This is a genomic window from Mesobacillus maritimus (genome assembly GCF_019749255.1).
Classification (GTDB): domain Bacteria; phylum Bacillota; class Bacilli; order Bacillales; family Cytobacillaceae; genus Mesobacillus_B; species Mesobacillus_B maritimus_A.
Genome location: NZ_JACWFH010000008.1, coordinates 287,608 through 345,278, shown reverse-complemented (window position 1 = coordinate 345,278; position 57,671 = coordinate 287,608). Strand labels below are relative to the sequence as shown.

Below are 57,671 nucleotides of genomic sequence, written 5' to 3'. Positions count from 1 at the left end.
AGATTTCTGCAATTGAGACATGCTCGTGACCACCATACATCAGTTTTTCATATATTTCATCTGATACAATAAGTACTCCATATTCTAAGCAAACCTCTCCAAGAGCCTTTAATTCTTCTTTTGTATAAACCATACCAGTTGGATTACTTGGGGAGTTAATAATAACTGCCTTTGTTTTTTCAGAAATCGCTGCTTTGAGTTGGTCCACTGTAATTTTAAATTCATTTGCTTCTATGCCCTCAATGAAAACTGGGGTTCCTCCAGCTAATTTCACCTGCTCAGGGTAACTCACCCAATAAGGAATTGGGATAATTACCTCGTCTCCTTCATCAAGAAGAACTTGAAACAAGGTATAAAGTGCATGTTTAGCCCCACTGGTAACAATGATTTCATTGGCTGCATATTCTAATCCCTGGTCCCTCTTTAGCTTTGCAGCTACTTCTTTTTTCAATGCAGGAAGACCGCCTGCAGGCGTGTATTTTGTAAGACCAGCTTCCATGGATTGGATCGCTGCATCAATAATATGCTTAGGCGTGTTAAAGTCAGGTTCCCCTGCCCCTAAACCAATCACGTCATAACCCTCAGCTTTCATTTCTTTTGCTTTTGCGGTAATCGCCAATGTCGTAGATGGTGTTAATGTTCCTACCCTTTGTGCAAGTTTGATGTTCATTCTAGTACCTCCCGTAGGTGTTTTCTATATCTAAAAATTATCAATTGCTCGCAGTTTTTCACCTGTTTCAAAATCTACATAAAAATAATTTAGATGGTCATTATCGGTACGATAATAAATCTCCCATGCAGGACGTGTTGTTTTTTGGATTTTTGTCATACCCAAACGGACAGAAATAATTTCCTTTGGATCTTTGTTTGCGTAAACAGTCTGGATGGCTTCTTCTTCACTCACACCACTATTTACCTTCTTTATAACCGTCTTTCTGTCATCTTCTGAGATCCATACATAAACTTCTTCCTCGTTCGTGTCTTTTGCCTGTAAGACATAATATGTACTTTCACCATTAGACAACTGAAAATTATGGAAATCCGTCAAATCGGTATCTTTTTGAGCGATTTCAATTGCTTTCTTTTCAGCAGTTCTAAGTGGTTTTGTCGCATTCAGGTATACTGAAATTAACCCAATACTACCTGCTAGTAAGATGACAATGCTAATAATTATCCATTTTTTCACAGCGCTCACTCTTTATGTTCAATATATAGTAAAGATTACCTTTTCCTGATCTTCACGATCAAGGGCTAATCCAAACATCAAATCTTTATGTTTTATTCTACCATTTAGGCATCAACAATTTTAAATAAGATGGAGCATTATTGAATGGGAACTGTAAAGAGAACTTCAACCTTACCTTCCACTAAGTATTCCTCCAATAACACGACAAAATTTGTTACTAATAGCAAACAGCATTACAGTGAACAATAGGAATACAATTTTCTTATCTTTCATTACACCTATTATATCAGGTGTTTCCAATTGTAGATATGACAGTTTGCAGTAAAATCAACCAAATTTCCTTCTGGTTCACACACATCTTTTAACTGCGCAATTTCTTGCGCAGTCTTTTTTTGACCGGTATCGCCATACAGTTAGAGCCATTTATTGATAAAGTTGATCATCTCATCTATAGTGGCTCTTTGAATAGGAACCGTAGGAATTGACTGCAAAAATGCCTTCCCATATGAAGTCGTAATAATACGCCTATCAAAAACAAAGATGATGCCCCGATCAGTTGAAGAACGAACCAACCGCCCAAATCCTTGTTTAAATCTCAGGACTGCCTCGGGTAGTGACAACTCATTAAAAGGATTCCCTCCCTGCTGAAGAATCAAGTCCCGCTTAGCTACTGCAAGAGGTTCATCTGGTGGTGAAAACGGTAATCGAACAATCACAATGCATGATAAATCCTCACCAGGTATATCAATTCCTTCCCAAAAGCTACTTGTACCAAATAGAATCGCTTTTTCAAAACGTTGAAAGTTCCTTGTCAATCTACTTCGACTACCAGCTGTAATCCCTTGCGCAATTAACGCAAAATCGTCAAGTAGGCCGCTCTCCTTTATTAGTTCATATGTTTTTTTCAACATTTCATGAGAGGTAAATAAAGTAAGCATCCTTCCACCTGTTGCTTCGGCGATAGAAATGATATGTTCAGTAATCGCAGCGATATATTCTGTTTCAGGTACAGTTTTGATATCTGGTAAATCCTCTGGAATAATGAGTTGAACTTGTTCTTTATAGTGAAAAGGTGACTGGATTTGACTTTCAATAATCGAAAACTCACTAATTCCTAACTCGTTTTTTATGTATTGAAAGGATCCATTGACAGTCAGTGTGGCCGAAGTAAGGATGATACTTTTCTTTTTTGCAAAAAAATCATTCCTCAGATGATTTGCAACATGGACTGGCCGTCCATAAACAGTGGTCATATTCTGAACAGACCGTAGATCCGTTTCAATCCAACGAATTTCCTGACCACTAGGAAATAAAAACACCTCACGAGTTTTATTTCTAACTTTGTTCATCTCTTTTAACAAGAGACTAATTTCCTCGAGAAAACTCTTTTCTACTTCCGTCAATCTATGCTTTTGATTTTCAATAAACATTAACCGATCTTCAATTGCATTAATGACATCCTTGAGCAAGAAAGAAAAGCGTTCTGCGACTGCAAATAGCGCCTTCCATTCTGTACTGTTATCTGTTTGTGTGAGCATGGTTTGAAGTTTATTGTTGTTGGAACTTTGTCGTTTCTTTCTTTTTGCAAATATCGTAACAGTTTTAAAAAGTTCATCCGTTTCATACTGCAAGTTAATCATTGCTTCATTCAATTTTTTTGTTGGGACTTTTATGTTGGCACGACCATCAAGTTTTTCAATTAATTTTTCTAGTCTATGGAAGAACTGCCCATGATCAAATTGACCAAATTGATTAAGCATCAGTCTAATCGATAGATAATCTAGTGCCCTGCCATAATATTTACCGGCAACCTTTTCAAATTGATGTGCTTCATCCAGGATCGCAAACTCATAAGATGGAATGGACGTCTCTTCCGAAACCAAGTCCATCAACAACATTGAGTGGTTGGTTATGATAAGGTCCGCTTCCTCAGCTTCTTTTTGGGCTCTCAAGTAATAGTCTCTAGAGTCCCATTGTTTAGTCTGTAAGAAGGTAACTGGTACATTTTTAATTTTATTCCAATAGAGCATGCCACCACTAGATAAATTAAGCTCATCAAAATCTCCAGTATTGGTTTCTAATAGCCAGACAAGTATTTGCATCTTAGTCAAGGTCGTATCATAGTTATCATCTTCTTCTCGAAGTGTATGTTCAAACCTTGCTAAATTAATATAGTGACTGCGCCCTTTTAGTAAAATTGCTTTGATGGGGAACCCACAAACATCTCTTAATATAGGGAAGTCTTTAATTAATAACTGCTGCTGAAGTTGGGTTGTATATGTTGAAACAACAACCCTTTTTTGCGTTTCCTTTGCGTAAAAAACTGCAGGAACTAAATAAGCCAATGTTTTACCGATACCTGTTCCAGCTTCTATTAATGCATGCCTTTGATCTGAAAAGGCATGATAAATGCTATTCATCATTTCCAATTGTCCATCTCTTACCTCAAAGGAAGGGATGGCTTTTTTAAGTAACTTTTGCTGTTCTTCTTTCTCTTCAGGAAAGAGGAAAACTTGCTGCTTTTCCGGTGTTTCGGAGACCTCTTTTTTCCTTAAGGCAATCCCCCGGTATACTTCAATTGAACGGAAATATTCTTCTACAACTTGCTCCTTCTGCTGCAATATCTCTTCAAGTAGAAGGTAAATATCACTTTTCAATCCGGCAGATAGCTTGGTAAGACTCTTAATGGTTACAGTAGGAAACGACTCAAGTTTATCAAGAAATAGTAACAATAGCTCTCCAGTTACATAGGCATCGCTGTCCGCCTGATGTGGTCGGTCATGAGAAAGACCTTCTCTGGCCGCTAAGTCTGAAAGTTTATAGCTGTCAGCTGTAGGAAATAAAATTCTAGCAAGTTCAACGGTATCTAGGACAGACCCATAGAACCCTTCATAACCGGCCATTTGCAATTCATCCTGAAGGAATCCAAGATCAAACAGTACATTGTGAGCTACAAAAAAGGCCTCATCAAGTAATTCCATAATCTCTCCAGCAATTTCAGAAAAAGCGGGGGCACTCGACACCATTTCATCATTTATCCCAGTCAATTCCTCAATAAAAGCGGGAATCGGTTTTCCAGGATTCACTAGTGATGAATATTTTCCAATTATCTTTCCATCTTCAATGATAACCGCTCCAATTTGAATAATGCGGTCCCCTTTTCTAGGGGAGTTTCCTGTAGTTTCTAAATCAACGACAACAAATTTATTGCCCATTATGTAACACCTCAATATCCAGTCTTATAACGGTATCATAAAAATTGAAAATAAAAAAGATAAAACTTATCTATAAGAAAAGCTTCCGCTTAAGCGGAAGCTTATAGTACCGTGCTTTCTGGCTCTGCGTGTAGCATTTCAACAATCCGATTATTTTCATCCATGATTGCTACTTTTGGTTGATGATACGGGACTTTATCTTCCGCAACGAGCGCATAAGAGATAATAATTACAACATCCCCTTCTTGCACCAATCGAGCTGCTGCACCATTCAAGCAGACGACTCCACTACCTCGTTGACCAGGGATTATATACGTTTCAAAGCGAGCACCATTATTATTATTAACAATTTGTACTTTTTCATTTGCAACTAACCCAACAGCATCAAGAATATTTGAATCAATCGTGATGCTACCAACATAATTAAGATTGGCTTCCGTCACACGAGCTCGGTGGATTTTTGCATTCATCATTGTTCGAAACATTAGCTCTTTCCTCCTATTATACGATTTCAAGGATTATATTATCAATTAGACGTGCTTTCGAAAATTTCACCGCTACTGCTAGAATCACTTTTCCAACGATGGTTTCAATCGGTCGTAATTGAGGGTATGAACGGAGCTCAACATAATCTATAGTAGCCTTACAAGTCTTGTTTATATGCCCTTTTACCAATTGCACAATCTCCTCAGGGTTCCTTTCCCCCTGTTCAATCACTGTTTTGGCAAGCTGTAAGCCCTGGTACAATTCCTTCGCCTGATCTCTTTCCAATGGAGAGAGATAGACATTTCTCGAACTTTTAGCTAGTCCATCCTTTTCTCTTACCGTTGGCACAGGAATAAGTTCGATTGGGAAATTAAAATCTTGAATTAAGCCATCAACTACAGCCACTTGCTGTGCATCTTTTAAACCAAAATAAACTCGATCCGGCAAAACGATATGAAATAATTTTGTAAGTACCGTGGCAACACCATCAAAGTGTCCCGGTCGAGACTTCCCACATAATACATCGGTTCGGTCCTGAACCATCACTTTAACAGTGGAAGAATTCGGGTACATCTCTTTGACAGTAGGATTAAACAGGATGTCAACGCCTTCTTGTTCAGCGATTACCCGATCTCTTTCAAAATCACGTGGATAACCATCCAGATCCTCTCCCACTCCAAACTGAAGAGGATTAACAAAAATACTTACTACAAGAACATCGTTTTCCTTTCTTGCTTGCTTCATGAGGGTCTGATGACCCTCATGAAGATATCCCATTGTCGGAACAAAACCAATTTTTTTTCCGGAAGTTTTTAAGCTTGTGATGATCTGCTGCATCTCCCTAATAGTTTGAATGGCTTTCATACTTTCCCTCCGTAGAGAACTTGGAGTTCTTCTTCCTTCATTGTAAAACTGTGCTTGTCTTCTGGAAACTCTCCATTCCTTACTTCATACACATAGGTATCCAATGCCCTAGCCATCTGATCGTTAACGTCTGTATATTGTTTTACGAATTTTGGTACACGATCTACACCATAGGTAAGGATGTCGTGGTAAACCAGAACCTGTCCATCTGTGCCCACTCCAGCTCCAATCCCAATCGTCGGAATACTTAACAGATTGGAAATTTCATAGGCCAATTGCTTTGGAACACATTCTAGCACAAGAGCAAAGGCACCTGCTTCCTGGCACTTTTTCGCGTCCTGTATTAATTTTTTTGCGGAGTCTGCATTTTTCCCTTGGACTTTATATCCCCCTAATACGGCTACAGACTGAGGGGTTAAGCCTAAGTGTCCAACAACAGGTATTCCTGCTTTCACTAGTGCTCTTATATGATCAATAACCTCGTCTCCACCTTCAACCTTAACAGCGTGAGCACCTGTTTCCTGAATAATTTTAGCAGCATTGATTAACGTATCTCTAACGGAAAGGTGGTAACTCATAAACGGCATATCAACAACAATAAATGTATTAACCGCCCCTCTTTTGACCGCTTTTGCATGATGAATCATGTCTCCCATTGTAACAGGGACCGTTGAATCATAGCCAAGTACCACCATGCCAAGTGAATCCCCAACCAGGATCATGTCCACACCGGCTTGCTCGGCTTGCTTAGCAGCTGGATAGTCGTAGGCTGTCACCATGACAATTTTACTCTTGTTCTCCTTCATTTTCAGAAAATCAGTTGTCTGTTTCATTCTTTCTCCTCCTTGTTTACAGGAGAGGCGATAAAACAACTAGGTTCATGGTGTACACAAAAAGGATCCTTCTAATATGCAGAAGGATCCCGTTACGTCCAAAACTTGTTTCATCCCTCTGTCCCGGTCCGTTTTCGGATCTAGGCAGAACCTTTTATATTTTCCGCAATTTCCAAAGGTGCGGTTCTTACGATACCGCCCAAAAAAATTATAACAAAATTCTCACATTAATGCTACTAAGCATTTTATCTATTCATTTATAAATATATCGGCAGAATAAACCTGAACGATTTCCCCATTGGCCTGTTGGATATTCAAAACACCATCTTCTGTGATTCCAAGAGCCTTGCCGTATATATCACCCGTTACAGTCCTAGCAATAATTTCTTTTCCTATGCTCAGAGCATAGCTTTCCCATAATAATTTGATAGGAAAAAAGCCCTCTTTTAAATAGGTTTGATAGAGTCTTTCTAAACGTGCAAAGACAGCTTGCATTAGTCTCGCTCTTGACATATTTTGACCAGATTCTGCAGCTAATGAAGTTGCAATCTGTTGAATTTCTTCTGGGAAATCGTCTTGTTTTTGATTCACATTAATCCCAATGCCAACGATAATCGCGTTGATCCGATCTGCATCCGCCTGCATCTCAGTTAAAATACCTGTCACTTTTTTTCCACTAATTAATATATCATTTGGCCACTTTATTTGCGGAAGAAGACCGGTGACTTCCTCAATTGCCTGTACAACTGCCACTGCAGTCACCAACGTTAACTGAGGTGCCTTTTGCATTGGAAGATTTGGCCTTAGGATAATACTCATCCATATTCCTGAGTACTTCGGGGAATGCCATTTCCGATCCAATCTCCCTCTACCTGACAACTGCTCTTCAGCCACGATGACGGTTCCCTCAACTGCTCCTTCTGTGGCAAGACGATGAGCAATTTTTTGGGTAGAATCGACTTCTTCTTCATAATGAATCGCACGGCCAATAAAATCCGTTTTTAATCCAAAACTTATTTCATCAGCCGTAACATTTTCAGGAGCTTGTATAATTTTATATCCCTTTTTTTTAACAGCTTCAAAGACAAAACCTTCTTTTCGGAGCTCCTCAATATGCTTCCAAATGGCCGTCCTTGAGCATCCGGCTATTTCTGCAAGAAATTGTCCTGAAAGATACTCATCACCAGCATTCGTAAACGCCTCTATTAGTCTTTTTCTAATTTCAGATTGCAATTATCTAGCCACTCCCTTATGTCCGCCTTTACATTCGCGACCTCACCGGTAAGAACCTTTTCTTCGACCAATCGAAGATAGTGATTAACCCACGGGCCAGGCTTTTCTTTAAACCAGGATAACAGGTCGGCACCGGTTAGAGTTAATTCTGACCGACTCTTAATTGGCAATTGATCAAACACCTTAAATAGTTCTGCTTCTGAAGATGTTTTTAGTTTGGTAAGTCTTTGAAGCAATCTTTCTGCAGAAACCATAAATTCTTTTCCAGCATCATATGCAGATATTCTTGTCCACTCGTTATTTAAGCGATAACGTAACCAATATAATGTTTTAAGAATCTGCTTAATCTGTTTCAAGGGGAGCTTCCATTCTCTAAGAAATCCATTCGCTTCACGGTCATTTAACCCGATTTGATGAATTAACAAAGCCCACAACTCCGCCTTCGCAAGGCCCACTAAGTTACACCTTGCCATTCTACTAACACAATCACCATTTCCCGATAAACCCGGCAAATAATTGAAAAGCCCTGTTTGAACTAAAATTGAAATAGCCTCGTTGTTAGAAGGACCTACTAATAGTTTTTCAAATTCCGTAAGCTTTCGTTCAACAGCAATGTTCTCAAGTAAATGAGGCATATGCGAAAGTGCCGCTAGCGTTCTTTCTTCTATTGTGAAACTTAATTGACTTACAAAACGTACAGCTCTCATCATTCTTAGGGCATCTTCTCCAAATCGTTCGTCGGGATCCCCTACCGTTATAATTTGTTTCATAGTGATTGCTTGTTTACCATTAAACGGATCAATTAATTCCCCCGTTTTATCCATGGCAATTGCATTCATCGTAAAATCTCGCCGCTGTAAATCCTCTTTTAAAGACCGGATAAACCTTACTTCGTCTGGCCTTCTGTAATCACTATACCCTGATTCTGTTCTAAATGTGGTAATTTCATATGGCTCTCCGTTATAAATCACTAATATCGTTCCGTGTTGAATCCCAATATCAGCCGTATGTGGGAAAATTGCCTTTAGTTCCTCAGGCAATGCAGAGGTTGCGATATCCACATCCGATATCTCTCTTGCTAACAATGAATCTCTTACAGAACCTCCAACAAAATAGGCTTCAAAACCTGCAGCTTCTATTATATCAAGCAAAGGAGTTGCCTGTTTAAATGGAGCTAACATCACTGATTCCCCTGACTAAGTACTTGATTGTAAACCGCTTCATATTCACTTACTATCTTTTCTGCGCTGAATTTCTCTTTTGCTGTTCTTACGGCATTGCTGACGAAGTTTTGATAGAGGGAAGAATTACTAAGGAGTTGTATTGCTTTGTTCGCAATTTCCTCGATATCCCCCAACTTACAAATATATCCATTCTCACCATCCGTAATGACTTCAGGGATCCCTCCCGTATTTGTCCCAATACAAGGGACACCACATGCCATCGCTTCCAGCGCAACTAATCCAAAACTCTCTTTTTCTGATAAAAGTAACATTACATCACTAATAGCATAAAGTTCCTCTAAATTTTCCTGTTTCCCTAAAAATAATACTTTCTCACGAATTTCAAGCTCATTGACTAGGTCAGAGACTACTTTCATTTCTGGACCATCCCCAACCAATAGAAGCTTTGCTGGAATTTCTGCAGAAACCTTTGCAAACGCTCGAACTACATCAGGGACCCGCTTAACCGTTCGAAAGTTGGAAACATGGATAAGGACTTTTTCATGTGATTCAATATGATAACCTTTTCGTAAGTTACTGGACCCGTATTGATAAACACGATCATCCACAAAGTTATAGATACATCGAATGGCTTTGTCAGGCTTAATTAAATCATATGTTTGAGCAACCAATGAATTAGAAACAGCTGTTACAGCATCGGATTTTTCAATCCCAAACCGAATCGCATCACTTAAAGATGAGTCATACCCTAAAACAGTGATATCTGTTCCATGCAAGGTTGTGACTATTTTCAAGTCTCGCCCGCTCATTTCTCTTGCTAAAATTGCACAAACAGCATGTGGAATCGCATAATGAACATGTAGCACATCTAAATTTTCTCTGACAGCTACTTCGGCAATCTTACTTGCAAGCGCGATATCATATGGAGCATATTGAAAAACAGAATATTGATTCACCTCGACCTGATGATAATAAATATTATGGTACATCTTATTTAACCGAAATGGCAGGCTTGAGGTAATAAAATGGATTTCATGTCCCTTTTCCGCTAAAAGCTTTCCTAATTCTGTAGCAACGATACCTGAACCTCCGACAGTAGGATAACAGGTAATACCGATTTTTAATTTTTTCATCATCTTTCTCCTAACAAATCACCAACAACCAGTGGAGTTTTTGCCATGAAGCCTTCTGCGTAGGCTACACCCGCATCCTTACCAAACAATCTTTCCCGCGCTTCCACGTACTCGATATATCCATTTACAAGCGGAGTATCATAACTAGAATCACTCTTTATAAACTGACTTTTGTATGCTTGTAGAGACATTTTCTTCGTTTCCATATGGTTACTAATATCAATTAAAAAATCAGGCTTATGGAAACCGTTAATCAGATAATAATACGTACTTTCAACCCGATGCGGCAAAAGTCCATCCTCAGTATCAAATTTCCTAATTCCTGCAGAAAAAACCGCCTCTTCGACCAGTCGAGCACAATTGCCATGGTCCGGATGACGGTCTTTAAAGTAAGGAACAAACAGCAATTTTGGACGATACTTTCGAATCACACTGGCCACTCTTTTTATGTATTCTTCTTTTATGTATAAGCCTCGATCAGGCAAATCCAAGGATTCTCTTACAGAAACCCCAAGAATCTCAGCAGCCCTTGCTGCTTCCTGCAACCGAAGTTCAATTGTTCCGTTTGAGGATAGCTCCGCTTTCGTTAAATCACAAATCCCGATAACTTTCCCCGCCGATGTATATTTTGCAATGGTTCCTCCCATGCCAATCTCAACATCATCGGCATGGGCTCCTATTGCTAGAATATCTAATTTCGTTTTACTCATCCTTTTGGTCACGATCCTCTTTCACGATATTTCTCCAATCTAAATCTCCTCGCTCTAGCCCTCTTACTAAAATTTCAGCTGTGCCCATATTGGTAGCAAGCGGGACTGCATATACATCGCACAGTCTCACAAGTGCTGTAACGTCAGGTTCATGTGGTTGGGCAGTTAGAGGATCGCGAAAAAAGAAAATGGCATCCATTGAATTCTTGGCTATCATCGCGCCGATTTCTTGGTCTCCCCCTAGAGGACCTGATTGGAAACGATGGACTGGAAGCTCAGTCGCTTCCATAATTCGTAATCCCGTTGTCCCTGTGGCATAAAGTGTATGTTTTTCAAAGATTGGCTTATATGCGACCGCAAAGCGAACCAAATCATCTTTTTTTCTATCGTGGGCTATTAATGCAATGTTCATTTTAACGCTCCTATTCAATTATATTTTCTAGTCCATAGACAAAGCTGTTATTCTTCATTACTGTATCAACCGCCAATCTTACTCCAGACATAAATGACGCACGATTATATGAATCATGGCGAATCGAAAGAGTTTGACCATCTGAGCCAAACATGACCTGTTGATGGGCAATTAATCCAGGTAAGCGGACTGAATGGATATGCATTCCATCATAGTTTGCTCCTCTGGCTCCGACTATCGTTTCTTTCTCATCTTTATGTCCTTGTTGTTTTGCTTCGCGCACTGATGAAATCATTTCTGCCGTCTTTACTGCTGTACCGGATGGTGCATCCAACTTTTGGTCATGGTGTAGCTCAAGAATTTCAACATCACTAAAATATTTTGCAGCCATCTGGGAGAATTTCATCATCAGAACTGCTCCGATAGCGAAATTCGGAGCAATAATACAACCTAGTCCAGTTTGCTTACTCAAATTTTCAAGTTTATTCAAGTCTCCAGATGAGAAACCAGTCGTCCCAACAACAGGGCGTACCCCATACTCTAAAGCTGTAACTGTGTGCTCCATCCCAACTTCAGGAGTAGTCAAGTCAACCAAAACATCAGGTTTTTGTTCCGTAAAACATTTATGTATATCTGTATAAACTATAGCGTTCTCATTTGTAAAGCCCTCGACATCAGAAAGACTTTTTCCTTCATTCTTGCGATCAAGGACGCCGACTAGTTCATAGTTTTCATTTTCCATGACGAGTTTAACCGCTTCTTTCCCCATCCGCCCCCGGGGACCAGCTACTACAATCTTTATTTTTGCCATTGGTGTTACTCCTTTACTTTTCTTCAATTTTTGTCCATCTGTCTTTATCCCGTGTATTGAATTTATGCATAACAAGGTCATGCGCTTCCTGTAAATCAATATTTAAGGAATTTGCAAAGCAAATCATGACGAACAACATATCCCCTAGTTCTTCTTCAATTGTTTTTTCTTTTTCACTACTCTTTTTTGGCTTTTCACCATAATAATGATTTACTTCTCTAGCCAATTCACCTAGTTCTTCAGTCATTCTGGCCGTTAAGGCAAGAGGGCTGAAATATCCTTCTTTAAATTGACCTATATATGTATCGACTTCCGTCTGTATATCCCTTAAAGTCTTTTGTTGACCCATTTACTGGTCCTCCCTTCTTCTTATTTATAATGTTGAATTACCTCTTCTTGATGTTAGCTTACAGAAGGAAATTTGACAAATATTTTTGTTAGGGGCAATACCTATTGTTTTCCTTTTTTCCGTTAACAGGTAGGAGCGATAAATTGTGAATAATAGGTGATACTGTTAAAGATTGCCCTTACCCAGGTTATTTTATATAATTAATATCGTTTCACGCAATTATCCAATTACAGCTGGGAGGTAACAGATTGTTTTTAGGACTAAAACTAAAGAATATCTTTTTCATTTTAATTGGGTCAGCGATATTCTCTTTCGGTATTGTTCATTTTAACATGCAAAATAATCTAGCAGAAGGTGGCTTTACCGGAATTACTTTGCTTCTTTACTTTGTATTTAGTTGGGATCCAGCAGTTACAAATTTAATTTTGAATATTCCACTCTTCTTTATTGGCTGGAAGTTATTAGGTAGAAGCGTATTTCTCTATACGATTATTGGCACATTGGGTGTTTCCTTATTTTTAGCCATTTTTCAAAAGTATCAGATTGAGATGCCACTTTACGAAGACCTTTTTCTTGCTGCGTTATTCGCCGGGGTTTTCATCGGGATAGGTTTAGGAATTATCTTTCGTTTTGGCGGAACAACTGGTGGTGTCGATATTATTGCTAGATTGGCACAGAAATATGCTGGTTGGACAATGGGGCGAACCATGTTCATGTTCGATTTTTGCGTCATTGCAATTTCTCTTATTACATACTTAAATTATCGCGAGGCCATGTACACTCTCGTCGTGGTATTTATTGGTGCAAGGGTCATTGACTTCATGCAGGAAGGGGCATATTCAGCACGAGGGGCTATGATTATTTCTGAAAAAAATGAAGAAATCGCCGGTAAAATTCTAAGTGAAATGGATAGAGGCGCGACAATGCTAAAAGCTACAGGTTCATTTACAAAGAAAGAACGAGATGTTCTTTATTGTGTTGTTGGAAAGAACGAAATTGTTCGGCTAAAGAGTGTGATTAACTCCGTCGATCCCCATGCTTTTGTTTCTGTTACAGTTGTTCATGATGTTTTAGGTGAAGGGTTTACTTTAGATGAGAATAAAGTTCCGATTGAAAGGTAAGGAATAGCATTAGAGATTGAGTTAGTGGTGTACGGCTAGAAGCTGAACAATTCTTAAAAGAAAAAAGAGCTGCAGACAATGCAGCTCTTTTTTCTATAATTTTAGTCTTCACTCGTCATCCCAGTGTAAATCAATACAAGACGTAATAGTTCCATTACCGCAACAGCTGCTGCAGCTACATAAGTTAAAGCAGCAGCATTCAGAACCTTCTTAGTTTCGCGCTCTTCATCATTTCTGATGATTCCAGCACTCACAACCTGCTCCATCGCTCGATTAGAAGCATTAAATTCAACTGGTAAGGTAATTAATTGGAACACAACTCCCGCTGCCATAAAGATAATCCCTAGTAAGACCATGTTGCTCATTTGAGCAAAGATCCCGATTAATATAAAAATCCAGGAAAAATTAGATCCAAGGTTCGCGACAGGAACTAAAGCATGACGGAACCGCAAAAAGGAATAATCTTCTTGGTCTTGGATGGCATGCCCCACTTCATGTGCTGCAATTGCCGCAGCTGCAACAGAATGCCCGTGGTAGTTTCCAGATGATAGACGAACAGTTTTTGACCTTGGGTCATAATGGTCACTTAGTACGCCTCTAGTTTCTTCTACACCGACATGGTAAAGTCCATTTTCATCAAGAATCTTTCTAGCAACCTCAGCGCCACGCATATGGGAAGATGAAGCAACTTGAGAGTACTTTTTATAAGCACTTTTCACCCGCATCTGTGCCCATATTGGGACAATAATAAGAATTGCAAAGTAAATCAGTATACTCAACCGCAAAGCCCTCCTAAAGATAAACTACCTGATAATACTATTTTATTCATGAATTGAAAGAGTGTCAATTTTTACGCTCTTTCATACGGTTTCTTCGCCTTTCCATTTCTGCTTGGTACTTTTTCCACCCGACAAATGACAAAGTCATTATGATGATACTTCCTGTTGAAATAATTACCCACCAAAGTGATGGGTCAGCTTCATCTTCAGTCATATCATCAAAGATATTCATCAAGTCAGCCTCTAAGGCATCCAATTGAGCTTGACTCGTCGGTTGGTTTAGAATATCAGGGCGATATTGATCAATATACGTTACACGAGCGTTAAGCTGCTGGATTCTATCTGCTGTAACATCTACCCTTAAACTTGGATAGATTACTTCATACAAGGATAAGAACGAATCAAGATTGCTATAAAAATCCTCATTATCGCCATTGTAAGCTGCAGACTTCATTCCATTAAACACGGTCATAATCGGCTCTTCCATTTCCGTCCAAAGAGGTTGGTGCATCGATTGAAGTGCATCCATGACTAGGCGGAATCTGGTCACTTTATGAATCCGCTCCTCATGATCCATTGTTGTGCTCTCAGCTGCTGTAGCCTTTAACGCAGCTTCATGGGCTGTTGTAACAATCCTTAGCTCGTCCATTGAGAATAAATGCCCTCTCCTAGTTGTCTTAATAAATTCCCCTTCAAAATGCTTGAGTAATTTTTGGGCATCTTCGTATCGATAAATCTTGACCATCTGCAAGGCCTCATCTGAAATGTCGTCAAGCTTTTTTATTGAAGGGTCTATTTCAGCGTTTGCAACTACAGGTGTGAATAGCAGCAGCAACGATAAGAGTAAAACAATTCCTTTCCCTGGCTTCATTCTTGTCCCCCCTTAAATACTAAAATGTATGAAAGAGTGGACAAGGTTAGACCAATTTTATCCTACCCAACCTTTTATCGAATGGACGAAAACAAATGAGAAACTTAATTAATTGACTTCGAGGTTATCTTAGGAGTTTCAACTCAAAAGTTAAACGGTTTTTTCGCAACCCAAGGAAATAAGCAATTCCAATGGATAAGATACTTAGCCAAAATGTGAAATATCCAATCTCATTTCGGAAAAAGTCCAGTTGCTGATAATTCGGCATCATCATAAATACATAATCGATGATTTCATTATGTAAGGCAATGATAGCTGCGACGGCTAAATGCCATAACTTAAAACGATAATAAGGAGCATACAACATCCCTTCTAACGCCATCGCAAAATGGGAAGCCATTAACATATATCCCGTCCAGTGTAAGTTTCCGGTAACATTTAAGACGAGGAGGTTCATAATAACAGCCCAGATTCCATATTTAAAAAGTGTGACGATAGCTAGGGCTTCCATAAGTGGCCAATTCTTCTTGAGCAAAAAAGCAATCAATACAAATACAAAGAACAAGCTTGCAGTTGGACTGTCTGGCACGAAAGGTAGGAAGATGGCTGGGGTATCGACTAACTGCGGGACATACCAATAATATCCATAGACTGTTCCAAAAACATTAATCACTAACAGCATCCATAAAAACTGTTTGTTTCCTAATATTGCATATAGTTTCGAAATCAAATGGAACTGCTCCTCTCCTTATGTATGAACAAATGTGCTCTTTCTAAAAAAAAGCTGACGGGTTTCAATCCCCGCCAGCTTGATTGCACTATTCTAAGTTAGCAATAAATTCAGCCATCTTTTGTAGTTCTTCATCTGTACCTTTAAATACGTCAGCTGGCATAGCACCTTGACCATTAACAGCAATTTTAGCAATTTCTTCAGCTGTTAACCCCGTACCGACTAAGCTTGGTCCACTTGCGCCCCCAAGCTCACCACCATGACAACTTAAACATGTATTTGCTTCGGCAATTTGATACCCTTCAGAAGCTTTATCAATTTCAACCTCTGAAATTGCACCAGCTTTATTAAATGCTTCCCAGTCAGTTTGGTGCGCGGACTCCCATGTTAAATAGAAAATCCCAGCAATAGCAAGGAGCATAAATCCAGTTGCCATTGGTCGTTTTGCTGGTCGGCGTTCTGGCCCACGATCGATAAATGGAGCTAAAAGCAATGCGCCAAAAGCAAGTCCTGGAATAACTAAAGCACCAATAACTGTATATGGTCCAGCTGCATATTGATATTTCAGTAATTGGTATAAAAACAAGAAATACCAGTCAGGCAGCGGAATAAACGATGTATCAGTTGGATCCGCAACACGCATAAGCGGTGACGGATGTGCAGCAGTTAACACTAAGAACCCTACGAGGAAAACGGCACCCACTAACCATTCTTTCAAAAGAAAGTTTGGCCAAAATGCTTCAGTTTTTCCCGGGTATTCTGAATAATCTTTAGGAATAAAAGGCTTTCTTTCGGCAGATATCCGTGAGTCGCCAACAAATTTCATCCCTTTACCACGATGCATCGAGCAATCCCCTCCTTTTTCGTGAAGTTGAACAGACTTTATTATCCGTACAACATTTTCTTTTCTGGAAGATATATCTTTTTACAACGGACCTGAGATACCTTGCTTACGAATCATAATAAAATGTGCTGCCAACAATCCAAATAGAACAGCTGGTAGGAAGAATACATGAATCGCAAAGAATCGAGTTAGCGTTTGGGCACCGACAATATCGGCACTACCTGCCATCAAGATTTTTAAGTATGGCCCTAATAATGGTACAGCCTCAACTATCTGCAATGTAACCTTTGTTGCAAATAGTGCTTTCATATCCCATGGTAAGAGATATCCTGTTAGACCTAGACCAAGCATAACGAAGAAAATTAAAACCCCTACAACCCAGTTTAATTCACGAGGTTTTTTATAAGCTCCCTGGAAGAAAACACGCAATGTATGTAAGAACATCATGACAATTACTAAGCTTGCTCCCCAGTGATGCATTCCGCGGACAATTTGTCCAAATGCCACTTCATTTTGCAAATAATAAACAGATTCCCATGCATTTTTAATATCTGGAACGTAATACATCGTTAAGAACATCCCTGATAGAATCTGAATGACAGTAATAAAGAACGTTAAACCGCCAAAACAGTAGACAAATGCGGAAAAGTGATGTGCCGGATTCACGTGCTCCGGAACTTCATGGTCAGCAATATCACGCCACAGCGGCGTAATATCTAAACGTTCATCTACCCAATCGTAAATTTTGTTTAACAATTATTACGCCCCCTCTCGTGGTTGTGCTTTACCTAAATAAAGGATTCCGTCTTTTTCTTGATAAGGATAGACATCTAGTGGCGCCAATGGCGGAGTGCCTGGAACGTTAGTACCATCCTTCTCATAAAGACCGTAGTGACATGGACAGAAGAACATATTTTGATTCTTTTCATCTGCATTCCAGTCAACAGTACAGCCTAGGTGCTTACACACCGGTGATAGAGCTACGATTTCTCCGTTTTCATTTTTGTACACCCAAGCCGTTCCAGTTTCCTCAGATTCATACCAGGCATCAACCTGATCAAATTTGAAGTCAACTCGTTGCGGTTCTTCCGTAATATCAGCAACCTTTACTTTAGTTGCAACGAAGTCACCACTCGCATTGGCTTTTAGGACAGGATCAATCGCAAAACGGGCCATTGGCATTACCATTCCAGCTGCCATGAAACCGCCTACACCCAACAGTGTATAGTTTAAGAATTGTCGTCTTGAAACGCGATCTTTACTCACGCTTTTCCCCCCTCTGTTCCCCAATTTTACGTACATCGGACATAATTTGTACACACAATTAAGACTAGGACATAATCATGATATATCAATCTCTTTATAAAATCAATATAATACTATGGTAAAAACATTTTTATCAGTGATAAATATTACTCTGCTTCTGCATCCCGCCATTTCTGAATAAACAAGTTCATCAGTTGTCGAATTTGATCCTCCATAACCGATTGTTTTGCTTTTTCATCCATATGTTGAAGCGGGAGCGATGGAATCCATAACAGCGTTCCTTGTAACATGGCTTCATGTTGTTTCCAATCAGAATCAGATGTTACATAGAATACATGGTTAAACTGCTTGTCCAGCATGTCTGTCTCCCAATCCTTTAGCTGTTCTACTACGGGAAACCTCGAGCTTTTTAAATATGAAAAGCCAGGGGTAAGAAGGATTCTACCTTGTAGCTGCCTCTCAAGCTGACTGGTAAGCAAACTGGTGAATTCAGTCATTGCCGCCGTTTCCTTCATTCCGTTCGCAAAGGAGACTGGGAATAAAGGAACAACAGCTGTATCCACGTATTCCGGTGACTTTTCAAATTTTTCAATATCAGCTGGTGTCCATTTCATCTGTTTTCAACTCCGTGTAATCATATTCCTTTCCATCTTACCATTATAAACAATAAAATGCCCAGAAAAAACCAAACAAAAAAGCTTGCTTTTAGTAAGCAAGCTTTCAACGGATCGGTTCAAGCTTCTTTAATTTTTCTGTCAGCTCCACAAATGCTTCCTTGTCTTGTCTGTCTAAGGCTTCATCAATTAAATTCGTTAATTTTTCTTTTTGGAACTGATAAAGACTGTCGACCAAGAATTTTTCAGCAATTAGCCGATCCTTCTCATCGATATGCAGCTTTTTAGGCATAAAGGGATTTTCCTCAAGAACTGCCGCAAACTGGGGCGCCTTATTCGAGGCATGGAAGTTTAGTTGAATATAAATCTCCTCTTCACGGTTTAAGCGGATATCATGAAAGGACTTTTCGGCATCCGTTGTCATGATGTTCTCCTTATAAAAACGGAACGGAACTTCATCAATACAATGTGTTGACATTACCAGACCTCGAGGACAAAATTGCGCGTTTTCAACAAAATGCACTTTCTCCATAAGCTGATCATGGCTCATTAAATAATTAAGTATCCATACACACTCTCGCCGCTTTAATTGATAATGATTTAAAAACCAACGGATAAAATCTTTCTTCTCGTTGACAGAAACAGGGGTTGTCATTTGTGAATCCCTCCTCTGCATAGATGGTCAAATTTTAGTTTGTTTTCAGTGTTCTTCAGTTAAGCGCTCCAGAAGCTCCTGATACTCTAAATTCGTTGGATCCATCTTTACTAGTATACTTAAAATTTCGGCAGCCTCGGCTATTTTTCCTTCTTCAATTAGAAAATAACCGTAATCTGAGAGAAATTCTTTATTGTCTTTAAAAAAAGTATATGCAAGTTGATATTTGTTTAATGCCTGTGAATATTGCTCAAGATGTTGAGAAGATATGGCAGCATCCCATAAAAGCTGAGGTTCTTCCTCTTCATTTATATCAGTGTTAGAAATGACATCAAGAACATCTTCATATCGCTCTTGTTTCAAGAGCAATTTATTTAATACGAGTGCTCCCTCTGTAAATCCTGGATCAATCGCGAGCGCCTCACGCAGCAACTTTTCGGCTTCATCTTCCTTATTCAATTTTAAGGCAATTTTCCCCCCATAATAATATAGGTCCTTGTTGAATTCATCTTGCTTGATTCCCGCCTTAATGGTTTCAAAAGCTTCTTCAAGCATCTCCTCATGTTCATATGCATGTGAAAGATGCAAATAAAGCGAATGGTATTCTGGATCAAGAGCTTTCAATTCTTCAAATTTTTCGATTGCAGTTTGATTTTTCCCTGCTTGAAGCGCTGTAAAAGCATAACCGAATAAAGTATTAATCTCTAATCGCTCTTCTAAAGCTTTTTCATAGTAGTTTAGCGCCTCTTCAAATGACCCGCCTGAACTATAAGATTCAGCCAGTCTCTGATGTAAGCTTACGCCACCAACTTCTGTTCTTTCTTCGAGAACTTTTTCATACGAATTGATTGCTTCTGTAAACCTTCCTTGATGTGCATATAGTTCACCTAAAGCAAAGTCGATAATGACTTCGTCTGGTAGGAGTTGTTTGGCTTGTAGCAACTTCTGTTCACTTACCTCAAATAATCCATTCATTTGGTACAAGTCTGCCATTAATAACAATGCTTGTGGGTATTCTGCAGCGCCCGGACCAACTTTTTCAAGGATAAGCATTGCTTTTTCTTCGTCACCAAGTTCCAGCTCTGTTTCAGCTAAAAGTAATAGAAGTTCCCCTTCATTTGGATAACTCTGTAATAAAACCTCGAGTAGCTGTTTGGTTTCTTCAAGAAACCCAAATCTGAAAAGTTCCTCTGCAAGCAAGAATTTTTCCTCTTCTGAGCCTACACTTAGAACACGCTGAAAGTTTGACATTGCTTCTTCAATATTTCCATCTTCTAATAAACTAGTGATTGCTTCAATATTCATCGTTCAACCTTCCAATCTCATGTGGGGGATTGATAGAAAGATGGAGTTTTTATTTCAACATATTCCCCGTAACCTGGATGATAACTTACCTGCTTCCCCGCTCGAATGATCTTTCCTTTATGCATAGTGATTAAGAGGCAAGAGTCATGTTTCATAAATAACTCGCTTTCTACCATATTAACAGTTTCACTGTCTTTTAAATAGAAATTGTAACTCACTTCCCCACCATCATGCAAATTTGACTTCTTCGGAAATATACCAATTTTCTCCATAACATGTCGGTCGAGTGGTTTGGACTCCTGAACTTCTTCCTTCAAGCTAGGGAGATTAACTGAATCCATTATTTCTCCCCATACTCTCTTGAGTTTTTTATCTTGATTCTGAAAAATTGGAACAAGAGGACAATTGTAAGGAAACATCGCTTCCTTAATCCAGCCCCAAGGAATGTTCTTAAGCTCACTCACGCTCGCTACTTCAACAAAGATAACGGGTACCTTCTCTCGTTTACATTTCCTTATAAAATTGCTAGTGAGCAGTGTAGTCGGTATTCTTACTCCGATGATATAGTCAAGCGGACAATCCAATAGAGCAGAGTGTATTTTTTTAAATTCTGAAGATAATTGTCTTTCCCTGTTAATGTGTACACAGGTGAGGACAGTCGTACAGCCCTTTTTTATGAAATTCTCTAAATAGTAGGCCTTTCTTTGCTCAAATGTTGAGGTTAGTGGGAGATTAAAATCCAGGAGCACATGACTAGGTGTCATGATAAAATTGCCTGCATCCATTCTAAAGTGCTTGTACATCTTAAATGAAGCTCTTGAAGAGGATATACGATTATCCTCAATTAGTAGGCATACGTCTCTTCGCTTCTCCCCCCTTAAGACATGTGCATTCTCAATAATATAGGCCATAAAACCACTCCTTAACGGTCTTATGACAAGCTATGATACTGTACTGGGAAATATACCGATATTAAGAGGAATACTGCCCAAACTAAAGAGCCTCCCCAGGTTTCCAGAGAGACTCTTAAATAGTATTACAAAGACTACTTTCGTAGATTGTAGTAAAATGACGATTTTACCTTTACTAAAGCTATTTTGTTGGAAGTTTCTTATAAAAATAACGAATGAAGATCAGTAAAAAACTCGGGGTAAGACACAGCTATTGCTTCGCTTTGTTCAAGATATACCTCTCCGGTACACACTAATGCTGCCACAGCCAGCATCATCCCGATACGATGATCACCATAGCTTGAGACTGTTTCACCTTTAAGCTTACCAGACTTTCCATGGATGATCATTCCATCCTCTGTAGCAACGATGTTTGCACCGAGCTTCTTCAACTCATTTACGACGGTATCAATCCGGTTCGTTTCTTTGACTTTTAACTCGGCCGCATCTTTAATAACGGTCTTTCCTTCTGCTTGCGTAGCTAATAGGGCAATAATTGGAATCTCATCAATTAAACGGGGGATAAGGTCACCCGAAAGAACGGTCCCCGTTAACGAAGAGGTTTTAATGGTAATGTTTCCGGCTGGCTCTCCAGTCGTTGACTCATATTCTTCAATCGTCATGTCCGCACCCATCGCTATTAATACATCTAAAATCCCTGTCCTTGTTGGATTTAAACCAACATTCATTAACGTGATAGTACTATTTAGAACGATTGCTCCTGCAACCAGAAAAAAGGCCGCTGAAGAGATATCTCCAGGAACGTTAACATGCGTAGCCGTAAGGTGCTGACCACCCTTAACAGAAACAGCATTTCCATTAGAAGAAACCTCACCACCGAATAATCGTATCATTCGTTCCGTATGGTCCCTTGTCTTTTCAAGTTCAATGACCGTCGTCTCTCCATTTGCCTGCAAACCAGCTAATAGAATCGCCGATTTCACTTGCGCACTTGCAACGGGGAGCTTATATTCAATTCCCTTAAGGGATCCTCCGGAAATGGAAAGTGGCGTATACTCTCCATCCCTTCTCCCCGTTATTTTCGCCCCCATTTGTGCAAGGGGTCGAGTAACACGCGTCATCGGACGCTTGCCAATTGATTCGTCCCCTATTAAAACTGAGTGGAAAGGCCTACCAGAAAGTATTCCCATTAATAAACGAATCGTTGTTCCAGAATTCCCCACATCTAAGATAGTCTCAGACTCTTGGAGTCCACCGAGGCCGTTCCCTTCCACTGTTACATTACTTCCATCCTGATGAATCTTTACACCTAATTTTCGAAAACAAGCAATGGTACTTAAGCAGTCTTCACCAGGCAAAAAGTTTTCTATCGTCGTGACCCCAGAAGCAATTGATCCGAACATGACAGCCCTGTGAGAAATGGATTTATCTCCAGGTACCTTTATCGTCCCATTAAGGGATGATTTAGTGGATATCAGCTTTTTCGCTCCCATAATGTACTCCTTTAAGTTAGTTTTCAAGGTTCTTAAAAATTATCCCATGGATGTTTCAAAACTCGTGTATAGTTGGATACATTGATCAGCACGAGTTCGGTCATCTTCGTTTTGAAAACTGATGACAAGTACACCGTAAACATCTTCTCTTGTCTCAAGGATACGGATGTTGGTTATGTTTATTTGCTCCTTCGCAAGATAGCCCGTTATTTCCGAGATACTCCCTGGATAATCGGGAACATCGACAAATAAGTCATAAAATGCCGGAATGGCACCTTTTTCCTTTGTCGGAAGACCATCACGAAATTTTTTGGCTTTATCAAAATACTGGAAAATACCAGAACCATCATTTGATTCCAAAAGAGTAATGACTCTTTGCATCTCATCTTTCCATTCTAGAAGTAAATCTAATAGAACATTTCGATTATGAAGCAAAATATCACGCCACATCGTTGGACTGCTAGAGGCAATCCTCGTAATATCTCTGAAGCCCCCTGCTGCTAGTCTTCCAACAAGGCTAGAGCGTTCTTCCGCAGCCGCTGCTTGATGAACAAGGGAAGCAGCAATCACGTGCGGAAAATGGCTAATCACACCAGTAAGATAATCATGCTCCTCAGGAGATACCGTTAAAAACTTTGCGTTAGTCCCTTTAAGCCAACTTTTAAGAACCTCTATTTTTTCTGGTTCAATTGCTGATGTTGGCGTGAACAAATAAAAGGCATTTTCAAAAAGGATTTTTTTGGACGCCGTTATTCCACTTTTGTGCGAACCAGCCATTGGGTGCCCACCAATGAAACAAACTCCTTTTTCATACAAACAAGTAGCCTTTTCAGTAATTGTTGTTTTTGTACTTCCTGTATCCGTTACAATAACGCCACATTTTAGAGGAATTTGAGCAAGTAACTCAATGATTCCTTCCGCAACAGTAACCGGTGTACTAATGATGATTAAATCTGCTTCCTTTGCACCTTCTTCAATGCTTGAAGTACACTCATCAATAACTCCCATCATTTTCGCTAATCTTGCTTGTTCTTCATTGATGTCATATCCAATTATGATCGCTTTGCGATGTTCAGCTTTAATACTGAGGGCCAAGGAACCTCCTATTAAGCCTAAGCCAATGACAAACACGCGGCCTTCCAAAAAATCACCTTCTTTTTACGATAAAGTTGCTTTCACCTCGAGGAATTCTTTCATTTTACTGATTACCCCTTCGTTTTGTTCGGTTGAACCAACGGTTACTCTCACAAAGGTAGGAAATCCTAGCGGAACACCTGAACGGATAATATATCCTCTCTCCATTAAAAACTGAAAGACTTCATTTCCATCGCATTCAAAATCTATGAGGACAAAATTCCCTTGCGAGGGAAAGTATTTTAGTTGTTGGTCTTCGCAAAATTGATAGAATTGCTTTAACCCTTCTTGATTAGCCGCTCGACATTCATCGACAAATGCTTGATCTTGTATTGCCTCAATAGCAGCAGCCTGTGCGAGTGCATTGACATTGAAAGGCGGTCTTGCAGGATCCAGCACTTTGATAATATCTTCATTTGCTATTCCGTATCCAACTCTCAAGCTAGCTAATCCATAAACTTTAGAGAAAGTCCTTAGAACGATAAGATTTTGATATTCCTCTACTAGGGAAAGTGCATCATAATAATCCTCAGCATGGACATACTCATAATAAGCTTCATCTAAAACTATTAGCACGTCCTTAGGAACTTTTGACAAGAAAGCATAAATGTCTTCACGTTTTATGTATACTCCGGTAGGATTATTAGGAGAACAAAGCCAAACAACACTCGTCTTTTCATCAATGGCATTTAGCATAGACGGTAGGTCATGGGCACCATTCATTAATGGTATTTCTCTAATTTCACTACCCTCAATGACAGCATTGTGTTTGTATTGTGAGAATGTACCTGATGCCATCACTGTATTTGTCCCCGAATGAAGAAGTGCCCTTGAAATAATCTGTATTAATTCATCGGAACCATCTCCAAAAATTAACTGTTCAGGCCTTACTTTTAAGTGCTCAGAAACGGCTTCACGGAGCTTCGTTGCATAACCGTCTGGGTATAGTGATAAAAGCGGAGAATAGTCACGAATAGCAGCTGCTGCCTTAGGAGAACAACCGAATGGGTTTTCATTAGAAGCTAGTTTCACAATTTTTTCAAGACCAAACTGTTTTTTTACTTCGTCAATTGTCCTTCCAGGTTGATATGGTTTTAATGATAGTAATGGCTTTTTCCATTTCATTGTTTTCACCTCTATTGAACTCTTTGTGTTGCATATTTCCTATTTAAGTAGATCCGGCCGTAATACCTTAGCTCCTTCAAGATAAATATGTTTGATATCCTCTTGTCGAGCATCTGTGTTCACGTGAAACATAATCCGGATACATTTTGAAAGCGAGCCTGGTACAGGAATTTCCTGCATGCACATGACCGGTACTAATGACCACCCATCAATTTGACGTAGAGCCTTAGCAGGAAACCCAGCAGTTACATCTTCCGTCACCGAAATAAACACGGATGCTACGGATTTAGGATCGATTCCATTCTCTCTGATTACTTCCTGTGCTAGTTTTTGAGTAGCAGCAACAATTTCCCCTTCATTGTTTTCAAGAACTGTAATTGCTCCTCTAACCCCTCTAATCACTTATAGCCCCCCCTGTCTTTTGAAGATTTCCAGGTTTTCTATTAAAAATTCATCTGCTACTTCACTTACGATAGGTTGCCCCATTTCCTTTAGAAGCACAAAACGAACACTTTGTCCGTACGATTTTTTATCTTGCTTCATCCTCCCAAGTAGACGTTCAATTGATAGCCCCTCAGGTAGCTCTGTTCGATAGCCTAAATGCTTTAACCACTGAATAAATTCTGTTGTATTAAATTCAAAATTGTATGTTTGTGAGCTCAGTTGTAATGCAAAAACCATGCCAATAGCAACAGCCTCACCATGGGTTATTTTCCCATATCCAACTTCCGCTTCAATCGCGTGGCCCAAAGTATGCCCAAAATTCAGATAGGCTCGAACGCCAGCTTCTTTTTCATCCACTTCTACAATTCTAGCTTTTACTTTTATTCCCTTGGTCAAACATTCAATCATTAATGGGTTAGGAATAGTAGCATCTAAACTCTCGACCTGCTCTTTAAGCCAATCATAAAAAGGATGATTACTTATTAACCCATGTTTAATAACTTCAGCAAACCCGGATCTTACTTCCGCTTTAGGAAGTGAAGTCAAGTAGTTCAAATCATAAAAAACACCTACAGGTTGATAGAATGCTCCAATCATATTTTTGCCTAGCGGATGGTTGATTGCTACCTTTCCGCCTACCGCACTGTCATGAGCAAGTATGGTTGTCGGGATTTGAATAAACGGTATGCCCCTCATAAAGCTTGCTGCCACAAAACCAGCTAAATCGCCAACAGCACCGCCCCCAAACGACAGTATCATTGATCTTCGGTCAAGTTTCTTTTCGAGTGCAAAGCTCAAACAATCATAATAAACTTCAAACGTTTTGGCCTTCTCTCCTGCAGGAACAACTTTACTGTATATTTGTTTATACCCAATGGCATGTATCAACTCTTCTAGATAAAGTTCACCAACTGTTTCATCGGTAATAATCAAAATAGAAGTAAGCTGAGGATATTCACTTTCCAAAAAGGATTGCAAATGATCCAATATCCCGTACCCAACGTGCACAGGATACCTTTGATCCCCAGCCTTAATTGTGATGGTTTCCATTAAAATTCCCTCGCATACCGGCGCTGTTCCTCAATTGCTGCTTGAAGGACATCTAGTCGATCCGAAGAGAATTGATCTACGATTGCGGCTGCAATCTCCCAAGCAATAACACTTTCTGCAACAACAGCTGCTGCAGGCACCGCACAGCTATCAGATCTCTCAATGCTTGCTGCAAATGGTTCCTTTGTATCAATATCTACACTTTGTAATGGTTTATAAAGAGTCGGAATAGGTTTCATTACGCCTCTAACTACAATCGGCATTCCTGTTGTCATTCCACCTTCGAAACCACCTAGACGGTTTGTTTTTCGGTAGTATCCCTGTTCAGGATCCCAAGCAATTTCATCGTGTACCTCACTACCTGGTTTTCTAGCAGCTTCAAATCCAATCCCAAATTCTACACCTTTAAAAGCATTAATACTAACCATTGCTCCTGCAAGTTTCGAGTCAAGCTTACGATCGTAATGAACATAGCTCCCAACGCCCGCAGGCATTCCTTCAACAATAACTTCAACAATCCCACCAATTGAGTCACCATTTTTCTTTGCTTCATCAATGGCATCCATCATTTTCTGCTCAGCAGTTGGATCAAAACAACGAACTGGTGATGCTTCTGTTTTTTCTTTCAACTCTGCTAACGAGGAATATGGTAGCTTTTCTGCTTGTACCCCACCAATTTCTAATACGTGACAAGCAATCTCTATTCCTAATTGAGATAAAAGTGTTTTCGCAACAGCACCTGCTGCGACCCTCACTGTTGTCTCACGAGCTGAAGAACGTTCAAGAACGTTTCTCATATCGCGGTGTCCATACTTTAATGCTCCATTTAAATCTGCATGCCCAGGTCGAGCCCTAGTTATTTTTCGTTTAACTTCCTCTGACTCATCCTTATTAAGTGGTCCTTGACCCATAATTTTAGTCCAATGGGTCCAGTCTTTGTTTTCGACAACAAGTGCCACTGGAGATCCAAGTGTATACCCATGTCGAATGCCTCCCATAATTTGGGCAGCGTCTTTCTCAATTTGCATCCTTCGCCCTCTGCCGTGACCTTTTTGTCTTCTAGCGAGCTCAGTGTTTATATCTTCTGCCGTTAAAGGCAATCCTGCCGGCAGACCTTCAATAATTGTTGTAAGCTGCGGACCATGTGATTCACCAGCTGTTAAATATCTCATACTCTTTCCCCCTTCAACTCATTAAAGGATTATGGATTATGTACCAATATATCATACACGTTTAAATAAAAATAGCAAAAATTTAAAAAATAAAAAGAAAAGCGGAAGCGCCCGGTTAGCGACGTATGGCAAGGAGCCCTTCAACTGAGATAAAGGAAACGAAAAGCGGAAGCGCCTTGTTTACCGATACAATTAGAAAAGGCATCTGCTAAAGCAGACGCCTTTTTCTTTATCTTAATAAATCCACTCGTTTATATTTTTATTGTATTCTACTAATTCTTCGTTCTTAAAGAATAGACCGATTTCTCGGACAGCGCTTTCAGGAGAGTCAGAACCGTGAATGATATTTTTCCCGACTATTAAGCCGAAGTCACCACGGATCGTACCAGCAGCAGCATCTTTTGGATTCGTGGAACCCATCATTTGACGTGCTGTAGAAATGACATTCTCACCTTGCCATACCATTGCAAATACTGGACCTGAAGTAATAAAGTCTACCAATTCTCCAAAGAATGGTCGTTCTTTATGCTCGCCATAGTGTTGCTCGGCAAGTTCAGTTGGAATAGACATCAACTTCGCACCAACTAATTGAAAACCCTTTCTTTCAAAGCGGGAAACGATTTCACCAATAACATTGCGTTGAACTCCGTCAGGTTTGACCATTAGAAACGTTTTTTCCACGATACTCCACTCCTAAAAAATCATTATGTATAGTTAGCAGCTATCTTGAACAGCCATCTAAAATAATAACATTTTTTAGAAAAATTAGCAAGTTGTCAATATTTGCGTTTTCCAATGAACTTGGCAATGTCTCGTAATGTTTTCTTTGCTTTATTCTGCGGAAGTTTTTCAAGGATATCCAGCGCTTTAGCAAGATAGCGATCACTAATATCAAGTGATTTTTCAATTGCTCCTGACTGCTTAATCATGGTAATAATTTCATCCATTTCTGCTCTCGAACTATTTTCATGAACATTTATTATTTTGTTTCGTATTGCGTCGTTATTCATTGCGTACAAAACCGGTAGTGTAATATTTCCTTGGAGCAAATCACCACCAGCTGGCTTCCCTAATTCTTGCTCTGTCCCTGTAAAATCAAGAACATCATCCGTAATTTGGAAGCTCATCCCAACATAATAACCGAAACGATATAAGTTTTTATGGTCCTTTTCCTCAACACCCGATGCAACGGCTCCTAATTGACAGCTTGTTGCAATTAATAGAGCGGTTTTTCGTTTGATTCTTCTAAAATAATTTTTAAGGTTTTGGTCAAAGTTATATTTATCTTTGATTTGCTCAATCTCACCTACAGAAAGTTGAACAATCGTATCCGCTAAAATCCTATGAGCTATCGGCTCTTTAATTTCCCCTATTAACTCAAGGGCTCTAGCAAAAATATAATCGCCAGTATACATGGCGATTCGATTGTCCCATTTAGCCTTTATCGTCGGTTGACCTCTGCGGAGTTCAGCATCATCAATGACATCATCGTGGACAAGTGAAGCCATGTGAATCAACTCTAAGGGCACAGCCACATTTTTTATAACATTAATATCATAATCGCCAAATTTCCCCCCAAGCAACACGAATACAGGTCGGATTCGCTTCCCTCCTGCGCGTAATGTATGAAGGGAGGCTTGGCGGAGTAACGGAGATTGAGCTTCAATCGTTGATTCAAGCTCTCTCTCAATTATGTTTATATCTGAATTTAAATATGAATACATCATCTTTAATTTCATCGTTTCCACCCAGCACTATTTTTTATGTCCAAAATGGACAGCAGCTACTCCACCGGTGTAAGGTTTGTAGTTCACATCAACAAAACCGGCTTTTTCAAACATCTTAGCAAGCTCTTTCATGCCAGGGAAACTCCGCGCAGATTCCTGAAGCCATGAATATTCTTTATAACTTTTAGCAAAAAGTTTTCCAAAAACAGGCATAATAAATCGGAAATAAAAATAATAAACCTGCTTAAATCCAAACATTTCAGGTTGAGAGGTCTCGAGACACACACCAATCCCCCCTGGTTTAAGGACACGATTCATCTCTTTTAATACCTGTAAATAATCAGGAACGTTCCGAAGACCGAAACCGATTGTTACATAATCAAAGCTGTTATCTTCAAACGGAAGATCCATGGCATTTCCATGTATTAGAGTAACTTGTTCAAGGTTGCGTTGCTTTACTTTTTCTTCACCAATTTTCAGCATATTTCTACTGAAATCTAAACCAACGACTTTTCCTTCCTTGCCCACTTCATCAGCAAGAGCAATCGTCCAATCGGCAGTTCCACAACACAAATCCAATGCACTCTTCCCAGGTTGTACATTCATCTTTTTCATTGTATCTTTACGCCATCTAATATGCTGTTTAAAGCTAATGACGGAGTTCATTTGATCATAATTTTTATAGATGCTTTCAAACACCCCGTGAACGCGTTCCTCTTTTGACTGCCCCATGTTCACCCTTCTTCCAACGTTTTTTTATTTATCGAGCGGTTCTGACCAAGAATCTCATCCAGACGTTCTTTCGTGAGATTTTCCATGGCAGGCAGCTTTTTGATCGCTGCTTCAATGATGTTGATGGAAAAATCTATATAGCGTTCACAAATGGAAAGCAGGTATTTTTGCTGTTCAGAAGAGATTTTAGCCAATTCCTGATTGTTTCTCGGAAAAGATAGCTTTTTAAGCCCGTCGAAAACTATGGACGATCCCGACTGTAGAAAGCGATTCTCCTCATCAATCATCCGTTTTACAAACATCACATTAGTAAGAAGATCTTTCCATTCCACAACTCCAAATTGATCTGCTATCCGAGAAAACAGCGAGGATTCAACCAATTTAACACTATTCATTAGTTTATCAATTGCATCCGAGTCCTTACGATACACAGAAATCTTATGTTCGTTAACCTCTTTTACACCTGCTGCTAGAGTTGTAATCATTTCAATGTCGTTTGCATGTGCAAGCTGTTGATAGAATAAGCCACTATAGTAAGTACCCGCCAATACAGTTAGTTGTCGATGTTTTAATCCAGAAGATTCTTCTTCAGGTATTGAATTCTGGACATTTTCATGAGTATCAAGGGCTATTTGCAAAAGCATTGTAGTGACACTGTAATTATCTATCTCATCCTTAGAAAGCCCAAGTTGATGAAGAAACGAAACAAGAAAGAGAAGCTTGTCCTCGTCCACCACTGGAGCTTCAATATTCTGAAACAAATACGAATGAAATAATTTTTTCGATAATTGATCCCTTACGCGCTCTATTGTTGTGTGAAAGTCTTGCAAATGAATCACCCTTGTCCTGAAGTTGGCTTACTAGCGAATTGCTAGATTACCCAATATCGCATCTATTTGTTGGTTCTTTTGTCTTAAAATATTCATACCTTAAAGCAGTCACAATTATATCATAAATAACTGATAACTTGGGAATGAAATACAAATTAAAGGTGATTACCAATAATTTCAGTCCAACATTGTATCAAATTTGTTTATTTCGAAAATCTATTTTTTATCACTGGTGATCTCACCGTAAGAGGTTATGATACTTGCATTTCCACGAATCTTTATTGCTGAAGTATGCTCAGTAAACTGGGCAATCATAACTTCCCCTTGATCAAGCTTTTCGGAGTGATGAAACCTTGTATCTGTCCCACGTGTTAGGCCAATTACATTAACCCCATCATCATTCGCCTTAATAACAACATAGTCTGAATTTTGCATAGGTTTTTTTTCCATTCTCATCACCCTTTATTCTTTAATTAACGTCAAGATTTCAGCTCGTGCATTCACGTCTTCTGCAAGCGTTCCTCTTACAGCGGAGGTAACTGTCTTTGAGCCAGGCTTCTTGACTCCTCGCATCGTCATGCACATATGCTCCGCTTCAACAACGACCATAACTCCATGTGGTTCAAGTTTATTCATGATTGCATTAGCTATGGTTGAAGTTATTCTCTCTTGTAGTTGCGGTCTCTTTGCTACTGCATCAACCGCTCTTGCAAGTTTACTTAATCCAGTAACCTTTCCGCCTTTAGGAATATAGGCAACATGCGCTTTTCCGTAAAAAGGAACAAGGTGGTGTTCACACATGGAGTAGAACGGGATATCTTTGACAAGGACTAACTCCTCATGATCTTCTCCAAAGATGGTTTCAAAATATTCTTCAGGATCCTGGTCTAGCCCCGCGAAAATTTCTTCATACATCCTCGCAACCCGCTTTGGTGTGTCTAGAAGACCCTCTCGGTTTGGATTTTCCCCTACAGCTTCTAATAATAAACGCACCGCTTCCTCAATTTGGGCGTGATTTACCTCGGCCATTCCTTTTCCTCCTAAAAAATACACAAGATTTTCTTTTTACTACAAATTATATCATTTCCATATTAGCATAATTTTTTGTATGCAAGCAAAATAATAAAAAGTCAAAGGGGGATTTCCTAGTATAAAGTTTATCCATAAGAAAAAGGCCGCTTATTTTGCGGCCTTTTCTCAAAGTATGCTTTAGGATATCTATATGTAATTATTTTACTGCATCCTTAAGAGCTTTACCTGGTTTAAAAGCTGGCACCTTGCTCGCAGAGATTTCGATTTCATCACCTGTTTGTGGGTTGCGTCCTTTACGGGCAGCACGCTCACGAACTTCAAAGTTACCAAAACCAATTAATTGTACTTTATCACCACTTGCTAGTGCATTTAAGATTGAATCAAAAACAGCGTCAACTGCTTTTGTTGCGTCCTTTTTAGAAAGTTCTCCAGCTTCTGCAACTGCATTGATTAGTTCTGTCTTGTTCATGCCATTCACCTCCTCCCAAAATCCTTTAATAGTGCTCAGAAAATAACCTATTATTACATTTCTAAACAAAACTACGGGATTCTATACGTTGCTAGAACATTTTTCTTACAATGTTTGGCATATCGTCGTTAAAAAAATGAATTTACCGACAAAACCTAGATATAACAAGGGTTTTCGGCCCTGCAACGTTAATCTGTTAAAAGATTATCACAATCATTTAGGGTTATCAAGATAAATTCAAGAAATAATGGTAATCTTTTCATTCAAGCCAAAGAATTGTTAGTAAGATACCATTTTTTATATGTTTTTTCCAATTTATTTGCAAAGAAACAAAAAAGACTCCGAATCGGAGTCTGAAAGTTTACAATATAATTGCAATTAAGCCGCCTGAACCCTCGTTGATAATTCGTTCTAACGTCTCTTTCAATTTGTATCGGGCATTTTCCGGCATTAGGGAAAGTTTTGCGGAAATTCCCTCTCTTACAATTGAACTTAAGCTTCGACCGAAAATATCTGAATTCCAAATGGATAGTGGATCATCCTCAAAGTCCTGCATCAAGTAGCGGACAAGTTCCTCACTTTGCTTTTCTGTACCAATAATCGGAGAAAACTCTGATTCTACATCTACCTTAATCATATGAATAGATGGAGCCACTGCTTTTAAACGCACACCAAATCTTGAACCTTGGCGGATAATCTCTGGTTCTTCAAGACTCATATCTGTTAAGGACGGGGAAGCAATTCCATAACCTGTTTGCTTTACCATTTTTAACGCATCCGCAACTTGGTCATACTCTGCTTTTGCATAAGCGAAATCCTGCATCAATTCAAGAAGATGATCCTTTCCGCGAATTTCTACCCCTACAATCTCTTTTAGGATATCGTCATATAGGTCATCCGGTGCAAACAAATCGATTTCTGCTACCCCTTGCCCCATCTCAATTCCTGCTAATCCAGCATTTTCAATAAACTCGTAATCACTAAATTGCTGGACTACCCTATCTACATCACGCAATCTTTTAATATCTTTTACAGTCTCTTTCACCGCTTCTTGATAGCTCTCACGAAGCCAATGATTTTCCCTGAGCACCATAACCCAACTAGGTAGGTTTACATTCACTTCAAGTACAGGGAATTCATATAAGGCCTCACGAAGAACCGTTAACACGTCACTTTCACGCATACTTTCAACACTCATGGAGATAACAGGGATATCATATTTCTCTGCTAACTGTGTTCTAAGCGTTTCCGTGTTAGGGTGATGAGGCTGAGCACTGTTAACCACCATTATGAACGGTTTTCCTACCTCTTTTAGCTCCTCAATGACCCTTTCCTCTGCTTCAATATAATCCATCCGCGGAATATCCCCAATAGTACCATCTGAGGTAATGACAACACCAATGGTTGAATGTTCTTGAATAACTTTCCTTGTGCCAATTTCCGCTGCTTCATGAAAAGGAATTGGTTCTTCATACCACGGGGTGTTTATCATCCGCGGTCCATTTTCATCTTCATATCCTTTAGCACCCGGTACCGTGTACCCTACACAATCTACTAGCCTAATGTTAACATCTAGGCCTTCGTCTACGTGAATCGAAGCAGCCTGATTTGGTACAAACTTCGGCTCTGTTGTCATAATTGTTTTACCAGCAGCACTTTGTGGCAGCTCATCTTGACAGCGAGCCCTATCCGCTTCATTTTCTATATTCGGTAAAACAACTAGCTCCATGAATTTCTTGATGAAAGTGGATTTGCCTGTTCTTACTGCACCGACAACTCCCAAGTATATATCGCCGCCCGTTCTTTCGGCAATATCTTTAAAAATATCTACCTTTTCCAAGTGATCCCCTCCCGATCATAGAGTTAGTGGGAAAAAATATCATCCTTATTGGTAATCTGGGACAATATATATTTATGATGTTGTCCTATACCTCTATGACATTTTTTTTATTTTTTTAGTGTTATTCTATCCCACAGATGTGTGGGTTCTATTCCCACTACCACTCCCTGAAGGTAAAAAAAACCCTTCTTCCACAATATATTTTGCAGAAGAAGGGTTATGCCTAATTATCCAAAAAGATTGGCTCACTATTAGCAGAATCAACTGTATAAGGTAGAGAGTAAGCAGGTACAAACATAGAGTCCTCAGTTAGAATATACCGAATATCCTCCCCAGGAGTCATACTCTGTTCACTGTCTTTAAGTAACTGATAAAGATCGCTACGATAATCCACGTAGATTTCTCCTTCACCAGAAATCACGAAAGGAAGATTCGTTCCTGTATACGGACTAACAGCTACAGGATCCTCAGAAAAACCAAGTTTACTAAAGTCAAGCGTAAAGACATTTTTGGAAAGCTGATCTTTAAATGGTGGATATTTATTTGTGCTTAATCTCAAGTTTATATCTCTAATGGTATCAGCAATCCTAAGATCCAATAATTTAACTGTTGGATCTGTTTCGACATCAATAAGGACGTATTGAAAAACGCCCCCGTTTTCAAAAGCATTCCCAGGTATTTCTGGTATGTATCCCGGTACAATTTTTTTAAAATCAATTAAATATTTTTGATAAATAGGGGTTGATGCATCCTTAGTTTTAATCGGCAAAATACCGCCATTTTTCTCTTGGTATTGATCCACAGCTTTTTGCACTGATTCAAGTTGAGCTTCGTACGGGATATTATTTTGCGCTAAATTTTCTTCCGGATACATGCATCCCGATAAAAAGGTTAAAACAAGTAATAGACTAGGCACGATTTTCTTTAATTTGTTCATAACAATTTTCCTACTCTCATTTCCAGTATATCTTTAACCACTAGTCGGTCCGCTAAATACTACAAAAAAGATAATTAAGCCCGCTGTAGCCATGAAGAAGTATGCAATGACAGCAGTGAATAATTTAAAAAAACCTTTAAGTTTATATCGACTAAAATAAAGTATTATAAGCGATAAAAACATAAACGCCATTCCAGCAAATGACACATACATTTTTAATAAAGCTGGTGACATTGTAGACCACTCCCCTTTTCCGAGATGTATTATAACATAAAAAATGACGGCTTGGACAAATGCAGGACTTTCTCGACATAAAAAAAAGCTGAGATAAAGAAGGGGCAGATTCTTTATCTCAGTATAAATGTGACTAAATTACCCAAACACCCGGTTCAAACCACCAGTTGCTTCGTTGCATTGTATGCAACGTCTCAGCGACTCGCATCCTCGAATGCCTATATTTACAAATTAATTATTATTTAGCTGGATTTGAGTCAAGAATATTTGCCAGATCCTCTACTTCATGAGTTTTTTCACGATTCATCAATCCATCAACAGCATCTTTTGGATTGACCTCATTAAATAAAATACCATGTAAGGCAGAAGTAATTGGCATCCTCACGTCAAATTTTTCCGCTAACTGATATGCCGCTTTGGTTGTTCGCACACCTTCGACAACCATCCCCATTTTGTCTAACACCTCTTGAAGATGATGGCCTTTCCCCAACATATTCCCAGCTCGCCAGTTTCGTGAATGTACACTTGTACATGTCACAATTAAATCACCGATTCCAGTTAAACCAGAAAAAGTCAGTGGACTTGCACCCATTTTCACTCCAAGGCGAGCAATCTCAGCTAGCCCCCGTGTGATTAGGGCCGCTTTGGCATTATCCCCATATCCAAGACCGTCTGAAATTCCAGCTGCTAAAGCAATAATATTCTTCAATGCTCCGCCTATTTCTACGCCGATTACATCAGGATTGGTATATACCCGAAAATTTTGGTTAATAAATAAATCTTGTATCCGCTCTGCTGCAAGCATATTCTTCGCACTAACAGTTACGGTTGTTGGGTGCCTCAAACTTACTTCCTCAGCATGGCTTGGCCCTGACAGGACAACAACCTCACCTAGCAGATTGGATGGCATTTCTTCTTCAATCATTTGTGAGATTCTTAATAACGTATCAGGTTCAATTCCTTTGCTAACGTGAACAATCGTAAGTGGTTCCTTTTGAAATTGAACAATTTTTTTCAGTACTTCTCTAATTGCTTTTGTTGGTACTGCTAGAATAATGGTTTCTACACCTGATACAGCCTCGGCCAAATCACCATATCCCTTTACTAATTCTGGGATGGTGATGCCTGGAAGATACTTCTCGTTCGTGTGAGTTGAATTGATTTCTTCGACTTGGCTAGGATTATGGCTCCACAACCTTGTATGGTGGCCATTATCTGCCAATACCATTGCTAGGGCAGTTCCCCAGCTCCCAGCTCCAATAACAGACACTACCTCTAGTTTCCGTTCCACTCTCATCACAACCCTTTTTAATAAAAAGTTTTAACTACGTTCCCTTGCAAAAATCTTAATTGGAGTCCCCTCAAATCCAAATGCATCGCGAATACGATTTTCTAAAAATCTCTGATAAGAAAAATGCATAAGCTCGGGATCATTAACAAAAACAACAAAGACAGGAGGCTTCACAGCGACTTGGGTAGTGTAATAAACCTTTAGACGCTTACCCTTATCAGTAGGTGCAGGATTCATCGCGATCGAATCCATGATTACCTCATTTAGAATCGTTGTTTGAACCCTTCTGGAATGATTTTCACTAGCAACATCAATCATCGGCATTAAGGTATGGATGCGCTTCTTCGTTTTTGCAGATAAGAAGACAATTGGTGCATAACTAAGAAATTGGAAATGCTCACGAATGTTTTGTTCGAACTCCTTCATTGTCTTTTCGTCTTTCTCAACTGCATCCCATTTATTTACGACAATGATGACAGCTCGTCCAGCTTCATGTGCATAACCAGCAATATGCTTATCTTGTTCAATGATTCCTTCTTCACCGTCGATCACAATAAGGACCACATCTGAGCGTTCAATAGCTCTCAACGCACGTAATACACTATACTTTTCTGTTGTCTCATATACTTTCCCTTTTTTTCTCATCCCTGCAGTGTCAATGATTACATAATCTTGTCCGTTATACTTGAAGTTTGAGTCAATTGCATCCCTTGTTGTACCAGCGATTGAGCTAACAATAACCCTGTCTTCACCAAGTATAGCATTCGTTAATGATGACTTTCCTACATTCGGACGGCCAATTAAAGAGAACTTAATTATATCTTCATCATAATCCTTTGCACCAGATTTAGGAAAGTGTTTTGCAGCCTCATCAAGCAAGTCCCCTATTCCTAAACCATGGGATCCTGAGATAGGGATAGGCTCGCCAAACCCTAATGCATAAAAATCATAGATTTCACTACGCATTTCTGGATTGTCAATTTTATTGACTCCGAGAACAACAGGTTTTTGGGATCTGTATAAGATCTTAGCCACTTCTTCATCTGCAGCAGTGACACCTTCTCGGCCATTTACTAAAAAGATAATTACATCAGCTTCTTCAATAGCAATTTCAGCTTGTAGACGGATTTGTTCAAGAAACGGTTCGTCGCCGATTTCAATCCCACCAGTATCAATGATGTTAAAGTCATAAGCGAGCCATTCAGCTGAACTATAAATTCTGTCTCTTGTTACTCCAGGAATATCTTCCACTATTGAAATGCGTTCCCCAACAATACGGTTAAAAATTGTTGACTTCCCTACATTTGGACGCCCAACAATAGCTACCACAGGTTTCGCCATATATTTCACCCTTTCAAATACACAATTGATAGGACTTTAAAAAAGTCCGAATTTTCATTTTTAGACAAATTAACTTCCTATTAGCTGTGATAAAATAAAACCCTTCTTTTATAGAAGGGCCTAACTTACTTATTCTATCAAAAATGTTCCAATACAGGCAACGAAAACCTTTTTAATGCTTAACTATGACATAAAGTTCATCAGAAAGCCCATGGGCGATTCCATCTAAAATCGCTTCCAAATTCGCCGTCACACTTTCCATTTCCTGTTTTGAATCACAATAGAAGACACCCGTACCCGCTGCTACCTTATTTTTATTCGTTGTGATTACAGCCAATATATATTTTTCAAGATTCATTCTTCATCCCAACTTTCTCAGTTGACATTCTAATGGCATTTTCAAGAGTAGGTACATCCCCAATCACTTTAATTGCCTTCTCAATATCCCTATCCTGAGGAAGAACAAATACTCCAACACGTCCATCATCGAGGTCCCGTTTAGCGAGGGGAACAAGTGCAGGTGTGCCTGAATCCCGATAAACTCCTAAGGCTGTGGATACATCATGAAGAATTGCTTGCCTTTGTCCAAGATTCGCAATGGTAGCTCTTGCATTAAATGATTTAGGTTTCAATATGAACCCCATTCCATACCGAAGTACTTCTTTTTGCCTTTCAGGCAACCCAATATTCATAATATAAATATTGTCTACATATAAACCAGCGCCATCAAATCTCGGCTCAACATACTCAATGTCGACGATTTCTTTTAATTTCCCACCGGACATCAAATAATGAGAGAGAATCATTGATGCTATGGCCACAATGATTCCAATCCATACGTTAAATAAAAGATAAGCAAGAGTACTTACAAGCGCAGTTAAAATCACTAAATAATTACGACTTTCAAAAGCGATTGCTATTCCTTCAATATAAGTTTTACCTCTTGTAACGAGTTCGTAATTGTCTAATTCCGTCAATGTATTTCTTTCCATATTCCTTACTTCTCGGAACTGAGAAGCAGCAACTGTAAGAAACGTAATGGCTGTAAACTCTTCCTGAATAATTGCTGGTCCAAAGACAGCCCCTAATCCTGAAGCGATAAACCCGAGTGCGACGTGGATAATTTTCCCGTGTAGATATGTAGGGTATTGCCGGTAATCCGTCCGAAGCATTAACAATCTTGAAAATGTTCCTGTAAAAATTCCAAATGCTATCGGAAGCGTGAACTCTGTCATGACGATTTCTGCTTCCCCCTTCCTTGATTCGTATAACTCCCTATCAAATCAGCAAAATACTGAAAGGACACCCATCCCCCTAAAATCACTGTCGCTAACGAAACAATATCTAAGAATGCTGGCGAGGCAACAATGTATGGAAATGTTAATTTCTTCATAATGAATGAAAAGAGAAATTCACCAAGCAACATCCCGAATCCCATTGACAAAATTTGGAAGCGTCGCTCAGATTGCAGTGCTGTGGCTAATAAAAGAACACTCAATGAAATTAACCATTTTCGGTCAAAAATGACCCATACTGGATCAAATAATTCAAAAAGCAAAAAACTAACATAACCAAGCATGATAATAAACGATGTAACGAATACACTAAGAAATATTCTGTTCCTAAGCTTTGCAGTTTCAATCAAAGCATATGCCAGAAGCACGAAGGCAGGTATGTATACCTCAATCCCTAGGAATTCCATTTTATAGGGAGAGGAAATAATCAGTATGAGTAGTACGAAAGCAATGGTGAATCTATATTTGTTTTGTTTTGCCGTAAAAAAGGTAATCCATACCCAACCCAGCCAAGAAAACCAGTAAAATAATGCCCCTTCCATCGCGTCCCCTCCTATCATTTCCATTATGTCTGCATCCTATGTACTTTAATCTTTCTTGAATAAACTTTTTTACTAGTTCCATGTTAAGAGGAGGAGGTGGAAATAATGGGACGCGATCGACAGGAAAGAAAGTTAAGAAAAAGCGGACAGGTTGAATCTGACCGGGATCAAGCACTTCATTATCCTGGGTCTTCAAAGCTACAAAGCCCCGAAGAAGCTCATCGGCTCAACGATGGTAAACAAAGTGAATAAGGAAGACTTACTGATTGAGCCCTTGTAAAGGATTAAAGGTCCATTATCAGGCTACATTTCTGCAAAAAAATGCTATTTTTGAAAAAATCACGCTAACATCCTATAGCAAATTTTTACGTAAGCTCAGCTAGTTAGAGTTTCAATTAATTTGCCAACTCATTTCAAAAAAATAAGCCTCTGCCAAAGGCAGAAGCTTATTTTTTTCTTATACTATATTGTTTTGTATCAATGCCTCTTTGAGTAAGCCAGTGCCATGTTGCCCCAGAAATGATTAGTGGGGTATGATGTAATTCCTTCACTGTTTCCGCCCCTAAGGCAGTCATAATTATCGTCAACTCTTGTTTAATATTATTAATTTCTTCTATAAGTACCTCAGGTCCCTGGTCGGTCAGTACTCTTAGAATATATCCAGCAAGCGCTACGGCATTAGCACCTAAGGCGATTCCCTTGACTACTTCTAAACTAGTTTGTATCCCTCCAGAAGCAATGATTGGGTAGGTAGGGCTCATATATCTAGCCTCGGCGATTGAGACTGCCGTTGGGATTCCCCAATCCTCAAAGAAGGATAGTTTATTCAACCTACGTTGATTTTCGATTGCAGCAAAGTTTGTCCCACCAAAGCCTCCTACATCGACAGCAGATACTCCTATTGAGAAAAGTTTTTCTATTGTTTCTTTCCCCATACCAAAACCTGTTTCCTTTACTATGATGGGGACATTTAACTCATTTATAATCCTCTCAATTCGCAAAAGCATACCACGAAAGTCACGATCTCCTTCTGGCATTGCTAGCTCCTGGACAACATTTAAGTGAATTTGTAGAGCGTTGGCTTGAACCATGTCTACTGCAGCTTTAGCTTGATCAACGGTGGCCTCACTCCCCAGGTTAGCAAAAACAATCCCGGTTGGGTACTCTTCACGCACCACTTCAAAGGTACGTCTTTCTTCTTGATTCCGTAAAGCTGACATTTGAGAACCCACGGCAATGGCAATATCCGTTTCTTTTGCCACCTGTGCAAGGCTCCGATTAATTTCTAGAGTCTTTTCGCCGCCTCCACCCGTCATTGCGTTTATAAAAATTGGCGAACTTAATACAAGTCCGCCAATTTCTGTTTTTAAATTAATGGAGTTAAGTGAAGACTCAGGAATACTTTGATGAACAAATCGTATATCATCTAAACCTGTTTTACGTTGCTGACCAGTCTCAAGGGCAAGCCTTATATGATCTGATTTCCGTTCACTTCTTGACACTATACATCACCATTATTGTTTTAAATTCTTTAGCTTGTCTCCAATCATTTCACCCAACTGGAATCCTTTTGATTCTTCCGGAAGTTCATATTCAGATGCATCAGGTTCTTCCTTCGGCTCAAATTCTTTCATACTTAGCGATAAACGTTCATCCGCTTTATTTACATCTAGAACTTTAACCTTTACTTCCTGACCTTCTTGCAAGACTTCATGAGGAGTTCCGATATGGCGATGGGAGATTTGAGAAATATGAACGAGACCCTCAACACCCGGGAACACTTCAACGAAGGCACCATATGATACTAAGCGTCTAACTACACCTTCCAGCGTACTACCCTTAGGAGCCTTTTCTTCAATATCTGACCATGGCCCAGGAAGTGTTTCTTTTATTGAAAGAGAGATTCTTTCATTATCGCTGTCAACACTTAAAACCTTTACCTGGACTTTTTGACCTTCTTGAACAACATCTGAAGGCTTCTCAACATGCTCATGAGAGAGTTGAGAAATATGAACAAGTCCGTCAACGCCGCCAACATCCACAAAGGCACCAAAATCTGTAATACGTTGAACAGTTCCTTCAATTACTTGTCCAGCTTGTAATGACTCGAGAAGGCCCTGCTTTTTCTTACTTTGTTCTTGTTCAACAACAGCGCGATGGGATAAAATCAGGCGGTTTTTTTCTTTATCGAATTCTACAATTTTAAAGGTTAAATTTTTCCCTTTGTAATCAGAAAAATCTTCCACAAAATGAGCTTCAACTAATGAAGCAGGTACAAACCCACGAACGCCAAGGTCTACTACAAGACCACCTTTAACAACGTCCTTCACTTCTGCTTCAAATACTTCTCCACTCTCAAATTTAGCTTGTAACTCGTCCCAAGCCTTCTCTGCATCAACCTTCCGCTTAGAAAGAATCAATGCCTCTTCTTCAACCTTGAGCACTTCTAAATCAAGCTCATCGCCTTCTTTGACTGCATCTTCTGCTTTTTCAATATGAAGGCTCGAAAGCTCGCTTATCGGGATAATCCCGTCTAACTTGCTATTTTCAATGTTAACAATAACTTGCTTTTCTTCTACTTTTGTTACTTGACCCTTTACTCGATCACCAGCTTCGAAACTTTTTACCTCAATTTGATTCATTTCTTCTGACATATGTACTCCTCCTTAATCCATGGACTACTCTAAAATATCGAGATGAATTCATCCCATTGAAAATAATAGATAGAGAATATTCTAAAAAAGTCTCTTTTCACTAACTTCTTATAAATCCTCTTTTTTGTCAAGCGATAAAGCACAAACACGCAGTAGTAGTTCTTATCTTAGTTTGTGAAAAGATTATTTGTATTCGTTTAGTAGTTTACGGATTTCACCCATAATTAATTCAGTTGCTTGTTCAGCATTCCCTTTATTTTCCTTAATTATCGTCATATCGATTGGTTTCCCATAGACGACCTTTAATTTACGCAAAGGTCTGTACGGCCCGACAATTGCACAAGGAACAATATGGGCTTCTGTTCTAAGTGCAAAAAAGCCAGCCCCTGCAAGACCTTTTCCTAGCTCTCCGTTCTTACTTCTAGTTCCCTCTGGAAATAATCCGAGGACCTTTCCTTCCTTTAGGACTGCAAGACCTTTCCTGAGCGCCTCACGGTCACTCATTCCTCGTTTTACAGGAAAAGCATTCAAATGGGGGACCATCTTTCCTAGAATAGGTACTTTGAATAGTTCTTCTTTCGCCATGAAGTGAACAGGTCTAGGAGCCATCATTCCAACGATAATCGGATCGAAATTATCAATATGGTTCGAACAGAGTAACACTCCTCCTTCAGCAGGAACATTCTCTTTTCCAATGACCTCAACGCGATAGAGGGGTTTGAACACACCGTATACAACCGATCTAGCGAAGTCATAAAAAGTCACGTTCATCCAATCCTTTCAAGAGCAAGTTTCATGATTTGATCAACAACCTGCTGGATGGATAGAGATGTTGTATCGATTTCTATGGCGTCTTTGGCCTTTTTCAAAGGTGCAACCTCACGCTCAGAATCAAACTTGTCCCGTTGCGCAATCTCTTGCTTCAAGATTTCCAAATCGGATGGGTATCCTTTTTGAATATTTTCACTGTGCCTTCGCTGTGCTCGTTCTTCAACGCTAGCCAGCAAAAAAACCTTAACTTCAGCGTTAGGTAGCACATGGGTACCAATATCTCTCCCATCCATCACGACTCCGCCTTGTTCGGCAAAACGCTGTTGTCTTTTTACCATTTCTTTCCTGACAGCCTCATGGGCTGCGACAACAGAGACGTTATTCGTGACTTCTGAAGTTCTTATATCATTTGTGACATCTCCACCATCTAATAAAACAATCTGTCCCGCTTTTCCTGGCAACAATTCGATAGCAGAGTCATTAAGGATTTTCATTAACTCCGTCTCATTCTTAATATCGATTTGATTCGTAATTGCCTTGTACGTGAGTGCCCTATACATTGCACCTGTATCTATATATATGTACTCTAGTCCTTCAGCCACAATTTTAGCAACGGTACTTTTACCAGCAGCTGCTGGACCATCAATAGCAATTGAAATTTTTTTATTCATAATGCCTCCTATAACCCTAACAGTATATACAATCATTCTCTTTATTTTAACACAAGAAAAGCTAGTGCAACCAAGAAAAAAGAAAGCAGGTTAATTCCCCGCTTTCTGATTTTCCCATATCGTTTCCACCGATTCAGTATTTTTTTCTTTCACAACCCCTTCATATTGGGTAATGACCTTAAGCTCGGGTAAGACATTCAACTGATGGAAGAAAAGCTGAGTAATGAACAGAAAAGCAAACTGAATAATAACCAATTTAATTAATATTCTTTCAAAGGTCTTCAATCCTATCCCACTCCTTCCCATTTATTATGGGAAGATTTCTCTAAATTTAGTCCCAAGGACTTATGTAAGAGGAAAAGCGTTGCTCTTCCTCACACTACGTCTTCATAGATTTGTTCTGCATTATCTAATTTTTCAACCTTTTCTTCCATGCCACTGTCAGCATTGATATAGATTCTGTATGTGTCGTCCCCTAATACGCCAATAAATTCGTAGCAGAATACTTCTTTACTTAAATCATTCAGGATTACCCCTTGGCCTTCTTCCATAATCTTAACATTTGGATTTACCTTTTTCTTTGCTTCTTCAGCTGAAATGGATGGCTTTGGGATTTCTCTCTCATGATGTGATTTTAAATAGTCCTCAGCTGAGAATCCAACGATGTCTCCATTATCTAGAGCCACCTTTACCCTCATGGCATCTGGATATATTCGGACATCACCCTTGGTCCCAACAAAAGTGAAGACTCCCATATTTTCATACTGTGCACTTTCAAAGAGATCAAGGTCTTCAAAGTCATTTTCCTTTAAAAAGGCAATGGCCTTTTCTGCTGCATCATTTAAACTAATCCTCTGTTTCTTTACATCTCGAGAAGAAAGGTACCAGATTGGATATCCTCCTTTTTTGGTAATATCCATTGAGGAATGGGTTTTATTTTTTTTGTCCTCGAGATAAACACTGAAGAAGCCATAATCTGAACCTTCTCCATTCTCCGTTACCTTTATCTCTACCCCATCCTTTGGTTTAGCCCATTTCTTTGCAATTTTCTCTGCTTCCTTTTTATCTATTTTATTGCCCTTGAGATATTGAAAGTTTTCATCTTGATTTTTCATCGTAACCATGCCAGCACCGAACTCAGTTTCTGAATAGCTTTCAACTGTTTTCTCTACTGTTTTGAAACCATCAATAATGGTATTGTCCTTAGGTGCTCCTTCAGTAGCAAGTGCTAATTCAACATCCATCCAAGTTAAGCGATTCTCTAAAACCATATGTTGAACCTGTCTAAGGTCATTTTGGATTTTAGCAGATTCTTGGTACAAAGACTTCAACTGACCATATTCCTTATCAGTTAGAGGCTCCTTATCCAAATCTCGAACTGCTGTTTTGTATGCGAAATCCCCTACATTTGACAAAAACTCTTCTGTTTTATTAAAAGGTACCAGGGTCAAAGGGAGTTGTCCCACGTCATTATGTGCTTGGGAAGTAATTTTCCAAACTTCTGCTAATGCAGGAGAAAGTGAACTCCGGGAATTCATCGCTAATGACGTTCCAATTTTATCGTTCAAGAGGTCCATTTGAAACGATAAATCATGAAAGGCTCTTTGATAATTGTTTTCTGCATTTTGAAGAATTGCATTTTTTTCTTGGTGTTCTTGGTAGCCCCAAAAGGCTGCACCAGCAACGCCTAAAGCAAGAACCGTAATTAAGATGCCTCTTAGCAAAATTCCTCACCTCTATTTACAAAAAATATGTTTACCTATTTTCTTAATCTGCGGTCTGCCCCAAATCCAACTGCTCGTTGCAGTATCTGGATTAAAATAATATAAAGCATCCCCTGTCGGATCCATGCCATTAATGGCATCGAGGACTGCTTTCTTTGCCCCTTCATTTGGAGTTAACCAAATTTGACCGTCAGCAACCGCCGTAAAAGCTAGTGGTTCAAAAATAACCCCCGATACGGTATTAGGAAAAGTAGCACTTTCTAGTCGATTCAGAATGACAGCTGCTACTGCTACTTGGCCTTCGTATGGTTCACCACGAGCCTCACCATAAACTGCATTTGCCATTAATTGAATATCATTTTGTGAAAATCCGTTAGGCGTATTTGCGGCTGTTACCTTTGATGGTTTATTATTATTTTGTTGTGGTGCTGCATTGTTTCCTTTTGCACCAGATTGTCCATTTTGATTACCCTGAGCACTTGGTTTCTCTTTCGCTTGGCCACCTGATTGATTGTTTCCTTGCGCTCCAGATTGGTTCTTTGCAGGGGCTTTAGAACCACCTTGTTTATTAATATTCGTTCCACCGTAATGGGTAAATTTATTACCTTCTTTTATTTGCTTTTTCACATGATCCTCGTGGTATTGGGAGGCTTTTGCTAGTTTCGCTTTTGTCTCTTGCCCTGCCAATCCATCCACCTTTAGACCAAATTCATATTGGAAATTTCTAAGCGCCCAATAAGTTCCCCAACCAAATACTCCATCGATCTTGCCGTTGTAAAAGCCGAGATACTGAAGCCTTGACTGTAATTCTAAGACATCATCACCAACAGCTCCCTGCCTAATAACTTGATTTGAAAACGCCTCAGCACGTTGCTCAAAGTTGCTACAAGGAATCAGAGTGATGATTAAAACGAGTATTGCAACCATTTTCAAAAACGACTTGATTTTCACGACTAACCCCCCTGATCTATACTAGTAACCTTTAAGATTAATCCTATTTTTTGTAACTATTGTGCTTTTATGCAAGAAAATAGAAAAAACCCCTCATTTTCCTGAAATGAAGGGTTTTTCATAAATTATTTGTTGATTAAAATGCTTATCACTCATTAGGCGTGCCTTTTTTACTTTCTTCAATCCTAGATACCATAGGAAAATCATAAAAGGAATCATCATGGTCAGCCAATCCTCCAGAGTAATTAGAATATAATTATAGCTCCCATGAAGGATGAAAGGAATCAGCAAAGATAAAACTAACCATTTCTTATTGGAGTCAGGAGAAAATTTGCTCTTTCCTAGATAATAGCCCATTATGACACCAAACAAAGCATGACTAGAAACCGGGAGGAGCGCACGTCCAAAGGCATATTCTAGCCCATTAGCAAATAAGTAAAATATATTTTCAACCGTGGCAAAGCCTAATGAAACAGAAGCACCGTAGACAATCCCATCATAGGGCTCATCAAAAGATACATGCTGATAAATTGTATAAAATAAAATAAACCATTTAAAAAACTCTTCTAATAAACCCATTGAGATGAAGGGCTCATAAAACAAACCTTGTAGCACGTTTTCCACTTTAAATACGTATTGGATGAACATAATCGGGAAAACAAGGAGGGCACCAAAGATAAATGTCTTAAAAACAATCGCAAACGGCTCGGAACCATATTGGTCTTTCAAATAAAAATAGCTCATTAGTGCCAAGCCTGGAGCAATTCCAGCAGTTACAATTCCAAGCATTAGCTATCCTCTTTTCAAATTGTTTTATTAATCGTATCATGATATGGGTAGAAAGAAAATGAATTCTTCTAAATCTAGGAGAGGAGGTTCTATTAATGAAAAAAACAATATTACTCATACATACTGGCGGGACCATTTCTATGAGCGAAGATACAAGTGGAGCCGTTAAGCCTGGGGCTAAAAACCCTTTAACAGAAGAAGGACAGATTCTAAGTAGTCTAGCCAATTTAATTGTTGAGGAGCCTTTTAACCTGCCTTCCCCACATATTACGACGGATAATATGATGGAGCTTAAACAGCTTCTCGAGCGATACAATCATAGTACAGAAATTGATGGCGCTGTGATTACCCACGGTACCGATACACTGGAAGAAACAGCGTATTTCTTAGATTTAACAGTTCAGGCAAATTTTCCAATCGTGGTCACTGGTGCAATGCGTTCAAGCAATGAAATTGGTTCTGACGGCTTGTATAATTTAATTTCTTCCATAAGAGTGTCTTCTAGTAAGGAGGCTTATAATAAAGGTGTTCTGGTTGTTTTAAATGATGAAATTCATACTGCAGAAAATGTAACGAAGACGCACACTAGTAATGTTTCTACTTTCCAAAGTCCACAATTCGGACCAATTGGAATCGTTACAAAACAGGGGATCTTTTTTCATCATATGCCTACCTACCGAGAGAATTACACTATTTCTAATTTATCAAAGCAGGTTATCCTTATTAAAGCCCATATTGGAATGGATGCATCCCTTTTCTATGCTGCAAGGGATCTAAAGGTTAATGGTGTAGTCATAGAGGCCCTCGGCCAAGGAAATATGCCTCCCGCTACCGTACCAGGTATCAAAGCTTTACTTGCCAACAACATACCCGTTGTCGTTGTTTCACGGGCATTTAATGGAATTGTTCAGGACGTTTACGCCTATGAAGGCGGGGGGAAACACCTTAAGGAAATGGGGGTCATCTTTTCAAATGGACTTAATGGGCAAAAAGCTCGGATAAAGCTTTTGGTTGCCCTAGCTAGAACAGATGACCTAAGCGAAATAACCGAGATGTTCAGGCTTTAAGAAGAAGCGCTAGGGCTCTAGAACTGTGAACTAGCCTCTAAATTAAAACCCATACTTTCTTAGTGTAAAAAAACAGGCTGGTGCAACCCCAGCCTGTTTTTCTCTTTCTTACACCTGTTCTTTTTCTTGAATCGTAGCAGCAATATGCTCACCATGAAAGCGACCATTCTCAATAAAAATTTCATTAGCATTATTTCCCGCAGCAATCACTCCGGCTATAAAAATACCTGAAACATTCGTTTCCATAGTATCAGGGTTAAAGGTCGGTCTCCCCGTATCGTCATCCATTTCAACCCCCATTTTCCTCAGAAATCCGTGGTCTGGATGATATCCTGTCATCGCAAAAACAAAATCGTTTTTAATTGTTTTCAGATTGTTTTCTTGTTTATAGTCAAGCTCTTTTTCTCTAATTTCCGTTACTTGAGCATTGAATTCCATTTTGATGATTCCATTGCGAACTTGTGCTTCAAACTCTGGGAGAATCCAAGGCTTGATACTGCTTGAATATTCATTCCCTCTGTACAAAACAGTTACCCTTGCACCTGCTTTCACAAGCTCGAGAGCTGCATCCACACTAGAGTTTTTACCGCCTATTACGGCAATATCCATATCGAAATAAGGGTGTGCCTCTTTGAAATAATGTGAAACCTTCGACGAATCTTCTCCTTTAATTCCCATATAATTTGGATGATCATAATAACCTGTTGCGACCACAACATAATTTGCGCTATATTCTTTTTTATTCGTAATTATCTTAAATTCCCCATCTACAGTCTTGTCCACACTTTCCACCTTTTCAAAAGCATGAATTCGAAGGTTCTCTCGTTTGACCACTTCACGATAATAAACCAATGCCTGATTTCGTTTAGGTTTATGCTCTTCTGTAATAAACGGAACATTCCCAATTGACAACTTTTCACTACTACTGAAAAAGGTTTGGTGTGTTGGGTAATGATAAATGGCGTTAACGATGTTTCCTTTCTCGATAATAAGTGGGTTTTTCCCAATTTTCTTTAGGGCAATCCCGGCAGCTAAACCGCAAGGGCCACCACCAATAATAATGATATCTTCTTTTGACATTTTTTCATGTCACTCCTTCTCTTGACCCGAAAACATTGTTGTAAATAGCGTTTAATTTGTAGACCCATGGCTGTTAAATTCCGCGAATACGACGGAGCCCCACCAACCTTGTACTTTATCACAGCCTACAGATAAAAAAATCCCCTATCTTAAATGATAGGAGATTTAACAGAAAGATTCAATCATAATCATTATTCCTTATATCCATCCTCTAAATCTACTTGCCTCAGCCATTTTTCGTACGCCTACCATGTATGCCGCTAAACGCATGTCGACGCGGCGACTCTGAGATGTATTATAGATATTATCAAATGATTTAACCATGACCTTTTCTAACTTGGATTCGACCTCTTCTTCCGTCCAATAATAACCTTGGTTATTCTGAACCCATTCAAAATAGGAAACTGTTACACCACCAGCTGACGCCAGTACGTCCGGAACAAGCAAGATTCCTCGATCTGTAAGAATTTGTGTTGCTTCTAAGGTAGTCGGGCCGTTTGCTGCCTCGACAACAATACTTGCCCTAATATTATGGGCATTTTCTTCAGTAATTTGGTTTTCAATCGCAGCTGGTACAAGGATGTCACAATCAAGTTCTAGTAACTCTTTATTCGAAATCGTATTATTGAAGAGCTTTGTAACTGTACCAAAACTATCACGTCTGTCTAGTAAATAATCAATGTCAAGGCCATCTGGATCGTATAGAGCACCATATGCATCGGAGATACCGACAACCTTAGCTCCAGCGTCATGCATGAATTTTGATAAGAAACTTCCTGCATTTCCGAAACCTTGTACGACTACTCTCGCGCCTTCAAGTTCAATTCCCTTCTTTTTCGCTGCTTCACGAATACAAATGGTAACGCCTTTTGCAGTAGCTGATTCTCTTCCATGCGAACCACCAAGTACTAATGGTTTACCTGTAATAAATCCAGGGGAGTTGAATTCATCAATTCTACTATATTCGTCCATCATCCACGCCATAATTTGAGAATTAGTAAAGACATCTGGTGCAGGGATATCTTTTGTTGGGCCAACGATTTGACTAATAGCCCTAACATATCCACGACTTAACCTCTCTAATTCCCGAAAACTCATATCTCGCGGGTCGCAGACAATGCCACCTTTACCACCACCATATGGCAAGTCTACAATTCCACATTTTAAACTCATCCATATTGATAGCGCTTTCACTTCTTTTTCCGTTACATTTGGGTGAAACCGAATGCCACCTTTTGTTGGACCAACTGCATCATTATGCTGAGCTCTGTATCCAGTAAAGACTTTAACTGTACCGTCGTCCATTCGAACTGGAATTTTGACTGTCATCATTCGTAGCGGTTCTTTTAATAACTCATAGACTTCGTCCGGATATCCTAGCTTCTCTAAAGCCTTATGAATAACAGTTTGCGTAGAACGCAGGACGTCAAGCTTTTCTTCTGTATTTGCATTTCCGTCATTTTGTGCGGCCACCATTCTTGAAATCCTCCTAAAATTGCAATTGCAGTTATAGACGCTTTCAGACAATAGTATTACACTTTTAGATAGTTAATGCAAGGATAATAAACGGTTCTTAATAATCTTTAAAACGAAACAGCAGTCGATCATGACTGCTGCTCTAAAAGAAGTAATAAACCATTGTGTCAACTGCATTTTCATCAATGATTTCCCTACCATATTCGATTAAACGGTGGATGCTAAAAATCGATGGATTACCATATTCCGCTAGCAAAGAAACCGTTTTATCAGGGTCAGGCTGTAACCCATTCATTGATAGGTAATAAGTATCGTTTAAAAAGTATAAGCTTCCTCCACCAATTCCAGCATCATATAATCGTTTGGACAATTGGATAACATCTTCAATGTTGGCAAATTCAAAAAGAATAATTTCACGGCCTTCCATTGTAACCTGCATCTCAATGAACCCATCATCGTCATCATCAAAGGGTAACTCATCCTGCTCCTGTTCTTCAACGGTCACAATCATAACCATGCCCTGGGCCTGCAATGAAAATACTTCTACCGCGACTGTCCCAAGTATCTCAAGACCAAATACGTCACTTGCTTCCTCAAGCATATCATGAAATAACTGATTCCACTTCATCGAGTCTTTCCAAATATCTTCCTTGGATAACCCTCGATCCGAAAGGTCATCAGTCGTTAAAAATATTTTTATTTTGTTATATGTTAACCTCTCTAAGCGCATATTCGTGCCCCCTGCCGTTAACGAAGCTCTTGTTTACAGTGTATGAGATAATTTCCGGAAGGTGAGTTTTTTCTTCTACGAACCAGCGATTCTGTTATTTTCCAATTTTATCATTAACTCGGGAGCGCGAAGGGTTGATTGTTATTAAGTGCGTTTCTGCTTTAGCTCCTAACCTTAATGGGAGAGTAGTCGTCCCATACCCATTACTGACAAATAAAAGGGTATTCCCCACTTTTTTGATTCCCCCTTTTTCATACGGCCCGAAACCAAAAATTCTTATTTGACCTCCATGGGTATGACCACTGAGAATTAGCTGAATCTGATGTTCAGCTGTAACCATATCGATAACTTCTGGATTATGACTTACTAATACTCTGAATGATGATTCAACTGAAGAGCTAACTGCGCCTTCAAGGTCACATTGACCCACGGTAAGATCATCTACTCCAAGGAGTGCAACCTGTGACTGCTTATACCCCTTCAAAGATACAGCAGTATTTTCTAAGATTGTTACTCCTAACCTATTCATTAAAGCCCTTAGTTCAACTGTATTGATCTCGTAGTCATTATTTCCCCAAACAAAATAAATGGGACCAATCTGATTTAGTAGCTCTAAATTCTCTTTGATCTGATTTAATCGAACCCCTTTTTCCGCCAAGTCTCCCCCAATAATCACAAAGTCTGCCTTTCCCTTAGCATTTTCTATAATGGTGTCCGAAACCCTTCTTTTGTGAATGTCAGATATAAAAAAGATAGATAATTCTCCAAAATCGATAGGTAATTCTTGAAAATTCAAATTATGAGTGAGCGTTCTATCCGCATGAGCTTCTTTGAACATATAATAAATGAGGATACAAGCAAAAATAATGATTACAACTAGCATCATGCCTAAAAGGTATTCCATGTCTTTACCCTTTCTTAATTAAATAAAAACCTCTCATACAAAGTATAAGAGGAACTAAAACTAGTACTAGACTAGCATGAATCAGAAATAATTTCCAGAAACTGTTTGATAAAGAAATAGTAATGTTTTAGCACACCTTACTTATTCTCATGATATAAGTTAATATCAAATTTTTCTTTCATCATTTCAAAGACAATATGACGACTTTTCCATTCATGTTCTTTTTTCCATAAATCCTTACTCTTATCGATAATTTCACATCTCAGGGCATGAAATTCTTTTTCCGCTTTATCTCGTTTATCTCTCAGAAGGTTCATTAACCCAAAAAGACCCCCAGTTAAAACAAACAAATATAAATTACCCGAATGACTGAAAAATGCAGAAAAAATTTCATAAAATGAATAGGAATAGGGTTTTATAGTCGTTTGATAAAGATAAAGGAAGAATAGGAAAGTCATACACATAGTTAGAATCATGACAATCAAGTGTTTTCTCTTAAAATCATCATACTTCCGCTTCCTTTTTACTACATTATTCAGCATTTGTTTTGTAGCCTGATCTGTACGGTCATCAAGGTGTATGATTGAATTCTCCATACTCACCCCTCCTCGTAAGGAATATATGACCTTGTCCTACTAATTATGTGATATCCAAATAAAATAAGCTGGAGAAACCAGCTTATTTTTAATTCTCTAGCGGGATTTTCAATACTTGCCCTAATTGGACCTCATCCCCTTGAAGATTATTAGCTTGCCGAATTCGTTCCATCCCGTGTTGTGAGTTGTAGTAAGCAAGCGAAATTCGAAAGAGATTATCCCCTTCCTTGACTGTATGGTAGACAATCTTTTCATCTGTCGTTGCTTCCTCTGAATTTGGTTCACTAATCTCTTGACCTTGGTTAGGTACTAAATCTTGAGATTCTTGGGATTCTTGAGATTCTTCAGGCTCTACAGGTGTGACTTTGGTGGCGACCTGTGTTTTGGGTGTTAGAGCAGGAGGATTTTTATTATCAGCTGGTGAAGGGACCGAATCCTCGGCCAATGGCGCTGGCTCAACAGGCGCTTTCCCCTCTGCCTCTATATCCTTCTCCTCAAAACGAACAGGTAGTGAGGTTTCTGTGGTACTGTTGTTTTTTTCTATATTAATTTTCTCGTAGCCTCCCGTTTTCATTGACCCATTCTCTCCGTCCCCACCTTTGTTATTTAGATAACTATAAGCGCTAAAAATGGAAATGGGCAATAAAATAAAAAATACAGCGAGGAGCCTAATAACAGGATATTTTAGCTTCCACTTATTTTTATTTTTCTTTTGTCTATGTAGTTTACTTCTCGGTGGTAGTTCCTCCATTTCAGGACTAGTATTGTTCCCTTTAGTCCTGACTATTTTTTTTCGTGTACGTTCTGCTTGATCACGGTAAGGCGCTTCCTTATTCATTTATATCCCTTCCTGTTCCTGCTTATTTCTCACACTTATAGAAAGACCCAGGAGAAAATCAATGATAAAATGCATGGTAATGGTTACAGCTAAATTCCCAGTCTTCATGTATATATATCCAATCACAAAACTTAAAAAGATAATATTTATAAATAGGAACCAATTAAATAAGTAACGATAATGGACAAGGGCAAAGATTACACTCGAAACAATTAAACCAGTGTGTGTTTGTATAATCCCCCGAAATAAAATTTCTTCACTAAATGCAACCAAAGCTGTAATAACAGCAATTTGATACACGTTTTTATGACGAAAGGTTCTTTGATTCAATCCACCATCATCATATAGCGATGGTGGGAGTAATTTCATCAGCGTCAAGTCGGCTATTACCACAGCTACACCAGCCGTGGCACCTACTTGCCAAGTTAAGGGATCATTCCATCTGAAAAGTTCAAGAAACTCCTCGAAGCCATCAAATAAAAAGATTCCTAAAATAAATGCTACTGCTAACAGCAATATTTGCGTTAAAAAAAGATGGAAGGACAACTCTTTATCCGATAAACTATTTATAAGTTCTCTATATTGATCTTTTTTCATCGATAATCGCCTACTTATTTTAATGCTCATTTCTCAAAATCAGATACTTTCCAAATGAAAACGGATTGTCAGAAAACAATTATGAGAAGAGAGTGTTCAAATTTGTTTTTTTCATAAAAAAGTCTTCTTTAAAGTCGCAATTGTACCCACAATCGTGGGCAAAACATCTTATTTTAATAGCATGCTGGCCAATTCTTGCTCCCAGTTATAGTTTTGGGTATTAGCGTGAGTTAAGTTGGTATTTTTCTGAAAATCATTCAAATCTAATCCACAAGAACTGCAACAATTCACCTTAACTGATGCGGCTTTTTCTTTAAAATAATTCAGGATAAACGTTCGCTTACAGCCTCGATATTGAAGATATTCTAGAACCATAGCAATCTTTTCTTTTTTAATCCTCAGTCTTTCAGTTATATAGTGGTAAAACTTTTCCTTAACCTCCGAAGGTTTCATGCTTTCGCGACTAGCGATGTAGTTTGCCACTATTCTCCATTGAGTCTCACTAAAGCCACAAGATCGAATGAACAATTCCTCATTTTCGGTTATTTTCGTTAAACTAAGCTGCTGTTGCTCAATCACATGAAAGAGCATGTTGATTTGTTCTCTATCAGGGATTTCCCCTTCTGCCAGTTGAATGCTTAACTGCTCATCACCAGGTGTATAAAGAAGAATGGCTAAACTATTTTTACCATCTCTCCCCGCTCTGCCAATTTCTTGTAGGTAGGATTCTAATTGTAGTGGCATATGATAATGAATGATATACCGGACATTTTCCTTGTTAATGCCCATTCCAAATGCACTCGTTGCACAGACAATGTTGAGTTGACCATGAATGAACTGTTGTTGAATTAATACCCTTGCTTCTTGGTCAAGCCCACCGTGGTATGCCATCACTTGTTGGCCACGGTCACGTAGCTTTGAGGCCATTTGTTCTGCAATTTTTTTACTAGAAAAATAAATGATCCCTGGACCTTCGAGACTTTCTACTAATTCAACAATCCTTTTTTGTTTTTCCTGATGTCCAACGATTTCCATTCCAATTGAAATTTCTGGCCGGTCAACCGAAAAAACAAATTCCTTCCATTTTTCAAGCTGAAGGTACTTTGCTATATCATGTCTAACTTCTTCAGTAGCCGTAGCAGTTAAAGCAATTGTCAATGGTCTATTTAAAGCCTTCCTTACTTGACCAATCTTTAAATAATCAGGTCTAAAATCATAACCCCACTGCGAAATACAATGTGCCTCATCTATAACTAGTAGAGCAATGTCTAACTCCTTCAATTTGCTCACAATAAGTTCTGTTCCAAGCATTTCTGGGGAAACAAATATAAATTTGTAGCGATCAAGTTGTTGTAGAATTTGTTTTTTTTCAAAAGGTAATAAAAAGGAATTAATGGCTACGGCACGTTTTTCACCTAATGCCTTCATCTGCTCCACTTGATCTTGCATCAATGAAAGAAGTGGAGAAATAATAATCACTTTACCTTTTAACAGATAACCAGGTAATTGATAACAAAGTGACTTCCCAGTACCCGTAGGTAACATCGCAATCGTATCCTGACCACTGAGAATAGAATCAATCACTTCGCGCTGACCTTTACGAAAAGTGTTAAATTGAAAATAATGGAATAAAGCCTGTTCTAATTCCACTTTTGACCACCATTTCTAGCTAATACAAGCCTAATTTCAAAATAATTTGCTCCATCCACCTGATCGCGAATTTGTTTTAGCTTTTTTGCTGAAGTTTTACTAGCTACTTCCATTATTCGCTTTTCTATATCAGGGTGGACGTACCTATTTAATTCAAATTCCTTTACATGAAGTGCGATTTCCACTATATGGTCCTCAATCGTACTCATTTTAAGATTCCTCATCGCCGCTATTTCATTAGGTACATATCCCTTATCAAGAAGCTGAAAGGTTTTTTCCGTTGATAAAGTTAACGGAACTTCCTTTTGAACGTCTTGCACTAGACTACTTAAGAGAGGAAAATCATTTCTCATTGTAGACACGGTTTTGATCATATAGTGCAATATATTCAGGAATTCTAAATGATAATGAGTTGTAGTCATATCAAGCCTCTCAGCTGCTTGTTCGGATGTTAATCCAATTTTATTATGTCCGGTTAACCTGAGAACGAGCACAGCAGGCTCAATGCTCTTCTCCTGATGCAAACACTCCGTAAGTTCAATATATAGCTGCTCAGCTAATTCATATCTATTTGCGTTTTGCATTTTCAAAAATTTTTTAAACCACTCTTGGGTTTCTTGTTTGTTTTGAATTGGTATGAAGCCTTTGTTTTTATTAATTAAATTTGAAGAAACTTGGACTAAAAGGGATAACCGTTCCCAAAATAATGTTGTAAGGTGATGGTACTTCCATCCCTCAAGGAACTTAGGTGGGATAGTCACACATTTTTGAAATACGTTGAGCTCCGTTTCTCCTTCTATTGTTAGCACAAAATTTTCGCTCGCCACTTGTTCGAGGAATCCCCTGCTTACAAATTCCTTTACTATGGTTTCCAGCTCAATTCTTGTTATCAAAGGCAGGGCTCGAAAAAAAGGTGTAAGTTTATATAAATGTGCATCCTGAATTGTCTGTGACGACTTTTTCCCTTGGAACA

64 protein-coding genes and 1 pseudogene (1 of these 65 running past the window's edge) are annotated in these 57,671 nt (G+C 39.0%); 3 read left to right on the top strand and 62 right to left on the bottom strand.

Going from position 1 to position 57,671, the window contains the following annotated elements:
- The 14 genes and pseudogenes from H0185_RS07150 to H0185_RS07085 all read right to left on the bottom strand — a co-directional run.
- Positions 1–664, bottom strand: the 5' portion of a protein-coding gene (locus H0185_RS07150) for a pyridoxal phosphate-dependent aminotransferase (RefSeq protein ID WP_221873067.1). The gene continues 521 nt to the left of window position 1, outside the view; 664 of the gene's 1,185 nt are visible here — the first part of the coding sequence; its start codon is at positions 662–664; the stop codon falls past the left edge of the window.
- A 36-nt stretch (positions 665–700) separates the two neighbouring features.
- Positions 701–1,186: a cell wall elongation regulator TseB-like domain-containing protein gene (locus H0185_RS07145; protein ID WP_221872558.1), complete on the bottom strand. Its 486-nt coding sequence runs from the start codon at positions 1,184–1,186 to the stop codon at positions 701–703.
- Positions 1,187–1,204: 18 nt separating this feature from the next.
- Positions 1,205–1,368: pseudogene (locus tag H0185_RS07140) on the bottom strand (DUF4264 family protein).
- A gap of 231 nt (positions 1,369–1,599) precedes the next feature.
- On the bottom strand, positions 1,600–4,401 hold the full coding sequence (dinG, locus tag H0185_RS07135; RefSeq protein ID WP_221872556.1) for an ATP-dependent DNA helicase DinG: 2,802 nt from the start codon (positions 4,399–4,401) through the stop codon (positions 1,600–1,602).
- A 101-nt stretch (positions 4,402–4,502) separates the two neighbouring features.
- Entirely contained in the window at positions 4,503–4,886 is a 384-nt protein-coding gene (panD, locus tag H0185_RS07130) for an aspartate 1-decarboxylase (protein ID WP_221872554.1), read from the bottom strand.
- 16 nt (positions 4,887–4,902) lie between these two features.
- Positions 4,903–5,751: a pantoate--beta-alanine ligase gene (panC, locus tag H0185_RS07125; RefSeq protein ID WP_221872552.1), complete on the bottom strand. Its 849-nt coding sequence runs from the start codon at positions 5,749–5,751 to the stop codon at positions 4,903–4,905.
- Entirely contained in the window at positions 5,748–6,584 is an 837-nt protein-coding gene (gene panB / locus H0185_RS07120) for a 3-methyl-2-oxobutanoate hydroxymethyltransferase (RefSeq protein WP_221872550.1), read from the bottom strand. Before panB ends, panC begins: the two co-directional genes overlap by 4 nt.
- Before the next feature lie 249 nt (positions 6,585–6,833).
- On the bottom strand, positions 6,834–7,817 hold the full coding sequence (locus H0185_RS07115) for a biotin--[acetyl-CoA-carboxylase] ligase (RefSeq protein WP_221872549.1): 984 nt from the start codon (positions 7,815–7,817) through the stop codon (positions 6,834–6,836).
- Positions 7,790–8,998 carry a CCA tRNA nucleotidyltransferase gene (locus H0185_RS07110; protein WP_221872547.1) on the bottom strand — a complete coding sequence of 403 codons (1,209 nt, stop codon included), beginning with the start codon at positions 8,996–8,998 and terminating at the stop codon, positions 7,790–7,792. The genes H0185_RS07115 and H0185_RS07110 overlap by 28 nt, the downstream gene beginning before the upstream one ends.
- A complete protein-coding gene (gene bshA, locus H0185_RS07105) occupies positions 8,998–10,134 on the bottom strand; it encodes an N-acetyl-alpha-D-glucosaminyl L-malate synthase BshA (RefSeq protein WP_221872545.1) in 1,137 nt (378 codons plus the stop codon). The genes H0185_RS07110 and bshA overlap by 1 nt, the downstream gene beginning before the upstream one ends.
- Positions 10,134–10,844, bottom strand: a complete 711-nt coding sequence (bshB1, locus tag H0185_RS07100) for a bacillithiol biosynthesis deacetylase BshB1 (protein ID WP_221872543.1) — start codon at positions 10,842–10,844, stop codon at positions 10,134–10,136. Before bshB1 ends, bshA begins: the two co-directional genes overlap by 1 nt.
- Positions 10,837–11,256, bottom strand: coding sequence for a methylglyoxal synthase (mgsA, locus tag H0185_RS07095; protein WP_221872542.1), 420 nt, complete (start codon positions 11,254–11,256; stop codon positions 10,837–10,839). Before mgsA ends, bshB1 begins: the two co-directional genes overlap by 8 nt.
- Positions 11,257–11,266: 10 nt before the next feature.
- Entirely contained in the window at positions 11,267–12,067 is an 801-nt protein-coding gene (gene dapB, locus H0185_RS07090) for a 4-hydroxy-tetrahydrodipicolinate reductase (protein WP_221872540.1), read from the bottom strand.
- 13 nt (positions 12,068–12,080) lie between these two features.
- Positions 12,081–12,416: a nucleotide pyrophosphohydrolase gene (locus H0185_RS07085; protein ID WP_221872538.1), complete on the bottom strand. Its 336-nt coding sequence runs from the start codon at positions 12,414–12,416 to the stop codon at positions 12,081–12,083.
- Positions 12,417–12,664: 248 nt separating this feature from the next.
- On the opposite strand from H0185_RS07085, the gene H0185_RS07080 reads away from it, so the two are divergent.
- Positions 12,665–13,537: a YitT family protein gene (locus H0185_RS07080; RefSeq protein ID WP_221872535.1), complete on the top strand. Its 873-nt coding sequence runs from the start codon at positions 12,665–12,667 to the stop codon at positions 13,535–13,537.
- A gap of 101 nt (positions 13,538–13,638) precedes the next feature.
- On the opposite strand, the gene H0185_RS07075 is transcribed toward H0185_RS07080, so the two are convergent.
- The 31 genes from H0185_RS07075 to H0185_RS06925 form a co-directional block, all read right to left on the bottom strand.
- Positions 13,639–14,316 (bottom strand): zinc metallopeptidase, encoded by a 678-nt coding sequence (locus H0185_RS07075; RefSeq protein ID WP_221872534.1) that lies wholly within the window; start codon positions 14,314–14,316, stop codon positions 13,639–13,641.
- 64 nt (positions 14,317–14,380) lie between these two features.
- Positions 14,381–15,187, bottom strand: a complete 807-nt coding sequence (ypjB, locus tag H0185_RS07070; protein WP_221872531.1) for a sporulation protein YpjB — start codon at positions 15,185–15,187, stop codon at positions 14,381–14,383.
- Between the two features lie 124 nt (positions 15,188–15,311).
- On the bottom strand, positions 15,312–15,914 hold the full coding sequence (gene lhaT / locus H0185_RS07065) for a lipoprotein heptaprenylglyceryl N-acetyltransferase LhaT (RefSeq protein ID WP_343223105.1): 603 nt from the start codon (positions 15,912–15,914) through the stop codon (positions 15,312–15,314).
- 91 nt (positions 15,915–16,005) lie between these two features.
- Positions 16,006–16,761, bottom strand: a complete 756-nt coding sequence (locus H0185_RS07060) for a menaquinol-cytochrome c reductase cytochrome b/c subunit (RefSeq protein WP_221872529.1) — start codon at positions 16,759–16,761, stop codon at positions 16,006–16,008.
- A gap of 81 nt (positions 16,762–16,842) precedes the next feature.
- Complete coding sequence (gene qcrB / locus H0185_RS07055; protein WP_221872527.1) at positions 16,843–17,517, bottom strand: menaquinol-cytochrome c reductase cytochrome b subunit; 675 nt, start codon at positions 17,515–17,517, stop codon at positions 16,843–16,845.
- Between the two features lie 3 nt (positions 17,518–17,520).
- Positions 17,521–18,063, bottom strand: a complete 543-nt coding sequence (locus tag H0185_RS07050; protein WP_221872525.1) for a QcrA and Rieske domain-containing protein — start codon at positions 18,061–18,063, stop codon at positions 17,521–17,523.
- A 110-nt stretch (positions 18,064–18,173) separates the two neighbouring features.
- Positions 18,174–18,641, bottom strand: coding sequence for a YpiF family protein (locus H0185_RS07045; RefSeq protein ID WP_221872524.1), 468 nt, complete (start codon positions 18,639–18,641; stop codon positions 18,174–18,176).
- A 106-nt stretch (positions 18,642–18,747) separates the two neighbouring features.
- Entirely contained in the window at positions 18,748–19,296 is a 549-nt protein-coding gene (locus H0185_RS07040) for a ReoY family proteolytic degradation factor (RefSeq protein WP_221872522.1), read from the bottom strand.
- A 45-nt stretch (positions 19,297–19,341) separates the two neighbouring features.
- Positions 19,342–20,601 carry a tetratricopeptide repeat protein gene (locus tag H0185_RS07035; protein WP_221872519.1) on the bottom strand — a complete coding sequence of 420 codons (1,260 nt, stop codon included), beginning with the start codon at positions 20,599–20,601 and terminating at the stop codon, positions 19,342–19,344.
- 17 nt (positions 20,602–20,618) lie between these two features.
- Complete coding sequence (locus tag H0185_RS07030) at positions 20,619–21,512, bottom strand: hypothetical protein (RefSeq protein ID WP_221872517.1); 894 nt, start codon at positions 21,510–21,512, stop codon at positions 20,619–20,621.
- A gap of 200 nt (positions 21,513–21,712) precedes the next feature.
- Positions 21,713–23,005, bottom strand: coding sequence for a 3-phosphoshikimate 1-carboxyvinyltransferase (aroA, locus tag H0185_RS07025; protein WP_221872515.1), 1,293 nt, complete (start codon positions 23,003–23,005; stop codon positions 21,713–21,715).
- Positions 23,006–23,044: 39 nt separating this feature from the next.
- Positions 23,045–24,148, bottom strand: a complete 1,104-nt coding sequence (locus H0185_RS07020; protein WP_221872513.1) for a prephenate dehydrogenase — start codon at positions 24,146–24,148, stop codon at positions 23,045–23,047.
- A gap of 15 nt (positions 24,149–24,163) precedes the next feature.
- A complete protein-coding gene (hisC, locus tag H0185_RS07015; RefSeq protein ID WP_221872511.1) occupies positions 24,164–25,264 on the bottom strand; it encodes a histidinol-phosphate transaminase in 1,101 nt (366 codons plus the stop codon).
- Positions 25,265–25,303: 39 nt separating this feature from the next.
- Positions 25,304–25,666: a chorismate mutase gene (gene aroH, locus H0185_RS07010; RefSeq protein ID WP_221872509.1), complete on the bottom strand. Its 363-nt coding sequence runs from the start codon at positions 25,664–25,666 to the stop codon at positions 25,304–25,306.
- Positions 25,667–26,758: a 3-dehydroquinate synthase gene (gene aroB / locus H0185_RS07005; protein ID WP_221872507.1), complete on the bottom strand. Its 1,092-nt coding sequence runs from the start codon at positions 26,756–26,758 to the stop codon at positions 25,667–25,669.
- On the bottom strand, positions 26,758–27,930 hold the full coding sequence (aroC, locus tag H0185_RS07000; protein ID WP_221872505.1) for a chorismate synthase: 1,173 nt from the start codon (positions 27,928–27,930) through the stop codon (positions 26,758–26,760). Before aroC ends, aroB begins: the two co-directional genes overlap by 1 nt.
- Before the next feature lie 234 nt (positions 27,931–28,164).
- Entirely contained in the window at positions 28,165–28,611 is a 447-nt protein-coding gene (gene ndk / locus H0185_RS06995) for a nucleoside-diphosphate kinase (protein ID WP_221872504.1), read from the bottom strand.
- A 95-nt stretch (positions 28,612–28,706) separates the two neighbouring features.
- Positions 28,707–29,669, bottom strand: a complete 963-nt coding sequence (gene hepT, locus H0185_RS06990) for a heptaprenyl diphosphate synthase component II (protein ID WP_221872502.1) — start codon at positions 29,667–29,669, stop codon at positions 28,707–28,709.
- A 15-nt stretch (positions 29,670–29,684) separates the two neighbouring features.
- Positions 29,685–30,389, bottom strand: coding sequence for a demethylmenaquinone methyltransferase (locus H0185_RS06985; protein WP_221872500.1), 705 nt, complete (start codon positions 30,387–30,389; stop codon positions 29,685–29,687).
- Between the two features lie 2 nt (positions 30,390–30,391).
- On the bottom strand, positions 30,392–31,228 hold the full coding sequence (locus H0185_RS06980) for a heptaprenyl diphosphate synthase component 1 (protein WP_221872499.1): 837 nt from the start codon (positions 31,226–31,228) through the stop codon (positions 30,392–30,394).
- Positions 31,229–31,435: 207 nt separating this feature from the next.
- Positions 31,436–31,669, bottom strand: a complete 234-nt coding sequence (gene mtrB / locus H0185_RS06975) for a trp RNA-binding attenuation protein MtrB (protein ID WP_221872497.1) — start codon at positions 31,667–31,669, stop codon at positions 31,436–31,438.
- A 12-nt stretch (positions 31,670–31,681) separates the two neighbouring features.
- Entirely contained in the window at positions 31,682–32,248 is a 567-nt protein-coding gene (folE, locus tag H0185_RS06970) for a GTP cyclohydrolase I FolE (protein WP_221872495.1), read from the bottom strand.
- A 199-nt stretch (positions 32,249–32,447) separates the two neighbouring features.
- On the bottom strand, positions 32,448–32,720 hold the full coding sequence (locus H0185_RS06965) for an HU family DNA-binding protein (protein WP_139195392.1): 273 nt from the start codon (positions 32,718–32,720) through the stop codon (positions 32,448–32,450).
- A 361-nt stretch (positions 32,721–33,081) separates the two neighbouring features.
- Positions 33,082–34,560 (bottom strand): stage IV sporulation protein A, encoded by a 1,479-nt coding sequence (spoIVA, locus tag H0185_RS06960; RefSeq protein ID WP_221872493.1) that lies wholly within the window; start codon positions 34,558–34,560, stop codon positions 33,082–33,084.
- Positions 34,561–34,783: 223 nt separating this feature from the next.
- Complete coding sequence (locus H0185_RS06955) at positions 34,784–35,497, bottom strand: hypothetical protein (RefSeq protein ID WP_221872491.1); 714 nt, start codon at positions 35,495–35,497, stop codon at positions 34,784–34,786.
- A 33-nt stretch (positions 35,498–35,530) separates the two neighbouring features.
- On the bottom strand, positions 35,531–35,731 hold the full coding sequence (locus H0185_RS06950; RefSeq protein WP_221872489.1) for a DUF2768 domain-containing protein: 201 nt from the start codon (positions 35,729–35,731) through the stop codon (positions 35,531–35,533).
- A gap of 238 nt (positions 35,732–35,969) precedes the next feature.
- Positions 35,970–37,028: an NAD(P)H-dependent glycerol-3-phosphate dehydrogenase gene (locus tag H0185_RS06945; RefSeq protein WP_221872486.1), complete on the bottom strand. Its 1,059-nt coding sequence runs from the start codon at positions 37,026–37,028 to the stop codon at positions 35,970–35,972.
- A 24-nt stretch (positions 37,029–37,052) separates the two neighbouring features.
- A complete protein-coding gene (gene der / locus H0185_RS06940) occupies positions 37,053–38,363 on the bottom strand; it encodes a ribosome biogenesis GTPase Der (protein ID WP_221872484.1) in 1,311 nt (436 codons plus the stop codon).
- A 172-nt stretch (positions 38,364–38,535) separates the two neighbouring features.
- Positions 38,536–38,721: a capping complex subunit for YIEGIA gene (locus tag H0185_RS06935; RefSeq protein ID WP_221872483.1), complete on the bottom strand. Its 186-nt coding sequence runs from the start codon at positions 38,719–38,721 to the stop codon at positions 38,536–38,538.
- Positions 38,711–39,598 carry a YIEGIA family protein gene (locus H0185_RS06930; RefSeq protein ID WP_221872481.1) on the bottom strand — a complete coding sequence of 296 codons (888 nt, stop codon included), beginning with the start codon at positions 39,596–39,598 and terminating at the stop codon, positions 38,711–38,713. The genes H0185_RS06935 and H0185_RS06930 overlap by 11 nt, the downstream gene beginning before the upstream one ends.
- On the bottom strand, positions 39,595–40,224 hold the full coding sequence (locus H0185_RS06925; RefSeq protein WP_221872479.1) for a YphA family membrane protein: 630 nt from the start codon (positions 40,222–40,224) through the stop codon (positions 39,595–39,597). The genes H0185_RS06930 and H0185_RS06925 overlap by 4 nt, the downstream gene beginning before the upstream one ends.
- An 81-nt stretch (positions 40,225–40,305) precedes the next feature.
- Between H0185_RS06925 and H0185_RS06920 the strand changes: the two genes are divergently transcribed.
- A complete protein-coding gene (locus H0185_RS06920; RefSeq protein ID WP_221872477.1) occupies positions 40,306–40,452 on the top strand; it encodes a YpzI family protein in 147 nt (48 codons plus the stop codon).
- A gap of 194 nt (positions 40,453–40,646) precedes the next feature.
- Here the strand turns inward: H0185_RS06920 and fni are convergent, their stop codons facing one another.
- From fni to prsW, 8 genes are all read right to left on the bottom strand, one after another.
- Positions 40,647–41,702 carry a type 2 isopentenyl-diphosphate Delta-isomerase gene (gene fni / locus H0185_RS06915; protein ID WP_221872475.1) on the bottom strand — a complete coding sequence of 352 codons (1,056 nt, stop codon included), beginning with the start codon at positions 41,700–41,702 and terminating at the stop codon, positions 40,647–40,649.
- Between the two features lie 12 nt (positions 41,703–41,714).
- Positions 41,715–42,854: a 30S ribosomal protein S1 gene (gene rpsA, locus H0185_RS06910; RefSeq protein ID WP_221872473.1), complete on the bottom strand. Its 1,140-nt coding sequence runs from the start codon at positions 42,852–42,854 to the stop codon at positions 41,715–41,717.
- 183 nt (positions 42,855–43,037) lie between these two features.
- Entirely contained in the window at positions 43,038–43,619 is a 582-nt protein-coding gene (locus H0185_RS06905) for a lysophospholipid acyltransferase family protein (protein ID WP_221872471.1), read from the bottom strand.
- Positions 43,620–43,621: 2 nt separating this feature from the next.
- On the bottom strand, positions 43,622–44,296 hold the full coding sequence (gene cmk, locus H0185_RS06900) for a (d)CMP kinase (protein ID WP_221872469.1): 675 nt from the start codon (positions 44,294–44,296) through the stop codon (positions 43,622–43,624).
- 90 nt (positions 44,297–44,386) lie between these two features.
- On the bottom strand, positions 44,387–44,581 hold the full coding sequence (locus H0185_RS06895; protein WP_221872468.1) for a YpfB family protein: 195 nt from the start codon (positions 44,579–44,581) through the stop codon (positions 44,387–44,389).
- A gap of 89 nt (positions 44,582–44,670) precedes the next feature.
- The gene (gene ypeB, locus H0185_RS06890; protein ID WP_221872465.1) at positions 44,671–46,020 is read right to left on the bottom strand and encodes a germination protein YpeB; all 1,350 of its coding nucleotides are present in this window, start codon (positions 46,018–46,020) and stop codon (positions 44,671–44,673) included.
- A 12-nt stretch (positions 46,021–46,032) separates the two neighbouring features.
- Positions 46,033–46,947 carry a spore cortex-lytic enzyme gene (sleB, locus tag H0185_RS06885; RefSeq protein ID WP_221873065.1) on the bottom strand — a complete coding sequence of 305 codons (915 nt, stop codon included), beginning with the start codon at positions 46,945–46,947 and terminating at the stop codon, positions 46,033–46,035.
- Positions 46,948–47,064: 117 nt separating this feature from the next.
- A complete protein-coding gene (gene prsW / locus H0185_RS06880; protein WP_221872463.1) occupies positions 47,065–47,760 on the bottom strand; it encodes a glutamic-type intramembrane protease PrsW in 696 nt (231 codons plus the stop codon).
- A gap of 95 nt (positions 47,761–47,855) precedes the next feature.
- Here prsW and H0185_RS06875 point away from each other — a divergent pair, with 95 nt between their 5' ends.
- Positions 47,856–48,827, top strand: coding sequence for an asparaginase (locus H0185_RS06875; protein ID WP_221872461.1), 972 nt, complete (start codon positions 47,856–47,858; stop codon positions 48,825–48,827).
- A 108-nt stretch (positions 48,828–48,935) separates the two neighbouring features.
- Here H0185_RS06875 and H0185_RS06870 read toward each other — a convergent pair whose 3' ends face one another.
- From H0185_RS06870 to H0185_RS06830, 9 genes are all read right to left on the bottom strand, one after another.
- The gene (locus H0185_RS06870) at positions 48,936–49,907 is read right to left on the bottom strand and encodes a YpdA family putative bacillithiol disulfide reductase (protein ID WP_221872459.1); all 972 of its coding nucleotides are present in this window, start codon (positions 49,905–49,907) and stop codon (positions 48,936–48,938) included.
- Positions 49,908–50,105: 198 nt separating this feature from the next.
- A complete protein-coding gene (locus tag H0185_RS06865; RefSeq protein ID WP_221872457.1) occupies positions 50,106–51,383 on the bottom strand; it encodes a Glu/Leu/Phe/Val family dehydrogenase in 1,278 nt (425 codons plus the stop codon).
- Between the two features lie 142 nt (positions 51,384–51,525).
- On the bottom strand, positions 51,526–52,113 hold the full coding sequence (locus H0185_RS06860) for a genetic competence negative regulator (RefSeq protein WP_221872455.1): 588 nt from the start codon (positions 52,111–52,113) through the stop codon (positions 51,526–51,528).
- Between the two features lie 94 nt (positions 52,114–52,207).
- Entirely contained in the window at positions 52,208–53,017 is an 810-nt protein-coding gene (locus H0185_RS06855; RefSeq protein ID WP_246629052.1) for a metallophosphoesterase, read from the bottom strand.
- Positions 53,018–53,154: 137 nt separating this feature from the next.
- Positions 53,155–53,613, bottom strand: coding sequence for a YpbF family protein (locus tag H0185_RS06850; RefSeq protein WP_221872453.1), 459 nt, complete (start codon positions 53,611–53,613; stop codon positions 53,155–53,157).
- A gap of 88 nt (positions 53,614–53,701) precedes the next feature.
- Positions 53,702–54,451 carry a LysM peptidoglycan-binding domain-containing protein gene (locus H0185_RS06845; protein WP_221872450.1) on the bottom strand — a complete coding sequence of 250 codons (750 nt, stop codon included), beginning with the start codon at positions 54,449–54,451 and terminating at the stop codon, positions 53,702–53,704.
- Positions 54,452–55,048 (bottom strand): CPBP family intramembrane glutamic endopeptidase, encoded by a 597-nt coding sequence (locus H0185_RS06840; protein WP_221872449.1) that lies wholly within the window; start codon positions 55,046–55,048, stop codon positions 54,452–54,454.
- A 168-nt stretch (positions 55,049–55,216) separates the two neighbouring features.
- The gene (locus H0185_RS06835; RefSeq protein WP_221872447.1) at positions 55,217–56,698 is read right to left on the bottom strand and encodes a RecQ family ATP-dependent DNA helicase; all 1,482 of its coding nucleotides are present in this window, start codon (positions 56,696–56,698) and stop codon (positions 55,217–55,219) included.
- Positions 56,689–57,525, bottom strand: a complete 837-nt coding sequence (locus H0185_RS06830) for a YpbB family protein (RefSeq protein WP_343223099.1) — start codon at positions 57,523–57,525, stop codon at positions 56,689–56,691. Before H0185_RS06830 ends, H0185_RS06835 begins: the two co-directional genes overlap by 10 nt.
- Between the last annotated feature and the right edge of the window lie 146 nt (positions 57,526–57,671).

What these genes read in the sequence shown, in the direction of transcription:
- H0185_RS06845 (WP_221872450.1), bottom strand. Translation starts at nt 54,451, where the DNA reads ATGAATAAGGAAGCGCCTTACCGTGATCAAGCAGAACGTACACGAAAA.
- H0185_RS07030 (WP_221872517.1), bottom strand. Translation starts at nt 21,512, where the DNA reads ATGGCCTATATTATTGAGAATGCACATGTCTTAAGGGGGGAGAAGCGA.
- ypjB (WP_221872531.1), bottom strand. Translation starts at nt 15,187, where the DNA reads ATGAAGCCAGGGAAAGGAATTGTTTTACTCTTATCGTTGCTGCTGCTA.
- aroA (WP_221872515.1), bottom strand. Translation starts at nt 23,005, where the DNA reads ATGGGAGCGAAAAAGCTGATATCCACTAAATCATCCCTTAATGGGACG.
- dapB (WP_221872540.1), bottom strand. Translation starts at nt 12,067, where the DNA reads ATGGCAAAAATAAAGATTGTAGTAGCTGGTCCCCGGGGGCGGATGGGG.
- mtrB (WP_221872497.1), bottom strand. Translation starts at nt 31,669, where the DNA reads ATGGAAAAAAAACCTATGCAAAATTCAGACTATGTTGTTATTAAGGCG.
- bshA (WP_221872545.1), bottom strand. Translation starts at nt 10,134, where the DNA reads ATGAAAAAATTAAAAATCGGTATTACCTGTTATCCTACTGTCGGAGGT.
- H0185_RS06865 (WP_221872457.1), bottom strand. Translation starts at nt 51,383, where the DNA reads ATGGTGGCCGCACAAAATGACGGAAATGCAAATACAGAAGAAAAGCTT.
- H0185_RS06945 (WP_221872486.1), bottom strand. Translation starts at nt 37,028, where the DNA reads ATGAGAGTGGAACGGAAACTAGAGGTAGTGTCTGTTATTGGAGCTGGG.
- H0185_RS06950 (WP_221872489.1), bottom strand. Translation starts at nt 35,731, where the DNA reads ATGTCACCAGCTTTATTAAAAATGTATGTGTCATTTGCTGGAATGGCG.
- bshB1 (WP_221872543.1), bottom strand. Translation starts at nt 10,844, where the DNA reads ATGAGTAAAACGAAATTAGATATTCTAGCAATAGGAGCCCATGCCGAT.
- H0185_RS06955 (WP_221872491.1), bottom strand. Translation starts at nt 35,497, where the DNA reads ATGAACAAATTAAAGAAAATCGTGCCTAGTCTATTACTTGTTTTAACC.
- aroC (WP_221872505.1), bottom strand. Translation starts at nt 27,930, where the DNA reads ATGAGATATTTAACAGCTGGTGAATCACATGGTCCGCAGCTTACAACA.
- H0185_RS07050 (WP_221872525.1), bottom strand. Translation starts at nt 18,063, where the DNA reads ATGTACGTAAAATTGGGGAACAGAGGGGGGAAAAGCGTGAGTAAAGAT.
- H0185_RS06870 (WP_221872459.1), bottom strand. Translation starts at nt 49,907, where the DNA reads ATGTCAAAAGAAGATATCATTATTATTGGTGGTGGCCCTTGCGGTTTA.
- H0185_RS07045 (WP_221872524.1), bottom strand. Translation starts at nt 18,641, where the DNA reads ATGAAATGGACACCAGCTGATATTGAAAAATTTGAAAAGTCACCGGAA.
- prsW (WP_221872463.1), bottom strand. Translation starts at nt 47,760, where the DNA reads ATGCTTGGAATTGTAACTGCTGGAATTGCTCCAGGCTTGGCACTAATG.
- H0185_RS06965 (WP_139195392.1), bottom strand. Translation starts at nt 32,720, where the DNA reads ATGAACAAGACAGAACTAATCAATGCAGTTGCAGAAGCTGGAGAACTT.
- H0185_RS06860 (WP_221872455.1), bottom strand. Translation starts at nt 52,113, where the DNA reads ATGCGCTTAGAGAGGTTAACATATAACAAAATAAAAATATTTTTAACG.
- H0185_RS07060 (WP_221872529.1), bottom strand. Translation starts at nt 16,761, where the DNA reads ATGCATCGTGGTAAAGGGATGAAATTTGTTGGCGACTCACGGATATCT.
- cmk (WP_221872469.1), bottom strand. Translation starts at nt 44,296, where the DNA reads ATGAATAAAAAAATTTCAATTGCTATTGATGGTCCAGCAGCTGCTGGT.
- dinG (WP_221872556.1), bottom strand. Translation starts at nt 4,401, where the DNA reads ATGGGCAATAAATTTGTTGTCGTTGATTTAGAAACTACAGGAAACTCC.
- H0185_RS06840 (WP_221872449.1), bottom strand. Translation starts at nt 55,048, where the DNA reads ATGAAAAAAGATCAATATAGAGAACTTATAAATAGTTTATCGGATAAA.
- aroB (WP_221872507.1), bottom strand. Translation starts at nt 26,758, where the DNA reads ATGGAAACCATCACAATTAAGGCTGGGGATCAAAGGTATCCTGTGCAC.
- H0185_RS06925 (WP_221872479.1), bottom strand. Translation starts at nt 40,224, where the DNA reads ATGGAAATGATAGGAGGGGACGCGATGGAAGGGGCATTATTTTACTGG.
- der (WP_221872484.1), bottom strand. Translation starts at nt 38,363, where the DNA reads ATGGCGAAACCTGTGGTAGCTATTGTTGGGCGTCCAAATGTAGGGAAG.
- H0185_RS07035 (WP_221872519.1), bottom strand. Translation starts at nt 20,601, where the DNA reads ATGAATATTGAAGCAATCACTAGTTTATTAGAAGATGGAAATATTGAA.
- H0185_RS07040 (WP_221872522.1), bottom strand. Translation starts at nt 19,296, where the DNA reads ATGACAACCCCTGTTTCTGTCAACGAGAAGAAAGATTTTATCCGTTGG.
- panD (WP_221872554.1), bottom strand. Translation starts at nt 4,886, where the DNA reads ATGTTTCGAACAATGATGAATGCAAAAATCCACCGAGCTCGTGTGACG.
- mgsA (WP_221872542.1), bottom strand. Translation starts at nt 11,256, where the DNA reads ATGAACATTGCATTAATAGCCCACGATAGAAAAAAAGATGATTTGGTT.
- folE (WP_221872495.1), bottom strand. Translation starts at nt 32,248, where the DNA reads ATGGCCGAGGTAAATCACGCCCAAATTGAGGAAGCGGTGCGTTTATTA.
- H0185_RS06920 (WP_221872477.1), top strand. Translation starts at nt 40,306, where the DNA reads ATGGGACGCGATCGACAGGAAAGAAAGTTAAGAAAAAGCGGACAGGTT.
- sleB (WP_221873065.1), bottom strand. Translation starts at nt 46,947, where the DNA reads ATGGTTGCAATACTCGTTTTAATCATCACTCTGATTCCTTGTAGCAAC.
- panC (WP_221872552.1), bottom strand. Translation starts at nt 5,751, where the DNA reads ATGAAAGCCATTCAAACTATTAGGGAGATGCAGCAGATCATCACAAGC.
- H0185_RS06985 (WP_221872500.1), bottom strand. Translation starts at nt 30,389, where the DNA reads ATGGGGCAGTCAAAAGAGGAACGCGTTCACGGGGTGTTTGAAAGCATC.
- H0185_RS06850 (WP_221872453.1), bottom strand. Translation starts at nt 53,613, where the DNA reads ATGGAGAATTCAATCATACACCTTGATGACCGTACAGATCAGGCTACA.
- H0185_RS07110 (WP_221872547.1), bottom strand. Translation starts at nt 8,998, where the DNA reads ATGTTAGCTCCATTTAAACAGGCAACTCCTTTGCTTGATATAATAGAA.
- H0185_RS06930 (WP_221872481.1), bottom strand. Translation starts at nt 39,598, where the DNA reads ATGACAGAGTTCACGCTTCCGATAGCATTTGGAATTTTTACAGGAACA.
- panB (WP_221872550.1), bottom strand. Translation starts at nt 6,584, where the DNA reads ATGAAACAGACAACTGATTTTCTGAAAATGAAGGAGAACAAGAGTAAA.
- hepT (WP_221872502.1), bottom strand. Translation starts at nt 29,669, where the DNA reads ATGAAATTAAAGATGATGTATTCATATTTAAATTCAGATATAAACATA.
- hisC (WP_221872511.1), bottom strand. Translation starts at nt 25,264, where the DNA reads ATGAAATGGAAAAAGCCATTACTATCATTAAAACCATATCAACCTGGA.
- rpsA (WP_221872473.1), bottom strand. Translation starts at nt 42,854, where the DNA reads ATGTCAGAAGAAATGAATCAAATTGAGGTAAAAAGTTTCGAAGCTGGT.
- H0185_RS06855 (WP_246629052.1), bottom strand. Translation starts at nt 53,017, where the DNA reads ATGGAATACCTTTTAGGCATGATGCTAGTTGTAATCATTATTTTTGCT.
- H0185_RS07085 (WP_221872538.1), bottom strand. Translation starts at nt 12,416, where the DNA reads ATGGGTCAACAAAAGACTTTAAGGGATATACAGACGGAAGTCGATACA.
- H0185_RS06875 (WP_221872461.1), top strand. Translation starts at nt 47,856, where the DNA reads ATGAAAAAAACAATATTACTCATACATACTGGCGGGACCATTTCTATG.
- H0185_RS06935 (WP_221872483.1), bottom strand. Translation starts at nt 38,721, where the DNA reads ATGAATCTTGAAAAATATATATTGGCTGTAATCACAACGAATAAAAAT.